The 41,731-nt window shown below is 59.7% G+C and carries 45 protein-coding genes and 1 tRNA gene; 23 read left to right on the forward strand and 23 right to left on the reverse strand.

Annotation, left to right across the window (positions count from 1 at the left end):
* Positions 1 to 68: 68 nt before the first annotated feature.
* The 5 genes from ACN0SD_RS15890 to ACN0SD_RS15910 all read left to right on the forward strand — a co-directional run bounded on the left by ACN0SD_RS15890 (position 69) and on the right by ACN0SD_RS15910 (position 3,562).
* On the forward strand, positions 69 to 383 hold the full coding sequence (locus ACN0SD_RS15890; RefSeq protein WP_417809207.1) for a TfoX/Sxy family protein: 315 nt from the start codon (positions 69 to 71) through the stop codon (positions 381 to 383).
* Between the two features lie 150 nt (positions 384 to 533).
* Positions 534 to 1,199, forward strand: a complete 666-nt coding sequence (locus ACN0SD_RS15895) for a glutathione S-transferase family protein (protein WP_038128766.1) — start codon at positions 534 to 536, stop codon at positions 1,197 to 1,199.
* Between the two features lie 63 nt (positions 1,200 to 1,262).
* Positions 1,263 to 2,291 (forward strand): tRNA epoxyqueuosine(34) reductase QueG, encoded by a 1,029-nt coding sequence (gene queG, locus ACN0SD_RS15900; RefSeq protein ID WP_417809208.1) that lies wholly within the window; start codon positions 1,263 to 1,265, stop codon positions 2,289 to 2,291.
* Positions 2,292 to 2,340: 49 nt separating this feature from the next.
* On the forward strand, positions 2,341 to 3,282 hold the full coding sequence (locus tag ACN0SD_RS15905; RefSeq protein ID WP_417809209.1) for a DMT family transporter: 942 nt from the start codon (positions 2,341 to 2,343) through the stop codon (positions 3,280 to 3,282).
* Positions 3,283 to 3,376: 94 nt separating this feature from the next.
* On the forward strand, positions 3,377 to 3,562 hold the full coding sequence (locus tag ACN0SD_RS15910; RefSeq protein ID WP_417809210.1) for a hypothetical protein: 186 nt from the start codon (positions 3,377 to 3,379) through the stop codon (positions 3,560 to 3,562).
* A 66-nt stretch (positions 3,563 to 3,628) separates the two neighbouring features.
* On the opposite strand, the gene ACN0SD_RS15915 is transcribed toward ACN0SD_RS15910, so the two are convergent.
* Positions 3,629 to 4,498 (reverse strand): branched-chain amino acid aminotransferase, encoded by an 870-nt coding sequence (locus ACN0SD_RS15915; protein ID WP_417809211.1) that lies wholly within the window; start codon positions 4,496 to 4,498, stop codon positions 3,629 to 3,631.
* A 153-nt stretch (positions 4,499 to 4,651) separates the two neighbouring features.
* On the opposite strand from ACN0SD_RS15915, the gene ACN0SD_RS15920 reads away from it, so the two are divergent.
* From ACN0SD_RS15920 to ACN0SD_RS15945, 6 genes are all read left to right on the forward strand, one after another.
* Positions 4,652 to 5,149, forward strand: a complete 498-nt coding sequence (locus ACN0SD_RS15920; RefSeq protein WP_417809212.1) for a MarR family winged helix-turn-helix transcriptional regulator — start codon at positions 4,652 to 4,654, stop codon at positions 5,147 to 5,149.
* A complete protein-coding gene (locus ACN0SD_RS15925; RefSeq protein WP_417809213.1) occupies positions 5,149 to 5,859 on the forward strand; it encodes a response regulator in 711 nt (236 codons plus the stop codon). The genes ACN0SD_RS15920 and ACN0SD_RS15925 overlap by 1 nt, the downstream gene beginning before the upstream one ends.
* Positions 5,860 to 6,211: 352 nt before the next feature.
* Entirely contained in the window at positions 6,212 to 6,772 is a 561-nt protein-coding gene (gene petA, locus ACN0SD_RS15930) for a ubiquinol-cytochrome c reductase iron-sulfur subunit (RefSeq protein WP_417809214.1), read from the forward strand.
* 11 nt (positions 6,773 to 6,783) lie between these two features.
* Positions 6,784 to 8,106 carry a cytochrome b gene (gene petB / locus ACN0SD_RS15935; protein ID WP_417809215.1) on the forward strand — a complete coding sequence of 441 codons (1,323 nt, stop codon included), beginning with the start codon at positions 6,784 to 6,786 and terminating at the stop codon, positions 8,104 to 8,106.
* A gap of 20 nt (positions 8,107 to 8,126) precedes the next feature.
* Positions 8,127 to 8,930, forward strand: coding sequence for a cytochrome c1 (locus ACN0SD_RS15940; RefSeq protein WP_417809216.1), 804 nt, complete (start codon positions 8,127 to 8,129; stop codon positions 8,928 to 8,930).
* Positions 8,931 to 9,067: 137 nt separating this feature from the next.
* On the forward strand, positions 9,068 to 9,841 hold the full coding sequence (locus ACN0SD_RS15945; protein WP_417809217.1) for an NYN domain-containing protein: 774 nt from the start codon (positions 9,068 to 9,070) through the stop codon (positions 9,839 to 9,841).
* Positions 9,842 to 9,847: 6 nt separating this feature from the next.
* Here ACN0SD_RS15945 and ACN0SD_RS15950 read toward each other — a convergent pair whose 3' ends face one another.
* Positions 9,848 to 10,474, reverse strand: a complete 627-nt coding sequence (locus ACN0SD_RS15950) for a TetR/AcrR family transcriptional regulator (RefSeq protein WP_417809218.1) — start codon at positions 10,472 to 10,474, stop codon at positions 9,848 to 9,850.
* A gap of 75 nt (positions 10,475 to 10,549) precedes the next feature.
* Positions 10,550 to 11,161, reverse strand: a complete 612-nt coding sequence (locus ACN0SD_RS15955; RefSeq protein ID WP_417809219.1) for a glutathione S-transferase family protein — start codon at positions 11,159 to 11,161, stop codon at positions 10,550 to 10,552.
* Positions 11,162 to 11,234: 73 nt separating this feature from the next.
* On the opposite strand from ACN0SD_RS15955, the gene ACN0SD_RS15960 reads away from it, so the two are divergent.
* Positions 11,235 to 11,939: a helix-turn-helix transcriptional regulator gene (locus tag ACN0SD_RS15960; protein WP_417809220.1), complete on the forward strand. Its 705-nt coding sequence runs from the start codon at positions 11,235 to 11,237 to the stop codon at positions 11,937 to 11,939.
* 21 nt (positions 11,940 to 11,960) lie between these two features.
* Here ACN0SD_RS15960 and ACN0SD_RS15965 read toward each other — a convergent pair whose 3' ends face one another.
* The 3 genes from ACN0SD_RS15965 to ACN0SD_RS15975 form a co-directional block, all read right to left on the reverse strand.
* A complete protein-coding gene (locus tag ACN0SD_RS15965; RefSeq protein ID WP_417809221.1) occupies positions 11,961 to 12,968 on the reverse strand; it encodes a PhoH family protein in 1,008 nt (335 codons plus the stop codon).
* 180 nt (positions 12,969 to 13,148) lie between these two features.
* Positions 13,149 to 13,466: a hypothetical protein gene (locus tag ACN0SD_RS15970; protein ID WP_417809222.1), complete on the reverse strand. Its 318-nt coding sequence runs from the start codon at positions 13,464 to 13,466 to the stop codon at positions 13,149 to 13,151.
* 11 nt (positions 13,467 to 13,477) lie between these two features.
* A complete protein-coding gene (locus ACN0SD_RS15975; protein ID WP_417809223.1) occupies positions 13,478 to 14,038 on the reverse strand; it encodes an OmpA family protein in 561 nt (186 codons plus the stop codon).
* A 496-nt stretch (positions 14,039 to 14,534) separates the two neighbouring features.
* Between ACN0SD_RS15975 and ACN0SD_RS15980 the strand changes: the two genes are divergently transcribed.
* Positions 14,535 to 14,897, forward strand: coding sequence for a hypothetical protein (locus ACN0SD_RS15980; protein WP_417809224.1), 363 nt, complete (start codon positions 14,535 to 14,537; stop codon positions 14,895 to 14,897).
* A gap of 24 nt (positions 14,898 to 14,921) precedes the next feature.
* Here the strand turns inward: ACN0SD_RS15980 and miaB are convergent, their stop codons facing one another.
* The gene (miaB, locus tag ACN0SD_RS15985) at positions 14,922 to 16,244 is read right to left on the reverse strand and encodes a tRNA (N6-isopentenyl adenosine(37)-C2)-methylthiotransferase MiaB (protein WP_417809225.1); all 1,323 of its coding nucleotides are present in this window, start codon (positions 16,242 to 16,244) and stop codon (positions 14,922 to 14,924) included.
* Positions 16,245 to 16,380: 136 nt separating this feature from the next.
* Between miaB and ACN0SD_RS15990 the strand changes: the two genes are divergently transcribed.
* From ACN0SD_RS15990 to hemP, 3 genes are all read left to right on the forward strand, one after another.
* A complete protein-coding gene (locus ACN0SD_RS15990; RefSeq protein ID WP_417809226.1) occupies positions 16,381 to 17,265 on the forward strand; it encodes a hypothetical protein in 885 nt (294 codons plus the stop codon).
* 136 nt (positions 17,266 to 17,401) lie between these two features.
* Positions 17,402 to 17,563, forward strand: coding sequence for a hypothetical protein (locus ACN0SD_RS15995; RefSeq protein WP_417809227.1), 162 nt, complete (start codon positions 17,402 to 17,404; stop codon positions 17,561 to 17,563).
* On the forward strand, positions 17,560 to 17,709 hold the full coding sequence (hemP, locus tag ACN0SD_RS16000; protein WP_417809228.1) for a hemin uptake protein HemP: 150 nt from the start codon (positions 17,560 to 17,562) through the stop codon (positions 17,707 to 17,709). Before ACN0SD_RS15995 ends, hemP begins: the two co-directional genes overlap by 4 nt.
* Positions 17,710 to 17,780: 71 nt before the next feature.
* Here hemP and ACN0SD_RS16005 read toward each other — a convergent pair.
* A tRNA-Gly gene (locus tag ACN0SD_RS16005) sits at positions 17,781 to 17,854 on the reverse strand.
* 110 nt (positions 17,855 to 17,964) lie between these two features.
* On the opposite strand from ACN0SD_RS16005, the gene ACN0SD_RS16010 reads away from it, so the two are divergent.
* From ACN0SD_RS16010 to arsC, 3 genes are read left to right on the forward strand one after another with little or no spacing between them, the layout of a single operon-like run.
* Positions 17,965 to 18,303 (forward strand): DUF952 domain-containing protein, encoded by a 339-nt coding sequence (locus tag ACN0SD_RS16010; RefSeq protein WP_417809229.1) that lies wholly within the window; start codon positions 17,965 to 17,967, stop codon positions 18,301 to 18,303.
* Positions 18,300 to 19,361: a quinone-dependent dihydroorotate dehydrogenase gene (locus ACN0SD_RS16015; RefSeq protein WP_417809230.1), complete on the forward strand. Its 1,062-nt coding sequence runs from the start codon at positions 18,300 to 18,302 to the stop codon at positions 19,359 to 19,361. The genes ACN0SD_RS16010 and ACN0SD_RS16015 overlap by 4 nt, the downstream gene beginning before the upstream one ends.
* Positions 19,352 to 19,681 carry an arsenate reductase (glutaredoxin) gene (arsC, locus tag ACN0SD_RS16020; protein WP_417809231.1) on the forward strand — a complete coding sequence of 110 codons (330 nt, stop codon included), beginning with the start codon at positions 19,352 to 19,354 and terminating at the stop codon, positions 19,679 to 19,681. Before ACN0SD_RS16015 ends, arsC begins: the two co-directional genes overlap by 10 nt.
* 20 nt (positions 19,682 to 19,701) lie before the next feature.
* Here arsC and ACN0SD_RS16025 read toward each other — a convergent pair whose 3' ends face one another.
* The 9 genes from ACN0SD_RS16025 to ACN0SD_RS16065 form a co-directional block, all read right to left on the reverse strand.
* Positions 19,702 to 21,795 (reverse strand): exonuclease domain-containing protein, encoded by a 2,094-nt coding sequence (locus ACN0SD_RS16025; RefSeq protein WP_417809232.1) that lies wholly within the window; start codon positions 21,793 to 21,795, stop codon positions 19,702 to 19,704.
* Complete coding sequence (locus tag ACN0SD_RS16030) at positions 21,795 to 22,187, reverse strand: response regulator transcription factor (RefSeq protein WP_417809233.1); 393 nt, start codon at positions 22,185 to 22,187, stop codon at positions 21,795 to 21,797. The genes ACN0SD_RS16025 and ACN0SD_RS16030 overlap by 1 nt, the downstream gene beginning before the upstream one ends.
* A gap of 4 nt (positions 22,188 to 22,191) precedes the next feature.
* Entirely contained in the window at positions 22,192 to 22,728 is a 537-nt protein-coding gene (locus ACN0SD_RS16035; RefSeq protein WP_417809234.1) for a hypothetical protein, read from the reverse strand.
* 9 nt (positions 22,729 to 22,737) lie between these two features.
* Positions 22,738 to 24,567 (reverse strand): DUF294 nucleotidyltransferase-like domain-containing protein, encoded by a 1,830-nt coding sequence (locus ACN0SD_RS16040; RefSeq protein WP_417809235.1) that lies wholly within the window; start codon positions 24,565 to 24,567, stop codon positions 22,738 to 22,740.
* A gap of 101 nt (positions 24,568 to 24,668) precedes the next feature.
* Positions 24,669 to 26,411 carry a sodium:solute symporter family protein gene (locus ACN0SD_RS16045; RefSeq protein WP_417809236.1) on the reverse strand — a complete coding sequence of 581 codons (1,743 nt, stop codon included), beginning with the start codon at positions 26,409 to 26,411 and terminating at the stop codon, positions 24,669 to 24,671.
* 26 nt (positions 26,412 to 26,437) lie between these two features.
* Positions 26,438 to 26,695 (reverse strand): DUF4212 domain-containing protein, encoded by a 258-nt coding sequence (locus ACN0SD_RS16050; protein WP_417809250.1) that lies wholly within the window; start codon positions 26,693 to 26,695, stop codon positions 26,438 to 26,440.
* A 60-nt stretch (positions 26,696 to 26,755) separates the two neighbouring features.
* A complete protein-coding gene (locus tag ACN0SD_RS16055) occupies positions 26,756 to 27,430 on the reverse strand; it encodes an adenylate kinase (protein WP_417809237.1) in 675 nt (224 codons plus the stop codon).
* A gap of 20 nt (positions 27,431 to 27,450) precedes the next feature.
* Complete coding sequence (acs, locus tag ACN0SD_RS16060) at positions 27,451 to 29,418, reverse strand: acetate--CoA ligase (RefSeq protein ID WP_417809238.1); 1,968 nt, start codon at positions 29,416 to 29,418, stop codon at positions 27,451 to 27,453.
* A 336-nt stretch (positions 29,419 to 29,754) separates the two neighbouring features.
* Entirely contained in the window at positions 29,755 to 31,389 is a 1,635-nt protein-coding gene (locus tag ACN0SD_RS16065; protein ID WP_417809239.1) for a SulP family inorganic anion transporter, read from the reverse strand.
* Between the two features lie 78 nt (positions 31,390 to 31,467).
* Between ACN0SD_RS16065 and ACN0SD_RS16070 the strand changes: the two genes are divergently transcribed.
* Positions 31,468 to 31,971, forward strand: coding sequence for a HugZ family protein (locus ACN0SD_RS16070; RefSeq protein ID WP_417809240.1), 504 nt, complete (start codon positions 31,468 to 31,470; stop codon positions 31,969 to 31,971).
* A gap of 53 nt (positions 31,972 to 32,024) precedes the next feature.
* Here ACN0SD_RS16070 and ACN0SD_RS16075 read toward each other — a convergent pair whose 3' ends face one another.
* Both ACN0SD_RS16075 and ACN0SD_RS16080 read right to left on the reverse strand, forming a co-directional pair.
* Positions 32,025 to 34,316, reverse strand: a complete 2,292-nt coding sequence (locus ACN0SD_RS16075; RefSeq protein WP_417809241.1) for a glycosyl hydrolase family 28-related protein — start codon at positions 34,314 to 34,316, stop codon at positions 32,025 to 32,027.
* A gap of 271 nt (positions 34,317 to 34,587) precedes the next feature.
* Positions 34,588 to 36,189 (reverse strand): lysine--tRNA ligase, encoded by a 1,602-nt coding sequence (locus tag ACN0SD_RS16080; protein WP_417809242.1) that lies wholly within the window; start codon positions 36,187 to 36,189, stop codon positions 34,588 to 34,590.
* A 108-nt stretch (positions 36,190 to 36,297) separates the two neighbouring features.
* On the opposite strand from ACN0SD_RS16080, the gene ACN0SD_RS16085 reads away from it, so the two are divergent.
* The 3 genes from ACN0SD_RS16085 (at position 36,298) to ACN0SD_RS16095 (ending at position 37,673) form a co-directional block, all read left to right on the forward strand.
* Positions 36,298 to 36,720, forward strand: coding sequence for a tellurite resistance TerB family protein (locus tag ACN0SD_RS16085; RefSeq protein ID WP_417809243.1), 423 nt, complete (start codon positions 36,298 to 36,300; stop codon positions 36,718 to 36,720).
* A 69-nt stretch (positions 36,721 to 36,789) separates the two neighbouring features.
* A complete protein-coding gene (locus ACN0SD_RS16090) occupies positions 36,790 to 37,248 on the forward strand; it encodes a hypothetical protein (protein ID WP_417809244.1) in 459 nt (152 codons plus the stop codon).
* The gene (locus ACN0SD_RS16095; protein ID WP_417809245.1) at positions 37,221 to 37,673 is read left to right on the forward strand and encodes a type IV pili methyl-accepting chemotaxis transducer N-terminal domain-containing protein; all 453 of its coding nucleotides are present in this window, start codon (positions 37,221 to 37,223) and stop codon (positions 37,671 to 37,673) included. The genes ACN0SD_RS16090 and ACN0SD_RS16095 overlap by 28 nt, the downstream gene beginning before the upstream one ends.
* On the opposite strand, the gene dacB is transcribed toward ACN0SD_RS16095, so the two are convergent.
* The 4 genes from dacB to ACN0SD_RS16115 form a co-directional block, all read right to left on the reverse strand.
* Positions 37,674 to 39,110: a D-alanyl-D-alanine carboxypeptidase/D-alanyl-D-alanine-endopeptidase gene (gene dacB / locus ACN0SD_RS16100; protein WP_417809246.1), complete on the reverse strand. Its 1,437-nt coding sequence runs from the start codon at positions 39,108 to 39,110 to the stop codon at positions 37,674 to 37,676.
* 78 nt (positions 39,111 to 39,188) lie between these two features.
* Entirely contained in the window at positions 39,189 to 39,794 is a 606-nt protein-coding gene (locus ACN0SD_RS16105) for a nicotinate-nucleotide adenylyltransferase (protein WP_417809247.1), read from the reverse strand.
* Between the two features lie 79 nt (positions 39,795 to 39,873).
* Positions 39,874 to 41,040, reverse strand: a complete 1,167-nt coding sequence (locus ACN0SD_RS16110; RefSeq protein WP_417809248.1) for a GGDEF domain-containing protein — start codon at positions 41,038 to 41,040, stop codon at positions 39,874 to 39,876.
* A complete protein-coding gene (locus ACN0SD_RS16115; RefSeq protein WP_417809249.1) occupies positions 41,037 to 41,633 on the reverse strand; it encodes a heme NO-binding domain-containing protein in 597 nt (198 codons plus the stop codon). The genes ACN0SD_RS16110 and ACN0SD_RS16115 overlap by 4 nt, the downstream gene beginning before the upstream one ends.
* Positions 41,634 to 41,731 lie beyond the last annotated feature (98 nt).

Consider the following 41,731-nt stretch of genomic DNA (forward strand, 5'->3'; position numbering starts at 1 on the left):
ATATGTCAGCACCCGACGACGTGTCAGAAAAGCTCTGAAAATACCTCTTGCGTTTGGGGCGGTTACATATGTTGCGCGATGTTCTGGGCGATCTGATCTCGACGCGAAAGATGTTTGGCGAGTACGCAGTTTATGCGGGGCGCAAAACGGTCGCGCTTTTATGCGATGATACGTTGTTCGTGCGCCAGACCGCGCAGACTACCAGCTATCTCGAAGCGACAGATCATCTCCCCGTCGCGGGAAAGCCGCACCCCAAAGCCAAGGATCATTGGCAGATCGATCCAGATCTGTGGGAAGATGCCGATTGGCTGGCAGGCCTGATCACGCTTTTGGCCGAGACCTTACCACCGCCAAAACCCAAACGCCGCCGCGCAAAATCCTGATCCCCGCTTTCATCTAGCTTTAAATACTCCCGCCGGAGGCCCCGGTCTGCCAAGCGCGCCTTCGCCGGAGCTAACGCTCGCCCATTGAACCCGCGCGCGCGTCTCGCTATCACAGGGCCACCCCGAAACGAGATGCGAAAGCCTATGTCGATGATCCGTCTCTACCACGTCGCGCTATCCCCCTATTGTCGTAAGGTTCGCCTCACGCTGGCCGAGAAGAAGCTTGAGGTCGAACTCGTCGAAGAACGCTATTGGGAGCAGCAGGCCGATTTCCTGCGTCGCAACCCTGCGGGCAAGGTGCCGGTGCTCAAGATGGACGGCATGGTGATGGCCGAAAGCCAGGCGATTTGCGAATATATCGACGAGCGCTACCCCGAGGCGCCCTTGCTGCCGCGCGATGCGGCAGCGCGCTATGAGGTGCGCCGTCTGTGCGCGTGGTTCGACGATAAATTTAACGCCGAAGTGACCTCGAAAGTCATGGGAGAACGGGTCTGGAAGAAGGTCCGCAAAGAAGGCTATCCAGACAGCAAGACCGTGAAGGCAGGGCTGTCGGCGATCAAGTTTCACCTTGATTACATGGGCTGGCTTCTTGATCAGCGTCGCTGGCTGGCGGGCGATGTGATGACGCTGGCCGACTTCGCCGCCGCCGCGCATCTGAGCTGCCTCGATTATATTTCCGATGTCGATTGGAACCGATCCGAGGCGGTGAAGGATTGGTATGCGAAAATCAAATCGCGCCCGGCCTTCCGCTCGCTTCTCGCTGATCAGCTGTCGGGCATGCCGCCCGCGCCGCAATATGGCGAGCTGGATTTCTGAGACGCTCAGGCTGGGGGCGCTGCCCCCAGACCCCCGGGATATTTTCATCAAGAGGAAGAGGCCGTGCAGGATTTGAAATCACGGCTGGTGGGCAAAGCGCTTGAGGAAGGTTTTTCCAAGGCGCGCGTGACACGTCCCGATGCGATCCCGCAAGCGGCTGCGCGGCTTGAGTCGTTTGTTGGCGCCGGGATGCACGGTCAGATGGGTTGGATGGAGGAGCGGCGCGTTTGGCGGGGTGATCCGACGGCGCTGTGGCCGCAGGCGCGCTCGGTGTTGATGTTGGCTGAGAGTTATACGCCTGATTATAATCCGCTAGAGCTGTTAGAGCAGCGTGATCGCGGGGTGATTTCGGCCTATGCGCAGGGGCGCGATTATCATGATCTAGTCAAGAAGCGGCTAAAACGCGTCGGGCGCTGGTTGCTGGAACAGGCGCCCGAAGGCGAGATCAAGGTGTTTGTCGATACCGCGCCGGTGATGGAAAAGCCGTTGGCGCAGGCGGCAGGATTGGGCTGGCAGGGCAAGCACACCAATCTTTTGGCGCGCGATCTGGGAAACTGGTTTTTCCTCGGCGCGATTTTTACGACATTGGAGTTGGCACCCGATGCGCCCGAGGTCGAGCATTGCGGCAATTGCACCGCCTGTCTGGATATCTGCCCAACGCAGGCGTTTCCTGCGCCGTTCCAGCTCGATGCGCGGCGCTGCATTTCCTATCTGACGATTGAGTATAGCGGCCCGATTGATCTGGAATTGCGTGCGAAAATGGGCAACCGGATTTATGGCTGTGATGATTGTCTTGCCGCCTGCCCGTGGAACAAATTCGCCGCCCAAGCGCGCGAGACCCGCTATCATGGCGGGGTCGGCGCGCCGCCTTTGGCGGAACTGGCGGGGTTGGATGACGCGGCATTTCGCACGCGGTTTTCCGGCTCTCCCGTCAAGCGCATCGGGCGGGACCGGTTTTTGCGCAATGTGCTGTATGCGATTGGCAATTCGGGGGATCGGGGTTTGACTCAGGCCGCGCGCGCGCATGTGGCTGATCCCAATCCGGTGGTGGCCGAGGCCGCGTCTTGGGCGTTGGCACAGTTGGGCGCATAAATTGCGCGCGCGCTCTGGCATCGGCGCGCGCATCTGCTAGGGATCGGCTATGAACACCCCTGTCTTCCCCACGCCAGCGCCGTTTCTTGGCATCGCTCTGAAACTGGGCACGGTGACCGGGTTTGTCATCATGCAGGCGTTGATCAAGGCGGTATCGGACACGATACCGCCCGGTGAGGCGGTGTTTTTCCGATCGGCTTTTGGTATGGTGCCGCTGCTTGTGTGGCTGGCATGGCGGCACGAGTTGCGCGGGGGACTGCGTGCGGCCATGCCGATCAACCATGTGATGCGCGGGGTGATTGGCACAACGGCGATGGCGCTGAGTTTTGCCTGCCTCGCCTATCTGCCGCTGCCCGAGGCGACCGCTTTGGGCTATGCCGCGCCGTTGCTGACGGTGGTTTTTGCAGCACTTTTCCTAGGCGAAACGGTACGGATTTTTCGGTTTTCGGCCGTTGGGTTGGGGCTTGCGGGTGTGTTGGTGGTGCTTTGGCCTCGACTTGGCGGGTCCGGTCCTGCTGACGGGGCCGAGGCGTTTGGCGCGGCCTTGGCCTTGGCGGGTGCGACCTGCGCGGCATTGGCGCAGATCCAAATCCGCCGGATGGTGGGCACCGAGCGCACCTCGGCCATCGTGTTCTGGTTTTCGATCACCGCGACGACGCTGTCACTGGCCTCGATTCCCTTTGGCTGGGTCATGCCAACGCCACGTGAAGCGACCTTACTGATCTTGGCAGGGCTGATCGGGGGGACGGGGCAGATCATGCTTACCTCGGCCTATCGTTTTGCCGATGCGTCGCTGATCGCGCCTTTTGATTACGCCTCAATGCTGCTTGCGCTGGCGATTGGCTATGCGTTTTTCGCCGAAGTGCCAACGGCTTGGACGCTAAGCGGCGCGGGGCTGGTGATCAGCGCGGGCATTTTGATTATCTGGCGCGAACGCCAATTGGGGCTGGAGCGACGGCGCGCGCGCAAGGCGGGGTCTCCACAGGCATGAGCGCGAAAGAGCGCCGAGTTTGATCTAAGGCATGCCGACTCGGAAAAAATCTGCTATAAACGGCCCCTCAGCGACCAAAAGAGGAGCCTAAGCGATGTCCCGTCATATCATTGACCACGCCAGATCCACCTCAGAAGGCGCACGTTTAAAGCGTTTTCTCGACCTGCAACGCAAGGAAGGCATCCATCCTGCCGTGCAAGAGCTGTCGCAACGCTCGCACGAGAATTCTGGCGCGCGCATCACGCAATATGTGCGTATCGAGCGCCACGAAGAGACCTGAAATCGCGCGGTAGAAACGCAAAAGGGCGCGCCACTGGACGCGCCCTTTGTTGTTTTTTAGCGCCAATTAGCGACGCACGAGCTTTTCGTAGGTTTCCGCGATATCCCGAGTCAGCGCGCCCACTTCAAAGCGGAAACCACCGATTTCGGAGACCGGGGTGACTTCAGCGGCGGTGCCTGTCAGCCAGCATTGCTCAAAATCGACCAGTTCGGTGGGTTCGATGCGGCGCTCATGCACGGTGATGCCCTTGTCCTTGAGCAGCCCGATCACGGTCTGGCGGGTGATCCCGTTGAGGAAGCAATCGGCTTTGGGCGTATGCACTTCGCCGTCTTTGACAAAGAAGATATTAGCCCCGGTCGCCTCGGCGATATAGCCGCGCCAATCCATGAACAGCGCGTCCGAATAGCCGCGATCCTCGGCGGCGTGTTTGGACATGGTGCAGATCATATACAGACCGGCGGCTTTGGCCTCGACGGGAATGGTGCGCGGGTCGGGACGGCGCCATTTCGCGATATCGAGCCGCGCGCCCTTCATTTTGGCGTCACCGTAATAGTTGCCCCATTCCCAGCCAGCCACCGCCAGCCGCACCGGGTTTTTGCGCGCCGAAACACCCATGTCGTCGCCCGCCCCGCGCCAAGCCACCGCGCGCACATAGGCGTCGGTCCAGCCATTGGCCTTGAGCATCGCGTATTTCGCCTCTTCGATCTCATCGACCGAATAGGGGATTTCCATATCCAGAAGATTGGCAGAGCGGCGCAAGCGTTCGGAATGCAGGCGCGACTTGAAAATCGTGCCGTTGTAGCAGCGTTCGCCTTCAAATACCGATGAGGCGTAGTGCAGCGCGTGGGTCAGAATATGGACATTGGCATCGCGCCAGTCCACCAACGTCCCATCCATCCAGATCTTGCCATCGCGATCATCATAAGCCCCGGCCATCTTGCCCTCCTTGGCATCTTGCCATTTTACGAATGTTGCGCAAATTAAGACCGATGCGGTCATTTTATTGCGCGGAAACTGTCGCTCGCTAACAGTTCGGCCTTGGATAGTCAACAAGACTGACTTAAAGTCACGAAAAAGAGAGAGGGATAGATGGCCGATAACGGAACTCCGGGGGGCGAGACCCTTCTGTTTCTTACCGATGAGCAGCTCAGGCGTGGAATTGAGGCCATGTTCTTTGCCTATCGCGCGTTCACTGCTGATCCTGACAGACTGCTGGAAGAGCATGGCTACGGTCGCGCCCATCATCGCGCGCTGCATTTCATCAATCGCCAATCGGGATTGACAGTCACGACGTTGCTGGCGCTGCTGGGCGTGACCAAGCAATCGCTGAACCGGGTGTTGCGTACGCTGATAGAGGATGGTCTGGTTGAAAGCCGGGTTGGGCGGCGTGACAAACGCGAGCGGCAGTTGTTTTTGACCGAGGAGGGTTTGACCCTGGAGCGTGCATTATCTGAGGCACAGCGTGGCAGGATGCGCAGCGCCTATCGCGCTGCCGGGCCGCAGGCGGTGGCAGGATTCCGTCAGGTTCTTGAAGCGATGATGGGGTCTGACTTGCAGCGAATTTATCAACAGATGAAGGAAGAGTAATGACCTTTCAGGCCGACCAGCATCTGTTGATCATTGATGATGACGAACGCATCCGCACGCTGCTCAAGACCTTTTTGCAGCGTCACGGGTTCTTGGTGACGGCGGCGCGCGACGCGGCCCATGCGCGGCGGCTGCTGGAAGGGCTCGATTTCAACTTGATCGTGATGGATGTGATGATGCCGGGCGAGGATGGGCTAAGCCTGACCCGCGATCTGCGCAAATCCATCGCGACGCCGATTTTGCTGCTGACAGCGCGGGGCGACACGCGCGAACGCATTGAGGGGCTTGAGGCGGGGGCGGATGATTATCTGGCCAAGCCGTTCGAGCCAAAGGAATTGCTGTTGCGGATCAACGCGATTTTACGCCGCACGCCCGACCTGCCCGAATCCGGGCCGAAATACCTGTCGCTCGGGGCGTTGCGGTATGATCACGACCGGGGAGAGCTGTGGGATGGTGAGGCATCAGTGCGTTTGACCGCAACCGAGGTGCAGTTGATGAAGATATTCGCCACGCATGCAGGCGAGGTGGTTTCGCGCAGTGCGCTGATCGAAGAGCTGGGCCGCGACCGCACCGCGCATGACGAGGGCGGCGGCGATCGCGCCGTCGATGTTCAGATCACCCGCTTGCGGCGCAAAATTGAACGCGACCCCCGCGAGCCGCGCTATCTGCAAACGGTGCGCGGGCTTGGCTATATGCTGAGCCCCGATTGAGGCAGGCCGGATCGGAACGCGCTACGCTCACGCAAGATCACGCAATCTCACACGAGATCACGCGACCTCACACTACCTCACGAAATTGATTCGCTTGCACGTCGCTAAAGATTTGATCTCAGACTTGTCTTTGTTCGACATGCACAGATCGCTGATCACTTTTTGCCTTTGCAGACTGAATTTACCTTGCGTGATATGTTGCACAGCAGCAATTCGCGCCCCCGCAGTAGAATGCGTTCTGGACTGACAATTCCGTGATTGCTATGAGAGCAAGCATGTTCGGGCACGCTATACCGTGTGCCCCGGCACGTCACTATCGGCCAAGATGCTCGGCCCCGGAAGGAGAGACAACGTGTCCAACGCAGATAATACCGCAGGCACCCGGAGGGATTTCCTCTATTACGCGACCGCCGGGACCGGTGCCGTCGTAACTGGCGCCGCCGTTTGGCCCTTGGTCAATCAGATGAACGCCTCGGCGGACGTCAAGGCAATGTCGTCGATCTATGTCGATATTTCGGGCGTCGAAACCGGCACCCAGCTGACCGTCAAATGGCGCGGCAAGCCGGTCTTTATCCGTCGCCGCACTCAGGAAGAGATCGACATGGCGCGCGCCGTGCCGCTGGACGAGCTGGTCGATATTTCGGCGGAGAATGCCAACAAGCCCGACGCCGAGGCCACCGACGAGAACCGCACGATGGACGAAGCGGGCGAGTGGCTGGTGATGATCGGCGTGTGCACCCATCTGGGCTGCGTCCCGATTGGCAATATGTCGGGCGATTTCGGCGGCTGGTTCTGCCCCTGCCACGGTTCGCATTACGACTCGGCCGGTCGCATCCGCAAGGGACCTGCACCGCGCAACCTCGACATCCCGGTGGCGCAGTTCACCGATGACACAACAATCCTGCTGGGCTGAGGAGACCACTTATGTCGGGCATTCCCCACGACCATTACGAGCCCAAGACGGGCGTTGAGAAATGGGTGCACACGCGCCTTCCGATTGTCGGGCTTTTGTATGACACGCTGATGATCCCCACCCCCAGAAACCTGAACTGGTGGTGGATCTGGGGCATCGTGCTGGCGTTCTGCCTTGTGTTGCAGATCATTACCGGCATCGTTCTGGCGATGCATTACACCCCGCATGTCGATCTGGCTTTCGCCTCGGTTGAACATATCATGCGCGATGTGAATGGCGGCTACGCACTGCGCTACATTCACGCCAACGGTGCCTCGCTGTTCTTCCTTGCCGTCTATATCCACATCTTCCGCGGCCTTTATTACGGCTCGTATAAAGCCCCACGTGAGATCACATGGATCGTCGGTATGATCATCTACCTTTGCATGATGGGCACGGCGTTCATGGGCTATGTGCTGCCTTGGGGGCAGATGTCGTTCTGGGGCGCTACGGTGATCACCGGTCTGTTTGGCGCGATCCCCGGTATCGGACCAAGCATTCAGGCATGGTTGTTGGGCGGACCCGCAGTAGATAACGCCACGCTGAACCGCTTTTTCTCGTTGCACTACTTGCTGCCCTTCGTGATTGCGGCGCTGGTGATCGTGCATATCTGGGCCTTCCACACCACGGGCAACAACAACCCGACTGGCGTGGATGTGCGCAAGACCTCGAAAGCCGAGGCCGAGAAAGACACCCTGCCCTTCTGGCCCTATTTCGTCATCAAGGACGTGTTCGCCTTGGCGGTGATCTTGCTGGTCTTCGCAGCGGTCGTGGGCTTTATGCCAAACTTCCTTGGCCACCCTGACAACTACATTGAGGCCAACCCGCTGGTGACGCCGGTCCATATCGTGCCGGAATGGTATTTCCTGCCGTTCTACGCGATCTTGCGCGCGTTCACCTCGGATGTGTGGGCGGTGATGCTGGTTAACTGGCTGACCTTTGGCATTGTGGACGCCAAGTTCTTTGGTGTGGTCGCGATGTTCGGCGCGATCATCGTGATGGCGCTGGCACCCTGGCTGGATACCTCCAAGATGCGCTCGGGCAGCTATCGTCCGATGTTCAAATGGTGGTTCTGGCTGTTGGCCATCGACTTCATGGTGCTGATGTGGGTGGGCGCGATGCCGACCGAAGGGATCTACCCCTACATCTCGCTGATCGGCGCGACCTATTGGTTCGTATACTTCCTGATCATCCTGCCGCTGCTCGGCCTGATCGAGAAACCCACCACGCCGCCTGCCACGATTGAGGACGATTTCAATCATCACTACGGCATTAATCAAACTCCGGCTGAGTGAGTCAGGAAGAGGGACGCAAAATGAAAAACTTTCTGATCTCTGCAATCTCGGCCCTGACGATCGGTGCGGCGGGTCTTATCGCCGCTCCGGCGCTGGCCGCCGAGGGTGGCCATGTCGAGAATATCGACTTCTCGTTTGAAGGCCCCTTTGGGACCTATGACCAGCAACAACTTCGTCGCGGGTTTCAAGTTTACCGCGAGGTTTGCTCGGCATGTCATGGGCTGAAATACGTTGCCTACCGCTCGCTCGCGGATAATGACGGCCTTGGTATGGACCCCGCTTGGGTGCGTGCCTTTGCCGCCGAACATGACGTAATCGACAAAGAAACCGGCGAGGAACGCCCGGCCAAGGAAACCGACCACTTCGCGACTGTAACCGGCGAGGGCATGGGCCCGGACCTGTCGCTGATGGCCAAGGGCCGCGCGGGGTTTCACGGCCCCTACGGTCTGGGCATCAACCAATTCTTCAAAGGCATGGGCGGGCCGGAATATATCAGTTCCATCCTGACCGGCTATGACGGCGAAGAAAAGGAAGAGGCCGGGTCGTATTTCTACGGCAACCACACCTTCGCTGGCGGCTGGATCGCAATGCCTCCGCCGCTGTCGGACGAGCTGATCGAATATGAAGACGGCACGCCCGCAACGGTGCATCAAATGGCCCAAGACGTATCGGCCTTCTTGATGTGGACGGCAGAACCCAAGCTGATGCCGCGCAAGCGCTGGGGCTTTGTTGCCGTGCTTCTGCTGGTGGTGCTAAGCACGCTGCTCTACCTCACCAATAAAAAGCTGTGGGCACCGCACAAGGGCAAGCATGTCGATCTGTGATCGCCGCTAAAGCCAAAACGAGACGCCCCCTCCACTGCGAGGGGGCGTTTTTCGTTTGACCCTCTTGCACGCCCGCGTAACGGTTGCATGATCGCTGGACCGACCTATCTCGCACTACAAACTACAAGGAAACTTCAATGTCCGATCTGCCCGAGTTCACTCATGCCGCCCCGTCCCAACGCGCCCCCCGTCTGTGTGTGTTGATCGACGCCGATAATGTGCCTGCGTCTTATGCCGGTGCGATATTTGAAGAGATCGCGTCTTTGGGCGAGGCCTCGGTGCGCCGGATCTATGGCGACTGGTCGGCACAGCGCTTGGCGGGCTGGGCCAAACGCGTGGCGGAATTGGGTCTGGTCGCCGATCAGCAATTTTCCAACACCAAAGGCAAGAACGCCTCTGACATCGGGCTTGTGATTGCGGCGATGGATTTCCTGCATTCCAATCTGTTTGACGGCTTCGTGCTGGTGTCATCGGATAGCGATTTCACCCGCCTGGCCGCGCGTATCCGCGAGCAGGGCCTAGATGTTTATGGCATCGGCGAGCAGAAAACCCCCGAGGCGTTTCGCAAGGCCTGCAAGCGGTTCATCTATGTCGAAAACCTTGGAAATGGCGACAGCCCCGAGGCCCCGGCCAAGCCCGCCGCAGACAAGAGTGCCCCCGCCAAAGCCTCCAGCGGCAAGCAACCCCCAACGGCGGCAATCCCGATCATCTCGAACGCGATGAAGGCGATCGGGCTAGAGGAGGAATGGTATTCGCTGGGCCAGCTTGGTCAGTTCATCACCCAAGCCAACCCCGATTTCGACACTCGCACCTATGGCAGCGCCAAACTGTCGGATTTGCTGCTCAAAACGGGGCGGTTCCAGTTGCAACGCGGTGAGGGAAATCAGTGGATGGTGCGCGATCTGGCCTAGGCCGGATCAGCGCGACTTCGTTCCGTAGCGCGCCATGAACATCGCCACCGCGCCGCGGATCACGCGCTCCTTATCGGTTGCGGCAGGACAGCATTCGACGCCAAAGACCAGCTTGGCATGCAGGTCTGCCTTGCACATCTCGGCAAACAAATGCGCGGCCAGATCGAGGTCGTCGATTACCAACTCGCCCCGCGCGACCGCCTTTTGCAGATAGTCGAGCAACGTGCGGTGCACCAAGGCAGGGCCAGAGGCGTAAAAGGCACGCCCCAAATCGGGAAATCGCTCGCCCTCGGCCACGCATAGCCGATAAATCCCCTGCCCCAGATCCGAGGCCATGAAATCGATGATCTGGCGCGCAGCAATCGACAGCACGACTTCGGGCGGTTGGTCGAACTCAATCTCTGCCAGCGCCTGATCGGCCTGACGCTGACATTCGGTCTTGGCGACTTCCAGAAACATCAGCTGCTTATCGGGGAAATAGCTGTAAAGCGTGGCTTTGGAAACGCCCGCTTCCTTGGCGATGTCATCGACCGAGGCACCGTCAAAGCCGTCGCGCAAGAACACCTCACGCGCGCCCTGCAGCACCTGATCGAACTTGCGCCCGCGATTGATTTTCCCTGTGTCCGACATCATGCCTCCGCACCCGGACGGCGTGTCCGGGCGGCCAGAATAAACCGCCCGGTTCAGTCGGGGCAAGGGCGCGAAACGTCACGCCAAGTCAGCCATCAAGGCGCTGTCATATGCCGCTGTCTGCGCAAGGCTCTTGCGCGCGCCGCAACGGTTAAGCCAAGCCTTGATCACCCCATCGTCGGGCGCGAAATCGGGAAACCAGAGATAGGGCGAGGCCACCAGAAGATCGGCGGCAGAATACTGACCGCCCAGCAGATAGTCGCCGCGATCAAGTGCGCGGCGCAATTCAGCAGTGATTTCATCGCGGCCGCGGAAGGTGCTTGCGAACCCCTCATTGGCAAGGCCCAGAATCGTGGCGACCATCACTGGCTCCATCACGCCCTGATAATAGGCCATCCAGCTTAAGAAAGCGCCCCGCCCCGGCGCACCCGGTTGCGGTGCGAACCCGGCTTGCGGGGCCTTTTCGCACAGATAGGTAAAGATCGCGCCGCGTTCGCGAATGTGTTCGTCGCCATCAACCAGATAGGGCACCTTGCCTTCGGGATGAGCGTTGGTCGGGTCGATATGCCCAGAGCCATCGCCACGCCGCACGTTCACGACGCGAATCTCGACCGCCTCGAAAAGTCCCAGTTCATGCAAGAGGGTGATCACTGATGTCGAGCGGGTGCGCGGGGAATGATAGAGGATCATGATATGTCTCCTGACTATTATTGACAGGATGACTATGCCACCATCCTCCTGTCAGAAACCGACAGGAGCCGCCATGCCCCGCGCTGATCGCTTGTTTCGCCTGCTTGACGCGATGCGCCGCCTTCCCGCGCCGGTGACCGCTGCACAGCTAGCGGCAGAAACCGAGGTGTCCGAGCGCACGCTTTACCGCGACATCGAAGCTTTGCGTGCAGGCGGGGCACTGATCGACGGGGCGGCGGGTTATGGCTACACGCTGAGTGAAGACCCCGCGATGCCACCGCAAAACCTGTCGCGGCTAGAGCTGGAAGCGCTGGTTCTGGGGCTGGCCGAACTGCGTCATCTGGGTGACACGGATCTGGCGCGTGCGGGCGAAATGGCGTTGGCCAAGATCACCGCGACCCTACCGGAAAGCCGCGCCCATCAGGCTGCCCATGCGGTGCTGGCCTCGTATCGGATGCACAAGCGCCCCGCCCCGCCGGTCGATCTGTCGTTAATCCGCCAAGCCGCTTGGGACGAGCGGATGATGCGGCTGCATTATTGCGACCGTGACGGGACGGAAACCGTGCGGGTGATTTGGCCGCTGGGGTTTGTCTATCTGGATCGTGAACAGATGCTGCTGGCGTTGTGCAGCCTGCGCGAGGATTACCGGAAGTTCGTGATCGCCAGAATGCGTGCGATTGAGGTGCTGAGTGACAGCTTCCGCCCTCGCCGTGTGCCGATGCTGCGCGACTATACGGCGGCTATACGCAAACGCGCCCACCCAAAGGCGGACGCGTAAGGAAAATTGTTGGGCTGAAGGTTACAGCTCGGCGCTTTCGTAGGCTTCGATGATCTTGGCAACCATCGGGTGGCGCACAACGTCTTTCGAGGTGAAGTAGTTGAACGAGACGCCCGCGACATCGCCAAGAATACGTTCGGCATCCGCCAGCCCCGAGGGCATGCCACGCGGCAGATCGACCTGCGTGCGATCCCCCGTAATCACCATGCGAGAGCCCTGCCCCAGACGGGTCAGGAACATCTTCATCTGCATCGTGGTCGCGTTTTGCGCCTCGTCCAGAACGACGAAAGCGTTGGACAGCGTGCGCCCGCGCATAAAGGCCAAAGGCGCGATCTCGATGCGTTTTTCCTCGGTCAGCTTGGCAAGCTGCTTGGCAGGCAGGAAGTCGTTGAGCGCATCATAAAGCGGCTGCATGTAGGGATCGACTTTGTCCTTCATATCGCCGGGCAAAAAGCCCAGACGCTCGCCCGCCTCAACAGCGGGACGCGACAGGATGATCTTGTCGACATGCCCGCCGATCAGCATGGTCACGCCCACGGCCACCGCGAGATAGGTCTTGCCTGTGCCCGCAGGTCCGATGCCAAAGGCCAGTTCGTTTTCAAACAGATGCTGAACGTAGGCTTTCTGCGCCTCGGTGCGCGGCTCGACCTGTTTCTTACGGGTGCGGATTTCGTATTTCCCGGCGGCGAACATCTCAAGCTGTTCATCCATCGACGTGCCCGTAACGCCCAGATCGGCCAGACGCAAAGCCGCATCCACCTCTTCGGCGTCAATCGGTTTGCCCTGCTCGAGTCGCTGATACATCTGGTGCAGAACGGCGGCGGCCTGAAGCTGAGCTTCGGCACTACCAACGACGGCGAGTTGATTGCCTCGTCGCAGGACATGGACTTGCAATTTATGCTCTATTTGGGCGAGGTTGCGGTCAAATTCGCCGCATAAATCGATCAATAGCCGGTTGTCGGGGAACTCAAGAAGCGTTTCATGAACGTCCTGAGAGCGAGGCGGGGGTGTGATCGCGCTAAAGCCCAAAAAGAGTGTCTCCCTAAGCTGGTTATGTAGATATATGGTGCCTGCCGATGGGGATTCACGCAAGCACTGGTTTTGCGAAGGGCCCTGCGGTAGGCGAGATTTCATGAAACAGCAACGAAAAAACCCGCGCGGGGTTCCGCGCGGGTCGTTTGCCTAAATTTTAGGCGAAATTCATCTCGATTAGAGAGAGTCGCCAATCGGTGAGCCTGATTTGAACGGACCGACCGCAGTATTACGCGGACCAGCACCCGAACAAATCGGCTTGCCGTAATCATCTACGCGCGCGGTCAAATAGCCCTCGACGCCATCGTCAATGATCCAATGATCGCAGCCTTCCGGGTCGATCCAGACCCCCGCCTTGAGTTGGCTGAGATGCTTGGCGTCGATGCCACCGTCGATGGACTTGTCGGGCCCGATCTGGCGAATCCCTTCGCCGCCCTCACACGCTGCCAACGACACAGCGGCCGCACCGATCAGAAGAAATCTCGTCACATCCATGTCCCTGCCCCTCACTTCACGCAGATGATTTCGACGCGACGGTTTTCCGCCATGCCTGCTGCTGTTTTGTTGGTCGCGCGCGGCATCCGCTCGCCATACCAGTTGATTGCCAGCACCGGCGCGCCGACCGATTGGGCGACTTTCGCCACGGCTTGGGCGCGACGCTTGGACAGGCGCATGTTGTATTCATCCGAGGCGCGGCTATCGGTGTGCCCGGTGATGATGAACTTGCGGGCCTTCGCGGTGCGGAAGAAGTTTTGCAGATACTGACGACCCGAGGTCGTGATCTGCGACCGGTCGGTCGTGAACAACTGGTCGGTGGGCACGATGCCACAGACGTTGCGGTGGCAGACCGGGCGACCGTCGCGGGTTTTGCGCGCGTCCATATAGCCCTCGGCACCGTCATCCATGACCCAATGCTCGCACCCATCGGGATCAATCCAGATGGTGGGGATGTAGGGCTCGGCCGTCGTGGTGGATTGCGCCATCACCGGCATTGGTGCTGTCGCAAACGCAACCAAAGCCGCTGCCAGCATACCGGCGGCAGGTTTGAAAATAGAGGTGAGGGTCATATCCACCAGCTTCCTTCCGGTCTAGGGCAGGTTGCGCGCTGCAATCTGCTACCAATCAATGTCATTTTTTGCATTCTACCGAAAATTTGATGTGAGGGAACGGAAATATGGGGGCCTGACCCGGATTCCCCCTACATATTGTAGCTAAATCGACAACATATCCCCTAGGGTAGCGGCACGATGGCTAAAGACAGAAACGTGATCGCCAAACTTTCACCGCAATTTGACGTCATCCTCAGGGGTGCAAGCAAATGCCAGCCCCTTGGGCCACCGCGTCGGACCGTCAGTCCGGATCGCGCGGCGTTATGCTGGGATTGTCGACGGCATAGAAACTAGGCCGTGGATTTCTTGGCATTGTTCGCAAATCATCTCTAATCATAGAGAATCCTTCTCAAATTTCACGAATCAGGCGTATAGAGCTTATTTATGTCTTGGCGGCTTCCTGCCGATTGCCCCGGACAAAGCCTTTTGCTGCCGATCAGGAGACGAAAATCTGATGAAACCCATCGCTATTGCCATAATTCTTGCAGGCACCCTTGGTGCTGGGGCCGCCTCGGCGGGTGCGTCTTGCTATACCGGGCCGACCGGGCGTGTTCATGCCTCTGCCAAAACCAACTGCGGCCCCGTCATCAAGCAGGTAATCCATATCGATTGCTTTCGTGGTCCATGGCGCGAAACGATCTGGGATCAGCCGCAGGGCAGCTTTGTCGATGACCTTGTAAAATATGGCTACGATTACGGCGATGCCAACGGGCTGGCGACCGAGATCTGCAAGAAAGAAAGCCTTGTGGGCAATCCCGATGCGATGCGTGCCGAGTTGCTGCGTGCGATCGCGGCAGATCCGCCCGGCCCGAACTAAGACTAGACCCTTGGCGGGGCGGGCTCAGATCAGCTCGCCCGCCAGCGAATTGGGCGCGGCCTCGGTGATGCGCACGCGCGCCAGAACGCCGGGTGCCAGCCCCTCGCCGCGCACATGGACGGCTTGCAGATAGTCGGATTTTCCGACCCACTGGCCCTCCATCCGGCCCTTCTTTTCAAACAGCACGCTCACCTCGCGCCCGATCATCGAGCGCTGACACGCCCGTTGCTGATCGCCCAGTAGCGCCTGCAATTCTTGCAAGCGCGCATTGGCGACGTCCTCGGGGATCGCACCGTCGCGGCCCATGGCAGGCGTGCCGGGGCGGGGCGAGTATTTGAACGAATAGGCCATGCCGTAATTAACCTCACGGATCAGCGCCATCGTGGCTTCAAAGTCCTGATCGGTTTCGCCGGGGAAGCCGACGATGAAGTCGCCCGACAGCACCAGATCGGGCCGCGCGGCGCGGATGCGCTCGATCAGACGGATATATTGCTCGGCTGTGTGCTTGCGGTTCATCGCCTTGAGAATACGGTCGCTGCCCGATTGCACGGGAAGATGCAGATAGGGCATCAGCTTGGGCTCGTCGCCATGCGCCGCGATCAGGTCGTCTTCCATGTCGTTGGGGTGCGAGGTGGTGTAGCGGATGCGCTCTAGCCCGTCGATTTTCGCCAATGCACGCGCCAGACGCGCCAGCCCCCAATCGCCGCCCGTCCCTTGGCCGTGATAGGCGTTGACGTTCTGGCCCAGCAGGGTGATTTCGCGCACGCCTTTTTCGACCAGATCGCGCGCTTCGCTCAGGATCTTTTCGGCCGGACGCGAGACCTCAGCCCCGCGTGTATAGGGCACAACGCAAAAGGCACAGAACTTGTCGCAACCCTCTTGCACAGTCAGAAACGCGGTGGGGCGGGTTTGGCGCGGACGCGCGGGCAGATGGTCGAACTTGTCTTCAAGGGGAAACTCGGTTTCGACCGGACGTGCGCCATTGTCGGTGCGCGCGACCAGTTCGGGCAGCTTGTGATAGCTTTGGCTGCCGACAACCAGATTGACCAGATCAGAGCGGCGCAAGATCTCGTCACCCTCGGCCTGCGCGACACAGCCCGCAACGCCGATTTTCAGATCCGGCTTGGCCTCTTTATAGGGGCGCAAACGACCAAGATCGGAATACATCTTATCGGCGGCTTTTTCGCGAATGTGGCAGGTGTTAAGCAGCACCATATCCGCCGCGCCCACATCATCGGTCAGCTCATAGCCCTGCGCGGCCATCGACTCGGCCATGCGCTCGCTGTCATAGACATTCATCTGACAGCCATAGGTCTTGATATGCAGCTTTTTCGTCGTGTCGGCCATGACATCCTCGCGCGCGTCATTAAGGGGCGCTGATAACGCGAAGCACCCCTTTGGCGCAAGGGCGCAGCGCGCTTGCAATCACGCCGCACTTGGCCGATCTTGGGCGCGAACCGCCCGCAGATGGCAGGAAACAGGCATGAAACACACTTCTCTGGCGGGCTTTTTGAACACCCAGCGCGCGGCTTTAGCCAAGGGGCCGGTCGGCATCATCTTGGCCGAGGATGGCGTCGAGCTGGAAGGCACGGTGCGCCACCATATCGGATTGGGCTTTCCGGTGCTTTTGGTGCTGGCGGCGGCGGCGCTGGAACTGCCGGATGATCTAGCAGGTGAGGCAAAGGTACAAATCCACCGGATCGGGTTTGAACTGCACCGCCCCGATGCGATGATCCATGCGATCAACTCGATCATCGAGGCGATGGAGACGGGCGTTTGGGGCTATTACTGCTTTAACGCGGAATACCTGTTTTATCCGTTCTGCGAGACCCGCTCGATTGGCGAGTTGCTGGTGTTTCATGGCGAAGAGCGCCGCTCGGCCATGCTGAGCTATGTGATCGACCTTTACGCCGAGGATCTGCACAGCCACCGCAACGGCGTGGATGCGGACGCGGCGCTGTTTGATCGCTCGGGCTATTACGCCCTGGCGCGCACCGACCCTGACAATCACAACCACCCCAAGGAACGCCAGCTTGATTTCTTCGGCGGGCTGCGCTGGCGGTTTGAGGAACACATCCCCAAAGCGCGCCGTCGGATTGACCGCATCGCGCTGTTTCGCGCCAAGCCGGGGCTGAAACTGCGCGCCAATCACACGTTTAATGACGAGGAATACAACACCTATTCCTGCCCGTGGCACCACAATCTGACCTGCGCGATTGCGTCGTTCCGGGTCGCCAAAGCGCTGAAATTCAACCCCGGCTCGACCTATGACATCGAGCGTTTCGCGTGGTCGAACTCGGCGCGGTTTGACTGGTCGAGCCAGCAGTTGATGGATTTGGGGCTGATGGAACCCGGCCAGTGGTTCTAAGGGGGCGCATCACAGGCTGCAGAATTTTAATACCTGACAAAAATAATCATGTTTACAATTCCGACTCTTTCAATCAACTTATGTGCATCGGCTCGTCGATCCCCGACCAGCCCGCCAGCACTAAGGAGACCGGAAGATGAAACGCGCATCCTTCCCCGGCCCCCGTTTTCGGGCCGATACCCGCAATGACCCACCCCTCAGCCTGCGTGATATCGTGGACGCGCTGTGCGCAGGGGCTTTGCCTAGCTCTGCCTCGCTTGAGATGGCACTCGATCGAATTGAAGGGGCGAAACGATGAATATGGCAACGAAGTTTCCACCCCCGCTTCCGGCGCATGATGCACGAAAATTGACTGATCAGGGCAATTTGGCGCAGATTGTTCACAATGGTCAGGTTTACACGCTACGGATCACCAAAGCCGGCAAGCTGATTTTGACCAAGTAAGACACGCCGAAACATGTCAAACCCATCGGAGCCACGCGCGCCGGTGGGTTTCGGTTCTCTGAGGGAGAGGATGGAGCGGGCGGCGGGAATCGAACCCGCGTCTCTAGCTTGGAAGGCTAGGGTCTTACCATTACACAACGCCCGCGCTGAGGTCCTTTTAGCGCCCCCGGCGCGCGCCTTCAAGCCGGATTGGCAAAGAAGCGCAAACTCAACGCCTGCTTGACCGGGGCGCGCCTTTGGGCCAAGAGATTGGCCATGTTGATTTACAAGATTTTTCGCCGCCCCGAATGGGATGCGTTTGGAGAAGCGGGCCACACATTGGGCGCGCCGATCGATCTGGCCGATGGCTACATCCATTTCTCGACCGCCGCGCAGGTGGTTGAAACGGCGGCGAAACATTTCGCGGACGTTTCTGACCTGGTGATCGTGGCATTTGATCCCGATGCGATGGGGCGTGAACTGAAATGGGAGCTCTCGCGCGGGGATCAGTTATTCCCCCATCTCTATCGCCCGCTGCAACTGAGCGAAGTGATCTGGGACCATGCGCTGCCTTTGGGCGCGACGGGGCATATTTTCCCCGAGGGTCTTGTATGAGCGGATTGATTGAACGGGTCGGTCTGGGTGTGCTCCATCGCCTCGACCCCGAAACGGCGCATGATCTGTCGATCAAGGCGCTGCGTGCAGGGCTGCTGCCCCTGCCCGGCCCGGTGACATCGGCGCGGCTGAAAACGGATCTGGCGGGGATGTCTCTGCCCAATCCGGTGGGGCTGGCGGCTGGCTTTGACAAGAATGCGCAAGCGGTTTTGCCGCTGATGCGGGCGGGCTTTGGCTTTCTAGAGGTCGGGGCTGCCACGCCCCACGCGCAAGAAGGCAACCCGCGCCCGCGCCTGTGGCGGCTAAGCGCGGATCGCGCCGCGATCAACCGGTTTGGCTTTAACAATCAGGGGATGGAGGCGATCACCGCGCGCCTCGCCAAGCGCCCCGAGGGGATTCCCGTCGGGCTGAACCTAGGCGCGAATAAAGACGCCTCGGATCGCGCTGCCGATTTCGCGACCGTGCTGTCGCATGCTGGGCCGCATATTGATTTTGCGACCGTCAACGTGTCCTCGCCCAATACCGAGCGTCTGCGCGATTTGCAGGGTAAGGCGGCGCTGTCGGGGCTGTTGGCCGGGGTGATCAAGACGCGCGACGGGCTGGAACGGCGCATTCCCGTGTTCCTGAAAATTGCGCCCGATCTGAACGAAGACGAGCTGGCCGAGATCGCCGAAGTGGCGCTGAACTCGGGTATCGACGGGGTGATCGCAACCAACACCACGCTTGCGCGCTATGGCTTGCAAGACCCAACGGCGCCTGCGCAAGGCGGGCTGTCGGGCGCGCCTTTGTTTGAACGCTCAACACGTATTCTGGCGCAGATGTCGAAACTGACCGAGGGGCGCTTGCCGCTGATCGGCGTGGGCGGGATCAGCTCGGCGCAGGACGCATATGACAAGATCTGCGCGGGCGCGAGTGCGGTGCAGTTCTACACCGCGATGGTGTTTTCAGGCCTTTCGCTTGCGGCAGATATTGCGACGGGGCTGGATGCGTTACTGGAACGCGACGGGTTTGAGACGGTGGCAGACGCCGTGGGCAGTGGGCGAGACAAATGGCTGTGACGCTGTGGCATAATCCGCGCTGCTCGAAATCGCGCGCGACGCTGGCGCTTTTGCAAGATCGTGGGATCTCCGTCACGGTGCGCGATTATCAAAAACAGCCCCCCAGCATGGCCGAGCTACAGGATGTGCTGCGTAAGCTGGGCCAGCCGGCCTCGGCGCTGCTACGCTGGAAAGACAGCGATCTGCCCAAGAATGCGGCCAAGAATGACATTCTCGCAGCGCTTAGGTCCGATCCCAAGCTGATCGAACGCCCCGTGGTGATCACGGACACAGCCGCGCGCATTGGCCGCCCGCCCGAGGCTGTGCTGGAGATTCTTTGATCACCCGCAGCGTCTTGGCGCTAGGCATTCAAATCCTTAAGCAAGCGGCCATGTTTGCGCAGTTCCTCGACGACCTCGCCAAAGGTAATCAATCCGCGCCCCTGCAAAGCGGGTAGCAGTTTCAGGAACGCATCGGCGGTCGCGACCGTATCGCCAATCGCGGTGTGGCGGGCCTCTTCGGGGATTGTGATGCCAAGGCGATGCGTTAGGGCGTCCAGCGTGTGGGTCTCGGACTGGCCAAACACCACCGCCGAGAGCAGCACGGTATCAAGAACCGGATTGTCGAACCGCTCGCCGATCGCAGCCTCTTTGCGGTGCAGGAATTCCATGTCGAAGGGCGCGTTATGGGCCACAAGCACCGCGCCTTGCGCAAATTTGTGAAACCTGCGCCCGACTTCGGCGATATCGGGCGCGCCTTGCACCATCGCGTTGGAAATCCCGTGCACCGAGGTTGACGAGGCCGGGATCGAGCGCCCCGGATCGACCAGCGTGTCGAAAATCTCGCTTTCCACACGGCGACCATTGACGATGCGGACCGCCGCAATCTGCACGATCTCGTCGCCTTCGCTGGGCAAAAGGCCCGTCGTTTCGGTGTCAAACACGACATAGGTCAGGTTCAGCAGCGGGGTGTTTGCAATCTCGGCCACACGCTCGCGCTCGAGCAGATCGAAATCATAGACCACCGCGCGCGGAACCGGTTTGGGGCGTTGTGTGACATGGCGAGCCTCGCGCAGAGGCAGACATAGCCGACCGCGCCCGTCGGGCAGCGTTTCAGGCCAGAGTTCTGTGGCGTGGATCGCCAGAACGCGGCGCCCGGTCACGTCGTCGATGCCGATATCCAGCGGCGTCTCAAGCCAGCCCTCAAGATCTGTGATCGAGACTGGCTCCCCCACCCATTCCAGCGCAATCAGCGCGCCCGTACCCTCTTGCGTGATTTCGAGGCGCAGATCGTGGCGCGGAGGCAGTTTGCGCACCAGCATGGCGAGCAGCGCCACCATCTCAAAGCCTTCACAACGCAGCATCAGCGCCGAGGTGACAGGCAGAATCGTCCCGCCATCGGCCTGAACCCGCGCCGTGACGGCCTGACCAAGATCCGAGGCGCGGATCATTGCAAGTGGCCACCAATCGGCGCGGTTGGCCTCGTGACGCTCAAAGAACTCATGGATCGTCCCCGACAGTTGCACGGCCTCGGATTGCGCAGCAGACCGCACCGGATCGCGCGCGGCCCCCGTTGGCCCATCCTCAGCGGTCAGCACCCCGATCAGCGATTGCAGCGCCGCAGCGGGGCGACGGATGCGGTCGAACAGCTCGTCCATCAACTGCTCACGTGCGGCATGGCTCGCCATATCGCCCGACACATCACGCAGCGTCAGAACGTAGCCGGGGCGCTTCGTGAGATGGTGATCCTCGCCCTCAGACATTAACCGCATCCGCGCGGCCAGCACCTTGCCATCATCCACCGTGGCGCAGAGCAGATCCGAGGCGGCATCGGGGTCTTGCGTCGCGATAAGGCGTTCATAAGCGTGCGCAATCGGTGCGGCGTGCAGATATTCAAACACCCGGCGATCCAATCCCGGCGCATGTGCCGAGCCCAGCAGATCGACGGCCTGCCCATTGTAAAACACCAATTGATGATCGGAGGTGCACAACAACACGCCGACGGGCACATCCGAGAGCAACGCCTCAAGGCGTTCCTTTTCGCCTGCGAGCCGGGTGGTTTCGCGCTGCACGGCCTCGCTTAGTGCGTTGCGCGTCTCTGCCAAATGTTGTGTGACAGACGCCGCAGCCGGGGCAAGATCGCCCAGATACCGCGCAATCTTGTCATCGAAATCTAGGGTGACATCGGCAGAGCTGCGTGCGCGCAAAAGGCCCGAAAGCCGCTCGATCGGCTTGGCGACGTTTTCGTCAAACAGGAACCAGATCCACGCGATCAGCCCGAGGATGACAAACCCTGCCACCGTCCCGCCAATCACCATCGCGTTCAAAAGTTGCGGATCGGAAATGCGGGTATAGCCGAACCAAAGCCCCGCAACCAGCGCCGCCAAATTGCCCAGCGCCAGCGCCCCGAAGAACAGGAAAACCCGTGTCCGAAGGCTAAGCTGGGTGAGGTCCATCAGGTCGTCTCCCCGTCCAGAATACGGCGCAACTCGGCGCGCAATTCGCCCAGTTCGAACGGCTTGGCGATGAACCCGTCCGCACCCAGTGCCAAACCCTTGCGACGCTCCATCGCAGAGCCGCGCGCGGTCATCATCAAGATGCGCACATCGGACAAGTCTGTGTCAGCGCGAATTTTTTGACAGATCTCATAGCCGGAAACTTCGGGTAACATCACATCAAGCAACACCAGATCGGGGCGGCTATCGCGGATCAGTTCCAGCGCGCCCTGCCCTGTTGCGATGCGCTCATGCGCGTAGCCTTCGCGACTCATGAGATAGTCGAGCGCGATGGCGATATTGTCCTCATCCTCTACGATCAGGACGCGGTGTTGTCTCCCCCCGTCGGCCATTTTCTCATCCTTTCGAACAGACCGCCTTAAGCCCCGGATCTTGCTCCGGAAGTTTCATCCATTGTGCGCCTGACAACGTGCCATCAGGCGAGAGTGTCGCGCCGCCGATCAGATCGGCACGGCTGCCGGTTTTGCAATCATAGACCGTTGGCACCGTTTGCACCGGGCGCCAACGCCCGATCAGCAGCAAATCGGTTTCGGCCAGTTGCGGCGCGCTGGCGACCGGGTGGATGACCTTGTCGCTATCCACCGCCATAAAGCGCACGACCATCGGCATCAGATAAGTCCAGGGTCGCCACGGAACGCTTTCATCCACGGCCTGCAACACCACCACCGATTTCGGCATCTCGGCACGCATATGGGGATACCATGTGTATTCGATCCAGATAGAATAGACGATGATCGTCATCCCCGCCGCCGTAGGCATCATCCATTTCGGCAATGCCACGCCGCGGTATTTCTTGCTCATATGACTAAGCAGAAACACGATCAGCCCGACAAACAGCGCCGCCGCAATGGTTGATATGAAATCGTTGAGCATAGATCCTCCCTAGCTGACCGCGCCTTTTCCATGCCCGATAGCCGATTGCATTGTGCGCACCACGACAAACGCGTCGCGCAGATGCGAGCGTTCGAAATCCGACAGATCGGACGGTGCGAGATAATTATCGGGCTTGCGCCCGGAACGCGCGAGATGGGCCTGATTTTCTAATCGCATTGAGGCGATCAGATCATAGGCTTCGATCAGGTCCCGCGCGCCCGAATGAGACAGCACGCCCGCTGCCTCGGCCTCGACTAGGCGGGTGCGGGTGTTCACAGCCGTCAGACGCGCCTGCAGCGCATAGATGCGCGCCAGATCGGTGACCGGCACCACGCCGTTATGTTTCATGTCGATATGGTTGCGGTGCTCGCCCGATCGGATCGTGGCAAAGCCGCGCAGCAGCCCCAAGGGCGGCGTGTGCTTCAGCGAATTGGCGATCATATGGGCCACGAAGATCGAGTTTTTCGACGCGCGCTCCAGCGTCTCGGCTTGCAGATCGGCAAACAGGCTTGCGCCATTGCCCCCGATCGCGCGCAGATCAAACATCACCGAGGCCAGCATCTGCGCCTCGGGGTTGGCCTTGGAAATCCAGCCGTCGAAATAGCTGCGCCAGACCCGCACCGGCTGGCACCAACGCGGGTTTGTCGCCATCATGTCGCCGGGGCAATAGACATAGCCGCAGGCATCCAACCCGTCCGAAACGATCTTGGCGAGGTTCTGGAAATAGGCCATGCCGTCTTCGGTGACGGCATCGTCGAGTATCAGGCAGTTATCCTGATCGGAGACGCCAGTCTGATCTTGGCGGCCTTGCGATCCGCAGGCCATCCACAGATAAGGCACGGGCGGCGCGCCCAGCTCGGCCTCGGCCATCGCCAGCAGGCGGCGCGTCACCGCATCGGCGATGTCGGTGATCAGCCGCGTCACGACCTCATGGGCGTGATGGCCCCCGACAAGCTGTACCAGAAGCTGCGGGATTTGCGCAGTGACAGCGGCCATTTCGGCCACGGTGGTTGCGGCGGCAACATCGCGGATCAGAACCGCCGAGGACACCGCCTGAAAGCGCGTCAGATCAGTTTGCGTGATCATGCCCACGAAACGCCCGTGATCGGTGATCGGCAGATGGCCAACGCGGCGTTCCAGCATGATGTGCAGCAGATCTGAGCCAAGCCCCTCTGGCGTCAGCGTCACCGGATCCAGCGTCATCACGTCGCTGACGGGAATGTCGGGCGCACGTCCCTCGGCCAGCACCTTATTGGATAAATCGCGCACCGTCAGAATGCCTTGCAGCGCGCCTTCAGGGCCGGTCACACCCAGCGAGGAAACATGCTGATCGCGCATCATCCGCGCGGCCTCGGCCACGGTTGTTTCGGGCGGGCAGGATAGCGGCTTGCGCGCCAGCAGATCGGCGATCTTCATCGTCGCAATCGAATTGGTGCGGGTCTCGCCCCCGCGCGTGCGATTGAAGAACCGCGCAAAGGGCGGGGCGTCTTGCGAAAGCCTGCGGAAATCTTCGACCGGCAGCACCAGCAGCACGGTTTCCGCGCTTGCCTTGGCCGTGGTCGCGGCCAGCCCGTCACGCATCAAACCGCGCTCGCCAAAGCTGTTGCGCGGCCCCAGTATCGAGACCAGCGCACCGTTTTGGTCGGTCACTTCAACAGTGCCGCGTTTGATCAGATACAGACCCTCAAGCGGATCGCCCTGAGCATAAATCACCGTGCCTTCGGCGATTTCCCTGCGACGGAAAGAACTGGCGACACGCTCCAGCTCATTGCGGGGCAGGTTGTCATAGGGATGAACGCCTTCAAGAAACGCGAGGATGGTGGGCAGATCGGCGTTCATGATCTTGATCCTTCCGAGGGGGATGAGCGCCCCGATATGGGGGCGCCCTCCGGTTTTAAGCAGGCTTAGGGCGCAGCCTACACTGCGCCCGTGCCAGAGTTTTAGTGATCGGTTGCGGTACCGGCCCCTTTGGGGATGCGGATCGATTCAACCAGTTCCTGGATGTCTTCCGGTGCTTCTTTGGTCATCCCGGTCACGACATACGCAGCAATGAAGTTCAGCAAGGCACCAACCGCACCGAACGAAGTCGATTTGATCGTCAGGATCATCGGATCAGCATCCGAGAAACTTGCCGTGCTGGCGACAAAGAACCAGCCTTTGTGCAGGAAGATATAGACCAGCGTGGTCGTCAGACCCACCAGCATCCCTGTCGCGGCACCCACGTTGTTAACCTTCTTCGAGAAGATCCCCATCATCAGAGCCGGGAAGATAGAGCTGGCCGCCAGACCGAAGGCCAAGGCCACCGTCTGCGCTGCAAAGCCGGGCGGGTTGAGACCCAGATAGGTCGCCACCACGATCGCCACCGCCATCGAGATCCGGGCAGCCAGTAGCTCGCCTTTTTCCGAAATGCCGGGGTTGAACTGCGACTTGATCAGATCGTGGCTTACCGCCGAGGAGATTGCCATCAACAAGCCCGCAGCCGTGGACAGTGCAGCCGCCAGACCACCTGCCGCCACCAGTGCGATCACCCAACCCGGAAGGTTGGCAATCTCGGGGTTGGCAAGCGTGATGATATCACGGTTCACGTCCAGTTCGTTGGTCGCGGGGTTAGCGTTATACTCGATGCGGCCATCGCCGTTCTTGTCGTCAAACGTCAGCAAGCCGGTTGTGGCCCAGTTACGCACCCACAAGTTTTGCGGCGAGGTTTCGATCTGGCTCAACTCGACAGCCGGTTGGCTGACACCCTCGGGGTAGAAGGTGTTGATCAGGTTCAAACGCGCCATCGCACCCACAGCCGGAGCGGTGAGGTAGAGAAGCGAGATGAACACCAGCGCCCACCCAGCAGAGCTGCGCGCATCCGCCACAGTCGGCACGGTGAAGAAGCGCACGATGACGTGGGGCAGACCGGCGGTGCCGATCATCAGCGTCATGGTGAACAGGAACATGTTCAGCGTGCTGTCATGCTGCCCGGTGTAGGATTTGAAGCCCAGCGCCTCAATCGTGTCGTTCAGCGTCGAAAGGATTGGCGCGCCGGTGTTCACATCGTTCGAGAACAGGCCTAGCGCCGGGATCGGATTGCCCGTGAGTTGCAGCGAGATAAAGATCGCCGGAATCGTGTAGGCGATGATCAGCACGACATATTGCGCCACCTGCGTGTAGGTGATGCCTTTCATGCCGCCCAGAACCGCATACAGGAACACGATGGCCGCACCGATGAACAGACCGGTGGTGTTATCGACTTCCAAGAAGCGCGAGAACGCCACGCCCACACCCGTCATCTGACCGATAACATAGGTGATCGACGCCACGATAAGGCAAATCACGGCCACGTTGCGAGCCGCTTGGCTGTAGAAACGGTCGCCGATGAATTCCGGCACGGTGAACTTGCCGAATTTGCGCAGGTAAGGCGCAACAAGCATCGCAAGCAGCACATAGCCGCCAGTCCAACCCATCAGATAGGTCGATGCGTCATAACCGCTGAATGCGATGATACCAGCCATCGAGATGAACGAAGCGGCAGACATCCAGTCCGCGCCCGTCGCCATGCCGTTCAGCACGGGGTGAACGCCGCGACCTGCTGCGTAAAATTCTGCCGTCGAGCCCGCACGGGCCCAGATTGCGATGCCGATGTAAAGCGCGAAGGTCGCACCAACCACCAGCAGGTTCAGAGTAAACTGATCCATGTCCCTCTAGTCCTCCCTAGATGTTCTTATTCTTCGACGCCGTGCTCGCGGTCCAGTTTGTTCATCCGCCATGCGTAGGCAAAGATGAGAACCAGAAACACAAGCGCTGCACCTTGCTGAGCGAACCAGAAGCCCAGATCAGTGCCGCCGACTTTGATACCCGCAAGCATCGGACGCAGCAAAATGCCAAAGCCGAAGGATGCAACAAACCAGATCACCAGAAACAGCTGGATGGTCCGGATATTCGCCTTCCAATAGGCGTTGGACGAGGATTTGTCCGCCATGAGCGTAACTCCCATTCGTTTTCTCCAGACGGGCCCCTCATGGGCCCGCCCCTCCCATAGTCAGGCCGAGACGCGTTCTACGACTGACCCCAAATCTGCAGCGATCTTGTCGATGGAGCCCATCGCGTCGACCTCTTGCAGAACACCAAGCGCCCGGTAATGGGCGATCAGTGGTGCCGTCTGCGCGTGATAGGCCTCCAACCTGGCACGCGCCGTCTCGGCGTTATCGTCGGCACGACGTTTGAACTCCGTGCCGCCGCATTTGTCACAAACGCCCGCAACTGCGGGCTGCTTGAATTCGTCGTGATAGCCTTCGCCGCATTTGGCGCAGGTATAGCGGCCCGCCACGCGCGTGATCATTGCCTCGTCGTCAACTTCAAGGCTAATCGCGGCGTCCACATTTTGGCCGGTGTATTTCAGCAGCTTATCCAGATCGGCTGCCTGCCCTGCGGTGCGCGGAAATCCATCAAGGATGATCCCGCGCGCCACGTCGGGCTGCCCCAGACGGTCGCGCAAGATGGCCAGCACGATTTCATCCGAAACCAGACCGCCCTCTTCCATCACCGCCTTGGCAGCCTTACCTGCGGGCGTGCCCTGAGCGACCGCTGCGCGCAGCAGATCACCGGTGGACAGTTGCACCAAGCCGAACTTTTCTTCGAGCATACGGGCCTGCGTGCCCTTACCTGCCCCCGGAGGGCCAAGCAGGATCAGCACGGTGCTTTTTGCGTCAGTCATCGCCTCTCCTCCCTTGGCTATCACTTAACGCCACGGTTTTCGATCAGCTCATCCACCACCGAGGGATCGGCCAGTGTCGAGATATCCCCGAGGCTGCCGAAATCGTTCTCGGCGATCTTGCGCAGGATACGGCGCATGATCTTGCCCGAGCGGGTTTTCGGAAGGCCGGGAGCCCATTGGATGATGTCGGGTTTAGCAATCGGTCCGATCTCGGTGCGGACCCATTTTTCAAGCTCTTTGCGCAGCTCGTCGGTGGGTTCGACATCGTTCATCAAGGTGACATAGGCGTAGATGCCCTGACCTTTCAGCTCGTGCGGGTAGCCAACCACAGCGGCCTCGGCGACGGCTTGGTGTGCCACTAGCGCGGATTCGACTTCGGCGGTGCCCATCCGGTGACCCGAAACGTTGATCACGTCATCAACGCGCCCGGTGATCCAGTAGTAGCCATCCTTGTCACGACGACAGCCGTCACCGGTGAAGTAATAGCCGCGATACTGGCTGAAATAGGCCTCTTGGAAGCGCTCGTGATCGCCCCAAAGTGTGCGCATCTGGCCCGGCCAGCTATCCGAGATACACAGCACGCCCTCGGCTTCGGTTTCGTCCTGACGCTGCGCGGTTTGCGCATCCAGAATAACGGGTTTGACGCCAAAGAAGGGTCGCGTTGCCGAGCCGGGTTTGGTCGGGATCGCACCGGGCAGCGGGGTCAGCATGTGACCGCCCGTTTCGGTCTGCCAGAACGTATCAACGATCGGGCATTTGCCTTTGCCGATATGCTGATCATACCACGCCCAAGCCTCGGGGTTGATCGGCTCGCCGACAGAGCCCAGCAGCTTGATCGAGGACAGATCGTATTTATCGACCCATTCCGTGCCCTGCCCCATCAGCGAGCGGATCGCGGTGGGGGCGGTGTAGAACTGGCTGACCTTGTGCTTTTCGCACACGGCCCAGAAGCGACCCGCATCGGGATAGGTCGGCACGCCTTCAAACATGATCGTGGTCGCGCCATTGGCCAGCGGGCCATAGACGATATAGCTGTGACCGGTGACCCAGCCAACATCGGCGGTGCACCAGAACACGTCGCCATCGTGATAATCGAACGTGTATTGATGCGTCATCGAAGCATAAACCAGATAACCGCCGGTCGTATGCACCACGCCTTTGGGTTTGCCCGTCGAGCCAGAGGTATATAGGATGAACAGCGGATCTTCGGCATTCATCGGACGCGGCGGACATTCGGGCGAGACGTTTTCCATCATCGCCTTAACGTCAACGTCGCGACCTTGAATCCAAGTCGTTTGATCGCCGGTATGTTTGACCACAAGGCAGCGCACCTTATCCGAGCAGTGCAGCAGTGCGGCATCGGCATTCGCCTTAAGCGGCGTGCGACGCCCGCCACGCGGGGCACTGTCAGCGGTGATCACCAGCTTGGCGCCGCAGTCGTTGATCCGGTTGGCCAGCGCGTCGGGCGAGAAACCCGCGAACACGATGGAATGGATCGCACCGATCCGCGCACAGGCAAGCATCGCATAGGCGGCTTCGGGGATCATCGGCAGATAGATTACGACGCGGTCGCCGCGCATTACACCTTGGCTCAGCAAGACGTTGGCGAACCGGTTCACCTTTTCGCTTAGCTCGCGATAGGTGATATGTTGGGCAGGCTCGTTGGGATCATCGGGCTCAAAGATGATCGCGGTTTGCAGCGGGCGATCCTTGAGGTGACGGTCGACGCAGTTCACCGATGCGTTGAGCACACCGTCTTCGAACCATTTGATGTGGACATGGCCATAGGTGAAATCGGTGTTCTTGACCTTGGTGTAGGGCGTGATCCAGTCCAGACGCTTGCCTTCGCGACCCCAGAACGTATCCGGGTCCATGATCGATTCCTGATACATCGCGCGATATTTCGCAGCGTCCGCATGCGCGTTTTCAAAACCCGGCGGGACTTCCTTGATTTCCGGGACTTGTTGAAGTTGTTCCTGAGCAGCCATTGGCGTCCTCCCACAATTTCGTCTCGCGGCCCAAGGCCGCCTCCTGCCCACGACGACGCCGTGAACACTCCTACCCTGCGGCAAGTGTAACCCAAACGTTAAGTTTCATGTAACCCCCTTTGTGCATTAGATTTTTCTGTAAATGTTTTGACAGAGTTTGCGCTAACTTTGTAAAGTTAGCAAATTAAGTCAAAAATTTGACAAGCCGTTTCAAGCGCTTGGCTGTTGACGTAGCGGAAAATTGTGAGGGTTTGCAAACTGACCGGATAGTCAAGGATCAAAGCACGCACGCAAAGCCCCATGAAAGAGGCTGCGCGCGTGATTCGCCGTTTGAGTTTATTTCAAACTGACTTCGACGCCAGCCTGATCCATACCAAAGGCATGGAGGGACTGCGCGATCTCAGGGCGCGCATTCACGATCTTTAGCGCCCCACCACGGCGTTGCAACTGTTGCGCGAGCGTCGCAATCATCTTCGCCCCAGTGGAGTCGATGAAACTCACCTCGCCCATGTCGATCTCAACCATGCGCGGCCACCGCGCAATACGCGCCAAAATTGTGCCCAGACGCGCGACAGAGCCGAAAAACACCATCCCGTGCAGGCGGTAGCGCAGCACATCAGGATCTTGCGCCTCGGGGTTATCGGCCGCTGGCGCACTGCCTTCACGCAACTGCGCAAGTTCGGCCATGTGGCGAATGAACACCAAACCGCCCAGCGCAAAGCCCAGCACGATCCCCTCGGCCAGATCGCGGAAGGTCACGACGAGGAAGGTCACCCACAATACCATCGCATCGCCGCGCGACGCCCGCGTCAGCGCTGCGAACTCATGCCGCTCGATCATGTTCCACGCCACGATCCCCAGCAGCCCCGCCAAAGCCGCCAACGGAATGCTTCCGGCTAAAGGAGCGGCAACCATCATCGTCGCCAGCAATATCCCCGAATGTGCGATACCTGCGATGGGCGAGCGTGCCCCGGCGCGTACGTTGGTTGCGGTGCGCGCAATCGTGCCGGTCACGCAAATCCCGCCAAACAGCGCCGAGCCGATATTGGCAATGCCCTGCCCGACCAGCTCCATATCCGAGCGATGCTGCCCGCCGCTCATCCCGTCCGCGACCATCGCAGACAGCAGCGATTCAATCGCCCCAAGCAGCGTGAAAGACAGCGCCCAAGGCAACGCGGCGCTGACCTTATCCCAGCTCATATCTGGAATTGCAGGGGCAGGCAGGAAGCGGGGCAATTCGCCGAATTTGCTGGCGATGGTTTCCACCGGCAGGCCCGCCAGCGCGGTGACCAACGTGACCACCGCCACTGCGATCAGCAACGCGGGCAGTCGCGGAGCGAACCGCTTAAGCGCGATGATAGTCCCCATCGTTGCAATCGCTACAGCAATCGCCATTGGGCTGGCTGTGCCACGTGCATCCCAAAGTGCGGCAATCTTGGGCAGGATCGGCCCCGGCTCACCGCCCGGCAATGACAGGCCAAACATGTCCTTGAACTGGCTGGCAAGGATAATCACCCCGATGCCCGTCGTGAACCCCACCGTCACCGGATAGGGCATGAACCGGATGTAACTGCCCAGCCGCAAAAAGCCGAACACCATCATCAACATCCCCGACAGCATTGTCGCCAAGATCAAGCCCTCGACGCCCGATTGCATCACGCAGGCCGCGACCAGCACGATGAACGCCCCCGCAGGACCGCCGATCTGGAACCGCGAGCCGCCAAACGCTGACACCAGCGCGCCGCCCACGATTGATGTAACCAAGCCGCGTTCCGGCCCAACACCCGAGGCAATTGCAATCGCCATCGACAACGGCAGCGCGACGATCGCGACCGTCAGCCCCGCCACCAGATCGGCGCGCAACGCCTTGGCATCGTAGCCCTCGGCCAATGCAGTAAGAATTTTGGGACGCAACGGGACACGCGGCATGCCAGAGGCACGCGACTCCCCAGTCTGGGTTGTATCGTTCATGATGGGTCGCTAACTGTGATTATGCGGCGCCACCAAACGCCTCACGTCTAGGCTTGTCAAGGACCCCACCAAGGTAAAATGCCCCAATCCCCGATCAATCCGATACGGCCGACCAACGATGAGGCGCGCAAGCTTGCCCGCAGCCTGATTGCGGCGGCAACGTTTGGGGCGCTCGCCGTAAATGACGGGATAAGCGGCTTTCCCGCTGTGACCCGCATCGCGACTGGCACTGCGCCAAGTGGTGAAATACTTACATTGGTCTCGGGTTTGGCGGCGCACACAACGGCGCTTCTGGCCGACCCGCGCGCGGGGCTTTTGCTGGGCGAGCCTAAGGAAAAGGGCGACCCGCTGACCCATTCGCGACTGGCACTGCGCGTCATGGCCCATCAGATCGCGCGCGACGATCCCCGCTTTGCGGCGCTGCGCACCCATTGGCTGGAAAGCCATCCGAAATCAAAGCTCTATATCGACCTGCCCGATTTCATCTTTTTCGTGCTCACCCCGCAATCGGGAGCGTTGAATGGCGGATTCGGGCGTGCTTGGCAGCTTACTGCCAGCGATTTGATGCCCGTCGCGTCATAGAAAAGGCGCGCGAGAGTGTTCCCCGCGCGCCGACTGCCTCAAAGCAATCTCAATTAAATCGGCGTATCCATCCGCAGCACCATCTGCATTCGCCCCTTCGCCGCTTCGGGCCAGTTGATCGTAGCCTGCGTCTTGCTCGCCCCCTGCTCCACGGCGACATAAGGCATCGCCTCTACGCGCGACCCCGATGCGTTGCGCACCATCCCCTCAGCCACGAGTCCCTGACAATTGCGCGCCCAACCGCCAAAGGGAAGGTAGTCACTTGGGTCCACCGTCCAAACTGATTGCGCGCTGCCCTGATTAACCTCAATTACCACCGGGTTTTGCGTGATGCTATTGATCGCGTTGAACATATTACCTTCGAACGTAACATTGCGCATCCGCGAGCGATCCAGATCGGCAAAAGTCGTGTCGATCTGCTCGATCCGGTCGATATTGCCATTGAGCGATTTGAACACGTTGTTCGCCACGCTCAGACCTTGCACGAAATGCCCCGCGCCATAGGGTTTGATCGACAGCCAGTTGAACCATGGCGCGACGTTAATGCACACACAGGTATTGCCCGTCACCGTCAGCCCGCCAAAGCTGTATTCATTGCCGAAATCAGGATTGGCATCATGCTCATTGGTCCACTCAATCACCGAGTTATCGATGTAATTGCCCGTCACCGCTGCCTGCACATTGGTCTGGGTAAACACCAGCCCCGCCACACGCACGCCCGCCGTTTCCTCATCGCCCTGAAACCAGTGATTGCCCACGATCAAATGCCCCGAGCCATTCAGAACGAAAGTCGTCCCAAACCGCACAAAGCGCGAGTCGCGGATCTTGCAGTCATTGGCATTGACGTTAAGCACGACCGATTTGCGATCCTGCGCGGGCGTCAGCATCTCGTCTGACAAGAACTGACAGCCATCGACCAGCAAATCCTGACAACCCCGCCCAATTGAGGTAATCCCGCGATCCTTGGGCCGCACCACATAAGAGTCGCGGATCTGCGTCATCTGTCCATCAGGCGCAAGCATCAGGCAGCTCGCCGCGCCGTTGCACAGGAACTCGACATTGGCGATGTTAAAGCGATCCAGCTTATCCATCCCCGAGAAATCCAGCACATATTGATAGCGCGTAAAGGTATAGTTGCGCGTGCCCGACCCGCCATAAAGCGGCTGCGATAGATAGAGCGTCCCCGCCCCGATATTGACCGATTTCACATAGACTTCGCGCCCCACGCCAGAACCGGTGACATGCGCACCCACCGGAATATTGGCGATATTGGCGACATTGGTCAGTTGCGTGGATTGCGCCGTGGAATAGGTCGCCTGCGAGGTCACGACCTCATCATCCCACGCTGGACCTTCGATCACGTTGAACTGGCCGTTTTGCAAAATCCGGCGGTTCGAGAAGTTCGATAGATCGGGCGCGAGTTCCTCAATGCGGATCGGGGCCGTGATCTCGACGCGCCGCCCCTTAAGGTCAAGAACGTTGTGATCGGTATAGCCAAACAACGCCTGCAACGCCTTCTTGAACCCCGCCTCTTCATCGCCAAACGCATCGGCATAGGTCGGAAAATCAAAGGAAGACAGCAGCGTCAGTTTCGCCAAAACCGGCATAACCAAGGTGCCGACAAACTTGATCGGGGCCTTGATCGAAATCGTCGAGCCCAGATAATAGCTGCCCCCCGGCACCACGATCATGCGCCCGGCGGCAGCCTGATCGGCGGCAGAAAACGCAGCCGTATCATCGGTGCTGCCATCGCCCACAGCACCGTAATCGCGCACATCGACCCATTCCATCATGTCGCGCAGGAACGCGTCAGTCACATCCTCGATCTGGATGTCATCGATACGCACCACGCCGCCGTTCGAGCCCGTCAGATCCAACCCGAAATAACCGTCGCTCGGCTGCATCCCCCAAACCATCGAAACGCCCGCCCGATTACCGGTGCCAACAATCGCCGACACCTCGACGATCTCGCCGTAGTTCAACAGCGCGACCGACGTGCCAATTTCGGTCAGCCCGCTGACATGGCCACCGCTCGAACTCACCGCATAGCCCGCGATGCGCACCGAGGGCAGATTGCCACTCATCGCTTTCACCCGTGTCGAGATTCTCAGGTATGCCCCCGGCAAGATCGGCGTCTTGACCATCGCACGCAGCTTTTGCGTGCTCTGCGTCTTGAGCAGCTCCAAACAGCCGGAAAAATCCGCATCCGCTGGGACAAAAGCCGCATTGGCCGCGTCCTGATAAGTCGTTGAGCCCGGCGTGCCGTTCTCGCTCGACCATCGATCCAGCCCGTCATCGAAAGCGGGCGGGGTCAACACCAGCCCATCGGTAATCGCCACGTTCATCAGCAATCCTCTTGTTCCTGTTCCCACCCGCCCGACACGAGATCTCGGCGCTGCGGCGCAACCGCGCAGATTGCTCTGCGCTGGCGGTCAAGGCCGTTAAAATCTCGTGCCGGAGATCGACCGGGGCATGCGCCTCGGCCCGACAAGAGCTAGTGGAGAAGGTTAAAGAAGTGCTGAGAGCATCGTGCGCAGCCCCTTTCGAGGACGCGCAAAACGAACCGCCCGCGCAATCGGCACGGGCGTTTTCGATACTGTCTTAAAGGGGCTTAGCTTAGGCCACCAATTCGCCCGCCAGCGCCCGATCAATCAGCGCGATCGTCTCATCAACCCCGTAAAGCGCGACGAAGCCGCCAAAACGTGGGCCTTGCGAGGCGCCCAATAGCACCTCGTACAGCGCCTTGAACCAATCGCGCAGCGGCTCGAACCCGTGATCCTTGCCAACCGCGAAAACGATCGTTTGCAGCGCATCTGCCGGGTCTTCGAATTGCGTGTGCAGATCGGTTTTTGGCAGCGCGGCAAGACGTGCGCGCAAATCTTCGATGGCGGCGCGCTCAAGATCGCTGGGCAGGCGGAACTGCCGCTCAGGGGCCACAAAATCGGTAAAGTAGCGCACCGCAAAGCCCGCCGCCTGATCCAGATCGGGGTGGGTTTCGGGCGTCGCCTCGGGCGCGTAGCGCTTGATAAAGCCCCACAGCGCGTCCTTATCGCTCGCCCCGGCAACGCTTGCCAGATTAAGCAACATAGAGAACGGCACAACCATTTTGCTTTCGGGCGGCTGGCCGCCATGAATGTGCCAGACCGGGTTATTGGCCTGCTTCTCGGCATCCTGATCGGGGAAGGCGCGCAACTGCTGGTGATATTCATCCACCGCTTTCGGGATCACATCGAAATGCATCCGCTTGGCGGTTTTCGGCTTGAGATACATGAAATAGCTCAGGGATTCCGTCGAGGCATAGGTCAGCCATTCATCAATCGACAGCCCGTTGCCTTTCGACTTGGAAATCTTCTCACCATTGGAATCCAGAAACAGCTCATAGGTGAAATGCTCGGGCGCACGACCACCCAGAACGCGGCAGATCCCGTCATAGATCGGCGTGTTGGTCGAGTGATCCTTGCCATACATCTCAAAATCAACGTCCAGCGCCGCCCAACGCATCCCGAAATCGGGCTTCCATTGCAGCTTAACGTTGCCACCCGTGACCGGCAGCGTCCATTCCCGCCCATCCTCATCGTCAAAGGTCACCGTGCCGTCCTTGGCATTGACCTCCTTCATCGGCACGTACAAAACGCGCCCTGTTTCGGGATGGATCGGCAGGAAACACGAATAGGTCTGCTGGCGCTCTTCGCGCAGACTTTTCAACATGATGGCCATGATATCATCATAGCGCTCTGCCGAGCGGATCAGCATGTCGTCAAACTTGCCGGATTTGTAATACTCCGTTGCGCTCGCGAATTCATATTCGAACCCGAACGTATCAAGGAACCGGCGCAACATCGCATTGTTATGATCGCCAAAGCTAGGGTATTGCCCGAACGGATCGGGCACCGAAGTCAGCGGTTCCTGCTCATGCGCGCGCAACATTTCCTGATTGGGCACATTCGCGGGAATCTTACGCATCCCGTCCATATCGTCGGAAAAGCACAGCAATTTTGTAGGGATATCCGAGATCACCTCAAAGGCGCGCCGGATCATCGTGGTGCGCGCGACCTCACCGAACGTACCAATATGGGGCAGCCCCGAGGGCCCATAGCCCGTCTCAAACAGCACGTAGCCCTTTTCGGGAGCCTTCTTTTCATAACGCTTGAGCAGCCGACGCGCCTCCTCAAAGGGCCAGGCCTTGGAATTCATCGCAGCGTCACGCAAGCTCGTCATAGCACACCTCATCGCGGCGCGCCCATCGCGCCCACTCGCGCCCCACCTATTGCGGCGCGCGCTTACAGTCAATAATTTGCACTCTGTACCCTTTACTAGGAGTCTCTCGTGCCCAATCCTCTTACCTCTCTGTCGCCCCAAGACGCCTTGATCGCGGTCATGGTCGCGATTTCCGCCGCTGATGAGGACGTGCCCATGTCCGAACTCATCGCAATCAACCGCACCATCGACCACATGCCGATCTTTGCCAGCTACGATATCGACCGCGCCGCGCGCGTGTCGAAATCCGTCTATGCGCTGTTTGAGGAGGAAGATGGGCTGGAGGCGTTGTTTGGTCTGATCCGTGCGGCGCTGCCCGAACGTCTATATGAGACCGCTTACGCGCTGGCCTGTGACATCGCCGCCGCCGATGGCGCGATCCGCCAGACCGAACTGCGTATGCTAGAGGAAATTCGCGCCGAGTTGGACATTGATCGGCTACATGCGGTGGCTATCGAACGCGGCGCGCGGGCGCGTCATATGACCCTTTGAGGTAGAGTTAACCGCGTCGAAACCGGGCTTTGTTACAACCCTCGGCAACTCTGTTTGCCCGAGGGTTCGATGCATCTGTTCCGTCTTGTTTTCGCTTTCCTATGCGGGCTCGGGCTTGCCCTTCCCGCGCTTGCACAAGGTCGCAGCGCAGCGGAAATTGCCAAGCTGCGCATAGATATCGCGGCGCGCCAACGCCCGCTCAGCCAGCGGAAGACTGCGGCGGCGTGCTTTGTAACCTTCGATATTGATCGCGAGCGGCAGCTTCGAATCCTGACCGACTCGCTTGATCTGTTTCGTGTCTCACTCGATCACCTAGAGACTGGCGCGCCTGCGACGGGATTGCCCGCCGTCACGACGCTTGCGGCGCGCATCGCGCTGCATGAAAGCCAGATCATTTGGGGGCCCTATCGCAACCTCGCGACCCACATTCGCGATCAGGTCGCTGCTGGCGACCGGGGCAATATCGCGCAGCTTGATCAACTCGCGCGACTTGAACCTATTTGCTCAAAGCAACTCAGTCCGTCGTAAGCGCGCTCTCCAAGGCGCAACAGACCCAATCCGGCACCCGCATCGCGGAAATTGATCTCGCCGGACGCCAACGCATGTTATCGCAAGCCATCGTCAAGGAATTCTGCCTGCTTACCGTGGCCAAGACCCGCAAGGTCAATGTGGCAAGCCATCTCAACCAAATGCGCGCGAAAACCGAGTTGTTCGAGCAAACCGCTTACGCTCTACGCGCAGGCTCGATTGGCGATACGCCAAATCCCCCGCCCCCCGATACGTTTGAGGCGCTTGTGCAGGCCCATTACGCGTGGAGCGATCTGATCTATATGCTTGAACCGACCCATAGCGGAAAGGCGCTACCGGAATTGGCGCTGTTTGATGTTGCTCTGGTCTACGAAGATCTGCTGCCCCGCCTCGAAGAGATCGTCTGGACCTATGTGAACGGCTGATCAAACGCCATACACGGCGGCCCACCGCTGCAACAACTGGCTTTGCAAGATTTTTGAGCGTTTGACCCAGTCGCGCTGACCCGCCGGACGTTCATGCCCACGATTGCGCCGCCGTTGCGCCAAATCGCTGGTGAAAATCGCAAAGACCAGCTCGGTGCCATCAGGTGCGGTCATATAGCCCGCCAACGTTGACACGAAATCAAGCGTCCCGGTTTTGGCGTCCACCGCAAAGGGCTGCGCTTTCATCGTCTTGCCGGTTGCATCGCGCAGCTTGAACGGCTTCATCAGTCTGCGCAGTCCCATCGGCACGCCCAAAACCCGCAGCGCTGTCACCATATCACCCGGCGCGATGCGCGCATCCGCACGCAATCCAGAATGATCGGTAAACCGCGCGGAGCGTGCCCCCGTGCGTGCGCCCAGCCAAGCTGACATCGCCTTACCAGACGCAGCTAATGAATTGCCTGCCCCAAGCCGTGCGCTCGCGGTGACGCCCACCGCCTCAGCCGTCAGATTGGTTGAATATTTCATCATCGCCCGCAATAGCGGCGACAGTGCATCGCTTGCCTGCGTCACCAAAACATCGCCGCCGGGCATACGCGAAATACTTTGCGGCCCCGGCAGCGGTATCCCTTGGGCGCGCGCAAGCGTCTGAAACACATCGCCCGCATAGGCGGCCGGGTTACGCACAGGCAGCCAGCGACTGCCACCCCGCCCAAGCGCCTTAGAGGCCACCGTCCATTGCTCAATTCCGCCGCGATCGGAATAGGTAAACAGCGGCTTGGCCCGATTCACGATCGCCGCCTTGGCCGTGTAGGCGGGCGGCTGAGCGGTCTTGCCGCGCGCATCCATGCTAAGCGCCCAGCCATTGCCAGCGCGCTTCCATTGGAAATGCACGCGGTTGTAATTCAGCATCAGCCCCGAAAGCGACGGGTTATAGCCCGCGTGAATTGGCTGATCATCGGCGATTTCGCGCGTGTAGGGTAACGCCCCCGACCACGTCAAATAACGCCCCGCCACGCCGCGCACGCCCCTCGCCGCCAGTTGCTTGGCCATTCCTGCAAGATCATCGGTGCCAAGCGTCGGATCACCGCCCCCCGCGAGGATCAAATCACCCTGAATGATGCCGCCCACAATCGGCCCGGTCGCGATCAATCGTGTGCCGAAGCGAAACTGTGACCCCAGGTTTTCCAGCGCATAGAGCGAGGTGATCGCCTTTAGTGCCGATGCAGGGGGCATCGCCGTGTTCGCGCCCTGACTTTCAAGCACCTGCCCCGTGCGCAAATCGGCCACGACAAACCCCACATCGCCACTCAGCCCCGAACCGCGGATCAGCGCCGCACTGGGCGCAATCGTGGTCTGCGCACGCAGCGTCGCTGGCAGCACAGAAATCGCCGTGCCGGCAAGAAAGCCGCTTAGCAGTTTACGACGTGACAGCATGTTTATGACCCGATTCCCGCGTGATTGCCGACCTGACCCTAGCGCAGCGTCAATCGCGGCTTCAAGCAGGCATGCACTTTAACGGCGCGGCCAATCGCCCTGCGCGCGGATCGCACTTGAAGATAGCGGCGACATCGGAATGTTTACAAAAGACCAAGCCGGGGTTTGCGCACTTGCGAGCGCATGAGAGAAGTGGGCAGGCAGTTCCGCCTGCGCGTAGATCCGCGCCGCACGCGCCTTGCGCCCGCGCATCCGCCAGCCCGGTCGCGCCAGCACACCGATGGGAACGCGCTCCATGATGTCGCGCCAGTGATCCCACTGATCGAACTGCACCAGATTATCCGCCCCCATTAGCCAGACAAAGCGCACACGGGAATAGAGTGCTTGCAGATGCGCAAGCGTATCAGCCGTGAACCGCGTGCCAAGCCGCGCCTCAACATCTGTGATCACAACACGTGGATCGCGCATAATCTGCTGTGCCTGCGCGATGCGCTGCGCCATCGGCGCAGGCCCTTTGCGCTTAAGCGGATTGCCCGGGCTAATCATCCACCACACTTGATCAAGATCGAAATGGCGCAGAGCCTCACGCGTGATGAGCGCATGACCGTGATGGGCTGGATCAAATGATCCACCCAAAATGCCGATGCGCATCCCCGGCCGTGCAATGGGAAACCCTTGTCTCATAGGCTGCCCTTAGCCGATCAAGCGAGGGAAACCAAAGAAAAATCTACGCCACGCGTTTTGAGGTTTGCACGCAGCACACCTAGACATTTGGCGTTTCCAGATCACGATACAAGACACAACACCCGCGCCCGGCACTTTTCGCGGCATAGGTCGCGGTATCGGCGTCAACAAGCATACGCTCAGTCTCGGGTGACTGATAATCAAGCGACATCACCACGCCAAGTGACCCCGAAACTAAACACTCACGCCCCTCATACCATTGCGGTTCTCGCAAACGCGCGATGATCCGATCGCCCAGATGCATCGCCTGCTGAGACGTCATGACGCCGCGCAATAGCAGCAAGAATTCGTCGCCCCCCATTCGGCCGGCAAGGTCACCTGCACGCATTTCCTCATGAAGAATCCGTGCAACAGCAAGCAAAACATAATCGCCCGCTGCATGGCCCAAGGTGTCGTTCACCGATTTGAAATAATCGAGGTCAATCTGGATCAGCGTGAAAGGTGCCCCCCCTTGTGCTGCCCCCGCACTTGCTTGTTCCAGCGCCGCTTCCATTGCGCGGCGATTGGCCAAAGCGGTCAGCGGATCGGTCAAAGCCTGTGTCTCGGCCTGTTTGCGCGCACCATCCAGGCGCAGGGTGAGCGCGCGCAACTCCTGCATCACCAGCGATTTCGCCTCCTGCAGATATAACAGCTCCATTGCCAGATCTGCGGGCGAAAAATCCCGCTCTGTCAGGGCAAATTTAGCGACGGCCTCTCGCAGATAGAACCCGAAGCTAAGATTCATCAAGGTGCCATCCCGACCTTTCGGGCCGAGTGCAAAAGCCTCACCGCGCAGGCCAATCGCGGGTTGCGACAACAAGGTAAGATGCACCATTCGCTCGTTCGCGATTGCGCCCAGCGAAGCGCCGCAATCCCCCAATCCCTTTGCCCCCTCTGCGACGGCAGGGTCACAACCTTCTGCCCCATCACAAGGTTCGATCCGATCTTGCAGGCGTCCTACGCGGAAATGCTGCGAAAATGGCTGGCCAAACGTCGCATCCTCTCCCAGCACTTTATGCAATGTGGGGCCCATCGCGCGAATTTTTCCTTGGGGATCGACCCACAAGAACATTGGCAATAGCGCGCCGAGCATGGGCTCAGACAACGAAAATTCTTGCGCCGATTTGGTCGATATGACGACGTCATCACGTAAGGCAGTGGCCGAGCCAAGCGGCGATACGTCAGGCGGTCGATGAAATTCGTTCACATCTCTGCCCCCGCCGCATCTGACAGATCAAAGGACCGCCCGCATGCATGAAAGGAATCAAGAAGCTGCACCGCGATCGCCTCTCCAGCCAGACCATCTTCGGTATGCTCGTTTAGCTCAATCAGCACTAAGGCTCCGTAATCATCGGCCATCGCGCGCAACACCCCGGCAAACACCGCGCCCCAGCCCGGTGATGCACCAATCACGCTAAGCGTATAGCGCCCATCGCCCAAGCCTCGCAATGTCAACTTCGGCAGCTTGAGATCTTCTAGCGCCAGCTGTGTTCGCCCCTGCAATTCATTGAGAGAGAGCAGAAAATCAACGTAATCTCGCCCACCGTAGCGCAGCAAGCGTCGCACGGCCTCTCGGGTGCTCAGATAGGTTCCCAGGTCTTCGAGGAAATCAAACCGCCGCCGATCCAACAGCTCGCAGGCCGCATCAAGCAAGCGATCGGTAAGCGCATCCTCATAGCTTAGCATCGGCTCGAATCCCTCGGGGAAAACCTCTGCCTTGCAAGCAACGGTGTGCCAAATCCTCTCACCGAATGTATCGGTCAGAAAATTCTGTATCGAGCGATTCACCAGACCCAGCATGGCACCTCCATGGGCACCACGCTAGGGTCAGGATTCATAACCAGAACATGACGACGGCGGCGAGGGCACAGGCTGACAGGAACACCTTTGGACATCTG

The sequence above is a fragment of the Thioclava sp. genome (genome assembly GCF_048263065.1).
In the GTDB taxonomy this organism is placed as follows: Bacteria; Pseudomonadota; Alphaproteobacteria; order Rhodobacterales; family Rhodobacteraceae; genus Thioclava.

Coding starts and splice junctions, on each gene's coding strand:
- ACN0SD_RS15955 (WP_417809219.1), bottom strand. CDS start 11,161: ATGATCCTCTATCATTCCCCGCGCACCCGCTCGACATCAGTGATCACC.
- ACN0SD_RS16105 (WP_417809247.1), bottom strand. CDS start 39,794: ATGAGACAAGGGTTTCCCATTGCACGGCCGGGGATGCGCATCGGCATT.
- ACN0SD_RS16090 (WP_417809244.1), top strand. CDS start 36,790: ATGCATCTGTTCCGTCTTGTTTTCGCTTTCCTATGCGGGCTCGGGCTT.
- ACN0SD_RS15890 (WP_417809207.1), top strand. CDS start 69: ATGTTGCGCGATGTTCTGGGCGATCTGATCTCGACGCGAAAGATGTTT.
- ACN0SD_RS15970 (WP_417809222.1), bottom strand. CDS start 13,466: ATGGATGTGACGAGATTTCTTCTGATCGGTGCGGCCGCTGTGTCGTTG.
- ACN0SD_RS15920 (WP_417809212.1), top strand. CDS start 4,652: ATGGCCGATAACGGAACTCCGGGGGGCGAGACCCTTCTGTTTCTTACC.
- ACN0SD_RS15980 (WP_417809224.1), top strand. CDS start 14,535: ATGAAACCCATCGCTATTGCCATAATTCTTGCAGGCACCCTTGGTGCT.
- ACN0SD_RS16025 (WP_417809232.1), bottom strand. CDS start 21,795: ATGGACCTCACCCAGCTTAGCCTTCGGACACGGGTTTTCCTGTTCTTC.
- ACN0SD_RS15925 (WP_417809213.1), top strand. CDS start 5,149: ATGACCTTTCAGGCCGACCAGCATCTGTTGATCATTGATGATGACGAA.
- ACN0SD_RS15950 (WP_417809218.1), bottom strand. CDS start 10,474: ATGATGTCGGACACAGGGAAAATCAATCGCGGGCGCAAGTTCGATCAG.
- ACN0SD_RS16065 (WP_417809239.1), bottom strand. CDS start 31,389: ATGAACGATACAACCCAGACTGGGGAGTCGCGTGCCTCTGGCATGCCG.
- ACN0SD_RS16080 (WP_417809242.1), bottom strand. CDS start 36,189: ATGACGAGCTTGCGTGACGCTGCGATGAATTCCAAGGCCTGGCCCTTT.
- petB (WP_417809215.1), top strand. CDS start 6,784: ATGTCGGGCATTCCCCACGACCATTACGAGCCCAAGACGGGCGTTGAG.
- ACN0SD_RS16075 (WP_417809241.1), bottom strand. CDS start 34,316: ATGAACGTGGCGATTACCGATGGGCTGGTGTTGACCCCGCCCGCTTTC.
- ACN0SD_RS16055 (WP_417809237.1), bottom strand. CDS start 27,430: ATGACTGACGCAAAAAGCACCGTGCTGATCCTGCTTGGCCCTCCGGGG.
- dacB (WP_417809246.1), bottom strand. CDS start 39,110: ATGCTGTCACGTCGTAAACTGCTAAGCGGCTTTCTTGCCGGCACGGCG.
- acs (WP_417809238.1), bottom strand. CDS start 29,418: ATGGCTGCTCAGGAACAACTTCAACAAGTCCCGGAAATCAAGGAAGTC.
- miaB (WP_417809225.1), bottom strand. CDS start 16,244: ATGGCCGACACGACGAAAAAGCTGCATATCAAGACCTATGGCTGTCAG.
- ACN0SD_RS15960 (WP_417809220.1), top strand. CDS start 11,235: ATGCCCCGCGCTGATCGCTTGTTTCGCCTGCTTGACGCGATGCGCCGC.
- ACN0SD_RS16045 (WP_417809236.1), bottom strand. CDS start 26,411: ATGGATCAGTTTACTCTGAACCTGCTGGTGGTTGGTGCGACCTTCGCG.
- ACN0SD_RS16050 (WP_417809250.1), bottom strand. CDS start 26,695: ATGGCGGACAAATCCTCGTCCAACGCCTATTGGAAGGCGAATATCCGG.
- ACN0SD_RS16010 (WP_417809229.1), top strand. CDS start 17,965: ATGTTGATTTACAAGATTTTTCGCCGCCCCGAATGGGATGCGTTTGGA.
- ACN0SD_RS16030 (WP_417809233.1), bottom strand. CDS start 22,187: ATGGCCGACGGGGGGAGACAACACCGCGTCCTGATCGTAGAGGATGAG.
- ACN0SD_RS15990 (WP_417809226.1), top strand. CDS start 16,381: ATGAAACACACTTCTCTGGCGGGCTTTTTGAACACCCAGCGCGCGGCT.
- arsC (WP_417809231.1), top strand. CDS start 19,352: ATGGCTGTGACGCTGTGGCATAATCCGCGCTGCTCGAAATCGCGCGCG.
- ACN0SD_RS15940 (WP_417809216.1), top strand. CDS start 8,127: ATGAAAAACTTTCTGATCTCTGCAATCTCGGCCCTGACGATCGGTGCG.
- ACN0SD_RS16070 (WP_417809240.1), top strand. CDS start 31,468: ATGCCCCAATCCCCGATCAATCCGATACGGCCGACCAACGATGAGGCG.
- ACN0SD_RS15975 (WP_417809223.1), bottom strand. CDS start 14,038: ATGACCCTCACCTCTATTTTCAAACCTGCCGCCGGTATGCTGGCAGCG.
- ACN0SD_RS15945 (WP_417809217.1), top strand. CDS start 9,068: ATGTCCGATCTGCCCGAGTTCACTCATGCCGCCCCGTCCCAACGCGCC.
- ACN0SD_RS16040 (WP_417809235.1), bottom strand. CDS start 24,567: ATGAACGCCGATCTGCCCACCATCCTCGCGTTTCTTGAAGGCGTTCAT.
- hemP (WP_417809228.1), top strand. CDS start 17,560: ATGAATATGGCAACGAAGTTTCCACCCCCGCTTCCGGCGCATGATGCA.
- ACN0SD_RS15895 (WP_038128766.1), top strand. CDS start 534: ATGATCCGTCTCTACCACGTCGCGCTATCCCCCTATTGTCGTAAGGTT.
- ACN0SD_RS15905 (WP_417809209.1), top strand. CDS start 2,341: ATGAACACCCCTGTCTTCCCCACGCCAGCGCCGTTTCTTGGCATCGCT.
- ACN0SD_RS16115 (WP_417809249.1), bottom strand. CDS start 41,633: ATGCTGGGTCTGGTGAATCGCTCGATACAGAATTTTCTGACCGATACA.
- ACN0SD_RS16035 (WP_417809234.1), bottom strand. CDS start 22,728: ATGCTCAACGATTTCATATCAACCATTGCGGCGGCGCTGTTTGTCGGG.
- ACN0SD_RS15915 (WP_417809211.1), bottom strand. CDS start 4,498: ATGGCCGGGGCTTATGATGATCGCGATGGCAAGATCTGGATGGATGGG.
- ACN0SD_RS16015 (WP_417809230.1), top strand. CDS start 18,300: ATGAGCGGATTGATTGAACGGGTCGGTCTGGGTGTGCTCCATCGCCTC.
- ACN0SD_RS15910 (WP_417809210.1), top strand. CDS start 3,377: ATGTCCCGTCATATCATTGACCACGCCAGATCCACCTCAGAAGGCGCA.
- ACN0SD_RS15995 (WP_417809227.1), top strand. CDS start 17,402: ATGAAACGCGCATCCTTCCCCGGCCCCCGTTTTCGGGCCGATACCCGC.